This is a genomic window from Pedobacter sp. UYP24, from assembly GCF_054057295.1.
The window spans coordinates 1-51900 of the sequence record NZ_JBSRZD010000015.1 but is presented as its reverse complement, the minus strand read 5'-3'; the positions used below and the strand labels follow the sequence as shown (position 1 = coordinate 51900).

The 51900-nt window shown below is 39.9% G+C and carries 53 protein-coding genes; 42 read left to right on the top strand and 11 right to left on the bottom strand.

Annotation, left to right across the window (positions count from 1 at the left end; all coding sequences use genetic code 11):
* From ACVWYN_RS17605 to ACVWYN_RS17575, 7 genes are all read left to right on the top strand, one after another.
* Positions 1 to 228 (top strand): hypothetical protein (locus tag ACVWYN_RS17605; protein ID WP_457290201.1); only part of this gene is annotated, 228 nt, incomplete at its 5' end.
* A gap of 30 nt (positions 229 to 258) precedes the next feature.
* A complete protein-coding gene (locus ACVWYN_RS17600; protein WP_457290200.1) occupies positions 259 to 642 on the top strand; it encodes an HYC_CC_PP family protein in 384 nt (127 codons plus the stop codon).
* 211 nt (positions 643 to 853) lie between these two features.
* Positions 854 to 2128 carry an efflux RND transporter permease subunit gene (locus ACVWYN_RS17595; protein ID WP_457290199.1) on the top strand — a complete coding sequence of 425 codons (1275 nt, stop codon included), beginning with the start codon at positions 854 to 856 and terminating at the stop codon, positions 2126 to 2128.
* Positions 2125 to 4017: an efflux RND transporter permease subunit gene (locus tag ACVWYN_RS17590; protein WP_457290198.1), complete on the top strand. Its 1893-nt coding sequence runs from the start codon at positions 2125 to 2127 to the stop codon at positions 4015 to 4017. Before ACVWYN_RS17595 ends, ACVWYN_RS17590 begins: the two co-directional genes overlap by 4 nt.
* Before the next feature lie 5 nt (positions 4018 to 4022).
* On the top strand, positions 4023 to 5252 hold the full coding sequence (locus tag ACVWYN_RS17585) for a TolC family protein (RefSeq protein WP_457290197.1): 1230 nt from the start codon (positions 4023 to 4025) through the stop codon (positions 5250 to 5252).
* On the top strand, positions 5233 to 6375 hold the full coding sequence (locus ACVWYN_RS17580) for an HlyD family efflux transporter periplasmic adaptor subunit (RefSeq protein ID WP_457290196.1): 1143 nt from the start codon (positions 5233 to 5235) through the stop codon (positions 6373 to 6375). Before ACVWYN_RS17585 ends, ACVWYN_RS17580 begins: the two co-directional genes overlap by 20 nt.
* On the top strand, positions 6368 to 7624 hold the full coding sequence (locus ACVWYN_RS17575) for an efflux RND transporter periplasmic adaptor subunit (protein ID WP_457290195.1): 1257 nt from the start codon (positions 6368 to 6370) through the stop codon (positions 7622 to 7624). The genes ACVWYN_RS17580 and ACVWYN_RS17575 overlap by 8 nt, the downstream gene beginning before the upstream one ends.
* Positions 7625 to 7664: 40 nt before the next feature.
* On the opposite strand, the gene ACVWYN_RS17570 is transcribed toward ACVWYN_RS17575, so the two are convergent.
* The gene (locus ACVWYN_RS17570) at positions 7665 to 11072 is read right to left on the bottom strand and encodes a glycosyltransferase (RefSeq protein WP_457290194.1); all 3408 of its coding nucleotides are present in this window, start codon (positions 11070 to 11072) and stop codon (positions 7665 to 7667) included.
* A gap of 109 nt (positions 11073 to 11181) precedes the next feature.
* Here ACVWYN_RS17570 and ACVWYN_RS17565 point away from each other — a divergent pair, with 109 nt between their 5' ends.
* Positions 11182 to 11313: a hypothetical protein gene (locus tag ACVWYN_RS17565; protein ID WP_457290193.1), complete on the top strand. Its 132-nt coding sequence runs from the start codon at positions 11182 to 11184 to the stop codon at positions 11311 to 11313.
* Between the two features lie 86 nt (positions 11314 to 11399).
* On the top strand, positions 11400 to 12041 hold the full coding sequence (locus ACVWYN_RS17560) for a DUF6266 family protein (protein WP_457290192.1): 642 nt from the start codon (positions 11400 to 11402) through the stop codon (positions 12039 to 12041).
* 55 nt (positions 12042 to 12096) lie between these two features.
* Here ACVWYN_RS17560 and ACVWYN_RS17555 read toward each other — a convergent pair whose 3' ends face one another.
* Genes ACVWYN_RS17555 through ACVWYN_RS17545 form a run of 3 tightly spaced genes read right to left on the bottom strand, consistent with a single transcriptional unit; the run spans position 12097 to position 14475 of the window.
* The gene (locus tag ACVWYN_RS17555) at positions 12097 to 12978 is read right to left on the bottom strand and encodes a class I SAM-dependent methyltransferase (protein WP_457290191.1); all 882 of its coding nucleotides are present in this window, start codon (positions 12976 to 12978) and stop codon (positions 12097 to 12099) included.
* Positions 12979 to 12991: 13 nt separating this feature from the next.
* Positions 12992 to 13744 carry an ABC transporter ATP-binding protein gene (locus ACVWYN_RS17550; RefSeq protein ID WP_457290190.1) on the bottom strand — a complete coding sequence of 251 codons (753 nt, stop codon included), beginning with the start codon at positions 13742 to 13744 and terminating at the stop codon, positions 12992 to 12994.
* Positions 13741 to 14475, bottom strand: a complete 735-nt coding sequence (locus ACVWYN_RS17545; protein WP_457290189.1) for an MlaE family ABC transporter permease — start codon at positions 14473 to 14475, stop codon at positions 13741 to 13743. The genes ACVWYN_RS17550 and ACVWYN_RS17545 overlap by 4 nt, the downstream gene beginning before the upstream one ends.
* Before the next feature lie 155 nt (positions 14476 to 14630).
* Between ACVWYN_RS17545 and ACVWYN_RS17540 the strand changes: the two genes are divergently transcribed.
* The 6 genes from ACVWYN_RS17540 to ACVWYN_RS17515 are packed head-to-tail and all read left to right on the top strand — an operon-like array spanning position 14631 to position 21572.
* The gene (locus tag ACVWYN_RS17540) at positions 14631 to 15320 is read left to right on the top strand and encodes an SDR family oxidoreductase (RefSeq protein WP_457290188.1); all 690 of its coding nucleotides are present in this window, start codon (positions 14631 to 14633) and stop codon (positions 15318 to 15320) included.
* Positions 15321 to 15338: 18 nt separating this feature from the next.
* Complete coding sequence (locus tag ACVWYN_RS17535; RefSeq protein WP_457290187.1) at positions 15339 to 16004, top strand: PspC domain-containing protein; 666 nt, start codon at positions 15339 to 15341, stop codon at positions 16002 to 16004.
* A gap of 1 nt (position 16005) precedes the next feature.
* Positions 16006 to 16935: a LiaF transmembrane domain-containing protein gene (locus ACVWYN_RS17530; protein WP_457290186.1), complete on the top strand. Its 930-nt coding sequence runs from the start codon at positions 16006 to 16008 to the stop codon at positions 16933 to 16935.
* Between the two features lie 3 nt (positions 16936 to 16938).
* Entirely contained in the window at positions 16939 to 17556 is a 618-nt protein-coding gene (locus tag ACVWYN_RS17525) for an RDD family protein (protein WP_457290185.1), read from the top strand.
* 28 nt (positions 17557 to 17584) lie between these two features.
* Entirely contained in the window at positions 17585 to 19537 is a 1953-nt protein-coding gene (ispG, locus tag ACVWYN_RS17520) for a (E)-4-hydroxy-3-methylbut-2-enyl-diphosphate synthase (RefSeq protein ID WP_457290184.1), read from the top strand.
* Positions 19538 to 19574: 37 nt separating this feature from the next.
* Entirely contained in the window at positions 19575 to 21572 is a 1998-nt protein-coding gene (locus ACVWYN_RS17515) for a glycoside hydrolase family 97 protein (RefSeq protein WP_457290183.1), read from the top strand.
* On the opposite strand, the gene ACVWYN_RS17510 is transcribed toward ACVWYN_RS17515, so the two are convergent.
* Both ACVWYN_RS17510 and msrB read right to left on the bottom strand, forming a co-directional pair.
* Complete coding sequence (locus ACVWYN_RS17510) at positions 21550 to 22053, bottom strand: lipocalin family protein (protein WP_457290182.1); 504 nt, start codon at positions 22051 to 22053, stop codon at positions 21550 to 21552. The genes ACVWYN_RS17515 and ACVWYN_RS17510 overlap by 23 nt on opposite strands.
* 65 nt (positions 22054 to 22118) lie before the next feature.
* Positions 22119 to 22565: a peptide-methionine (R)-S-oxide reductase MsrB gene (gene msrB, locus ACVWYN_RS17505; protein WP_457290181.1), complete on the bottom strand. Its 447-nt coding sequence runs from the start codon at positions 22563 to 22565 to the stop codon at positions 22119 to 22121.
* 493 nt (positions 22566 to 23058) lie between these two features.
* On the opposite strand from msrB, the gene ACVWYN_RS17500 reads away from it, so the two are divergent.
* Genes ACVWYN_RS17500 through ACVWYN_RS17485 form a run of 4 tightly spaced genes read left to right on the top strand, consistent with a single transcriptional unit; the run spans position 23059 to position 25968 of the window.
* Complete coding sequence (locus ACVWYN_RS17500) at positions 23059 to 23886, top strand: ABC transporter ATP-binding protein (RefSeq protein ID WP_457290180.1); 828 nt, start codon at positions 23059 to 23061, stop codon at positions 23884 to 23886.
* Between the two features lie 10 nt (positions 23887 to 23896).
* Positions 23897 to 24718: a hypothetical protein gene (locus ACVWYN_RS17495; RefSeq protein WP_457290179.1), complete on the top strand. Its 822-nt coding sequence runs from the start codon at positions 23897 to 23899 to the stop codon at positions 24716 to 24718.
* Between the two features lie 17 nt (positions 24719 to 24735).
* Positions 24736 to 25110, top strand: a complete 375-nt coding sequence (locus tag ACVWYN_RS17490) for a GntR family transcriptional regulator (RefSeq protein ID WP_457290178.1) — start codon at positions 24736 to 24738, stop codon at positions 25108 to 25110.
* Between the two features lie 3 nt (positions 25111 to 25113).
* Positions 25114 to 25968, top strand: a complete 855-nt coding sequence (locus ACVWYN_RS17485) for a GIN domain-containing protein (RefSeq protein WP_457290177.1) — start codon at positions 25114 to 25116, stop codon at positions 25966 to 25968.
* A gap of 49 nt (positions 25969 to 26017) precedes the next feature.
* Here ACVWYN_RS17485 and ACVWYN_RS17480 read toward each other — a convergent pair whose 3' ends face one another.
* Positions 26018 to 26620 (bottom strand): FMN-dependent NADH-azoreductase, encoded by a 603-nt coding sequence (locus tag ACVWYN_RS17480; protein ID WP_457290176.1) that lies wholly within the window; start codon positions 26618 to 26620, stop codon positions 26018 to 26020.
* A 138-nt stretch (positions 26621 to 26758) separates the two neighbouring features.
* On the opposite strand from ACVWYN_RS17480, the gene ACVWYN_RS17475 reads away from it, so the two are divergent.
* A complete protein-coding gene (locus ACVWYN_RS17475; protein ID WP_457290175.1) occupies positions 26759 to 27115 on the top strand; it encodes a winged helix-turn-helix transcriptional regulator in 357 nt (118 codons plus the stop codon).
* Positions 27116 to 27158: 43 nt separating this feature from the next.
* On the top strand, positions 27159 to 29675 hold the full coding sequence (locus ACVWYN_RS17470; RefSeq protein WP_457290174.1) for a beta-L-arabinofuranosidase domain-containing protein: 2517 nt from the start codon (positions 27159 to 27161) through the stop codon (positions 29673 to 29675).
* A 1-nt stretch (position 29676) separates the two neighbouring features.
* On the opposite strand, the gene ACVWYN_RS17465 is transcribed toward ACVWYN_RS17470, so the two are convergent.
* Positions 29677 to 30504, bottom strand: a complete 828-nt coding sequence (locus tag ACVWYN_RS17465; protein ID WP_457290173.1) for an alpha/beta hydrolase family protein — start codon at positions 30502 to 30504, stop codon at positions 29677 to 29679.
* 192 nt (positions 30505 to 30696) lie between these two features.
* On the opposite strand from ACVWYN_RS17465, the gene hemA reads away from it, so the two are divergent.
* The 12 genes from hemA (at position 30697) to ACVWYN_RS17405 (ending at position 41801) form a co-directional block, all read left to right on the top strand.
* Entirely contained in the window at positions 30697 to 31923 is a 1227-nt protein-coding gene (gene hemA / locus ACVWYN_RS17460; protein WP_457290202.1) for a glutamyl-tRNA reductase, read from the top strand.
* Between the two features lie 24 nt (positions 31924 to 31947).
* Positions 31948 to 33525, top strand: coding sequence for a hydroxymethylbilane synthase (gene hemC, locus ACVWYN_RS17455; protein WP_457290172.1), 1578 nt, complete (start codon positions 31948 to 31950; stop codon positions 33523 to 33525).
* Positions 33526 to 33566: 41 nt separating this feature from the next.
* On the top strand, positions 33567 to 34532 hold the full coding sequence (gene hemB, locus ACVWYN_RS17450; RefSeq protein WP_457290171.1) for a porphobilinogen synthase: 966 nt from the start codon (positions 33567 to 33569) through the stop codon (positions 34530 to 34532).
* 1 nt (position 34533) lies between these two features.
* Positions 34534 to 35907 carry a glutamate-1-semialdehyde 2,1-aminomutase gene (hemL, locus tag ACVWYN_RS17445; protein WP_457290170.1) on the top strand — a complete coding sequence of 458 codons (1374 nt, stop codon included), beginning with the start codon at positions 34534 to 34536 and terminating at the stop codon, positions 35905 to 35907.
* A 35-nt stretch (positions 35908 to 35942) separates the two neighbouring features.
* A complete protein-coding gene (locus tag ACVWYN_RS17440) occupies positions 35943 to 36809 on the top strand; it encodes a sensor histidine kinase (protein WP_457290169.1) in 867 nt (288 codons plus the stop codon).
* Positions 36810 to 36811: 2 nt separating this feature from the next.
* Positions 36812 to 37516 carry a response regulator transcription factor gene (locus ACVWYN_RS17435; RefSeq protein WP_108203296.1) on the top strand — a complete coding sequence of 235 codons (705 nt, stop codon included), beginning with the start codon at positions 36812 to 36814 and terminating at the stop codon, positions 37514 to 37516.
* Positions 37516 to 38031: a hypothetical protein gene (locus tag ACVWYN_RS17430; RefSeq protein WP_457290168.1), complete on the top strand. Its 516-nt coding sequence runs from the start codon at positions 37516 to 37518 to the stop codon at positions 38029 to 38031. The genes ACVWYN_RS17435 and ACVWYN_RS17430 overlap by 1 nt, the downstream gene beginning before the upstream one ends.
* A 15-nt stretch (positions 38032 to 38046) precedes the next feature.
* A complete protein-coding gene (gene hemE, locus ACVWYN_RS17425; RefSeq protein WP_457290167.1) occupies positions 38047 to 39069 on the top strand; it encodes a uroporphyrinogen decarboxylase in 1023 nt (340 codons plus the stop codon).
* A gap of 1 nt (position 39070) precedes the next feature.
* Positions 39071 to 39619, top strand: coding sequence for a protoporphyrinogen oxidase HemJ (hemJ, locus tag ACVWYN_RS17420; protein WP_457290166.1), 549 nt, complete (start codon positions 39071 to 39073; stop codon positions 39617 to 39619).
* A gap of 62 nt (positions 39620 to 39681) precedes the next feature.
* Positions 39682 to 40248, top strand: coding sequence for an RNA polymerase sigma factor (locus tag ACVWYN_RS17415; protein WP_457290165.1), 567 nt, complete (start codon positions 39682 to 39684; stop codon positions 40246 to 40248).
* Positions 40229 to 40948, top strand: coding sequence for a hypothetical protein (locus tag ACVWYN_RS17410; RefSeq protein WP_457290164.1), 720 nt, complete (start codon positions 40229 to 40231; stop codon positions 40946 to 40948). The genes ACVWYN_RS17415 and ACVWYN_RS17410 overlap by 20 nt, the downstream gene beginning before the upstream one ends.
* A 16-nt stretch (positions 40949 to 40964) precedes the next feature.
* Positions 40965 to 41801, top strand: a complete 837-nt coding sequence (locus ACVWYN_RS17405; RefSeq protein ID WP_457290163.1) for an outer membrane beta-barrel protein — start codon at positions 40965 to 40967, stop codon at positions 41799 to 41801.
* A gap of 257 nt (positions 41802 to 42058) precedes the next feature.
* On the opposite strand, the gene ACVWYN_RS17400 is transcribed toward ACVWYN_RS17405, so the two are convergent.
* Positions 42059 to 42334: a hypothetical protein gene (locus ACVWYN_RS17400; protein WP_457290162.1), complete on the bottom strand. Its 276-nt coding sequence runs from the start codon at positions 42332 to 42334 to the stop codon at positions 42059 to 42061.
* 15 nt (positions 42335 to 42349) lie between these two features.
* Complete coding sequence (locus tag ACVWYN_RS17395) at positions 42350 to 42880, bottom strand: hypothetical protein (protein WP_457290161.1); 531 nt, start codon at positions 42878 to 42880, stop codon at positions 42350 to 42352.
* Between the two features lie 436 nt (positions 42881 to 43316).
* Between ACVWYN_RS17395 and ACVWYN_RS17390 the strand changes: the two genes are divergently transcribed.
* Entirely contained in the window at positions 43317 to 45542 is a 2226-nt protein-coding gene (locus ACVWYN_RS17390) for a heavy metal translocating P-type ATPase (protein WP_457290160.1), read from the top strand.
* A gap of 29 nt (positions 45543 to 45571) precedes the next feature.
* A complete protein-coding gene (locus ACVWYN_RS17385) occupies positions 45572 to 45784 on the top strand; it encodes a heavy-metal-associated domain-containing protein (RefSeq protein ID WP_457290159.1) in 213 nt (70 codons plus the stop codon).
* 55 nt (positions 45785 to 45839) lie between these two features.
* Here the strand turns inward: ACVWYN_RS17385 and ACVWYN_RS17380 are convergent, their stop codons facing one another.
* Positions 45840 to 46157, bottom strand: a complete 318-nt coding sequence (locus tag ACVWYN_RS17380) for a DUF6799 domain-containing protein (RefSeq protein WP_457290158.1) — start codon at positions 46155 to 46157, stop codon at positions 45840 to 45842.
* A gap of 206 nt (positions 46158 to 46363) precedes the next feature.
* Here ACVWYN_RS17380 and ACVWYN_RS17375 point away from each other — a divergent pair, with 206 nt between their 5' ends.
* The 7 genes from ACVWYN_RS17375 to ACVWYN_RS17345 all read left to right on the top strand — a co-directional run bounded on the left by ACVWYN_RS17375 (position 46364) and on the right by ACVWYN_RS17345 (position 51767).
* On the top strand, positions 46364 to 46588 hold the full coding sequence (locus ACVWYN_RS17375; RefSeq protein WP_457290157.1) for an SHOCT domain-containing protein: 225 nt from the start codon (positions 46364 to 46366) through the stop codon (positions 46586 to 46588).
* A gap of 12 nt (positions 46589 to 46600) precedes the next feature.
* Positions 46601 to 47065, top strand: coding sequence for a 5-fold beta-flower protein (locus ACVWYN_RS17370; protein WP_457290156.1), 465 nt, complete (start codon positions 46601 to 46603; stop codon positions 47063 to 47065).
* Positions 47066 to 47098: 33 nt separating this feature from the next.
* Positions 47099 to 49465, top strand: coding sequence for a copper-translocating P-type ATPase (locus ACVWYN_RS17365; protein ID WP_457290155.1), 2367 nt, complete (start codon positions 47099 to 47101; stop codon positions 49463 to 49465).
* 112 nt (positions 49466 to 49577) lie between these two features.
* Positions 49578 to 49976, top strand: coding sequence for a hypothetical protein (locus ACVWYN_RS17360; protein ID WP_457290154.1), 399 nt, complete (start codon positions 49578 to 49580; stop codon positions 49974 to 49976).
* A 75-nt stretch (positions 49977 to 50051) separates the two neighbouring features.
* Positions 50052 to 50615 carry a helix-turn-helix domain-containing protein gene (locus ACVWYN_RS17355; protein WP_457290153.1) on the top strand — a complete coding sequence of 188 codons (564 nt, stop codon included), beginning with the start codon at positions 50052 to 50054 and terminating at the stop codon, positions 50613 to 50615.
* A 12-nt stretch (positions 50616 to 50627) separates the two neighbouring features.
* Complete coding sequence (locus ACVWYN_RS17350) at positions 50628 to 51134, top strand: DUF3347 domain-containing protein (RefSeq protein WP_457290152.1); 507 nt, start codon at positions 50628 to 50630, stop codon at positions 51132 to 51134.
* Between the two features lie 27 nt (positions 51135 to 51161).
* The gene (locus ACVWYN_RS17345; RefSeq protein WP_457290151.1) at positions 51162 to 51767 is read left to right on the top strand and encodes a DUF3347 domain-containing protein; all 606 of its coding nucleotides are present in this window, start codon (positions 51162 to 51164) and stop codon (positions 51765 to 51767) included.
* Positions 51768 to 51900 lie beyond the last annotated feature (133 nt).

Below are 51900 nucleotides of genomic sequence, written 5' to 3'. Positions count from 1 at the left end.
CCCATGCTATTTGTAGCGGATGCTCGTATCGATGGTAATGGCAAATTGCGTTTCCAGTTAGGACGGGACGATATTCCTATTTCAAGCCGTATGCGCTTTAATATTATGCTGAATACCGATAAGGAATATGCAGCAGGACTTCGATACATTGTCACCAAATACTTTTCATTATCAACGCATTATGATAGTGATATGGGCTTAGGTGGCGGTTTAACATTGACTTATTGAAAGAGACATCAAAATACTTATCTTAGCCTTGTGAAAAAGATCACCATCATTTTATTAACCGCTGTTTACCTGCTCTCCGCTATCGGTGTGTCGGCCAGTCGTTTTTATTGCTGTGGTATTTTGAAAACAACCAATCTAACGATTGGAGCAGACCACGAAAGTGAAAAAACAATCACCAAAGGGAATGATTGCTGCAAAACCATGAAACAATCTTTTAAAGTAAAAGACAACCATTTCGGTGCTGATCCTTTTACTATTGTGGTTAAGTTCTTTCCGGCTATTATTGAAGCAAAAACTTCATTTATACTAAATAAAGTAACGAATGCAGCGGCTTATACGAGCTTTTACAGCCATGCGCCGCCTTTTGTGAGTCTTACGCCTATCTATACTTTAAACTGCGCCTACCGGATCTGATCCGAACCTCTATGCTGCGATCAGCAGCCCACCATTGAAATCATTTTAATTACCTTCCTAACGCTACCGGATTTTTCCGTTTAGCAATATTTGTTCATTCTGAATTTTAAAAATATGAAAAAGGTAATGTTGATGGCTATGGCTGCTGAAAAAATGAAAATGTAAACCATCATGGGGTATGGGTTGCTATATCCCCCTTAATTCAATTAAGATGATTAACCAATTGATCACCCTGTCCTTAAAAAACAGGTATATCGTTTTACTGATAGCCATAATCCTTTTTGCTTGGGGTACTTATGCTATACGCGAAAATCCTATTGATGCCATTCCCGACCTATCTGAAAATCAGGTAATCGTGTTTACCGAATGGCAGGGCCGCAGTCCGCAGATCATGGAAGACCAGGTAACTTACCCATTAGTAAGTAATTTACAGGGCATCCCTAAAGTAAAAGCAATCCGGGCGACCTCCATGTTTGGGATGAGCTTCGTTTATATTGTTTTTGATGACAAAGCTGATGTGTACTGGGCAAGAAGCCGCGTGCTGGAAAGACTGAATTATGCACAACGGCTGTTGCCCGAAGGGATTACGCCCACGCTTGGGCCTGACGGTACAGGTGTTGGTCACATCCTGTGGTATACACTAGAGGCCAAAGGAATTGACCTTGGCGAACAGCGGGCTTTGCAGGATTGGTACGTTAAATTCGGCTTACAAACTGTGCCCGGCGTAAGTGAAGTAGCCTCTTTCGGTGGATTTGAAAAACAATACCAGATCAACGTTGATCCACATAAACTCAATTATTACAATATCCCGCTGAGCCAGGTGCTTAAGGCTGTCAAAAGCAATAATAATGATGTTGGTGGTCGTAAGTTTGAAATGAACGGCACGGGTTACATCGTTCGTGGGCTGGGCTATATAAAAACTTTGCAGGACGTTGAGAACATCTCTATCGGAACGATCAATACCGTATCGGTAAAAATAAGGGATATCGCTACCGTACAAATGGGCGGCGATCTTCGTTTGGGTATCTTTGATCAGAACGGAGCGGGTGAAGCGGTAGGAGGTATCGTTGTGATGCGCTACGGGGAGAACGCAGACAAGGTGATCCATGCAGTTAAGGATAAGATGGCAGATATTCAAAAGGGCTTGCCGCCAGGCGTAAAGTTCAAAATCGCTTATGACCGAAGCGAACTGATCGAGAGCGCTATCGGTTCTGTCAAACATACACTCATTGAAGAAATGATCACCGTATCCATTATCGTGATCTTGTTTTTGTTTAGTTGGCGCAGCGCGTTAAGTATCATTATACAGATACCGATTACCATTGCTGCCAGTTTTATATTATTAAATGCTTTTGGCATATCATCTAATATCATGTCTTTAACAGGTATCGTCTTAGCCATTGGCGTAATCGTAGATAATGGAATCGTAATGGTCGAGAATTCACACCGTAACCTAGCTATTGCACAAGAAAAGGAGAAATCATGACCAAAGAAGAAAGAATCAAAATTATAGAATCCTCATCGAAGCAGGTAGGCCGTGGGGTCTTCTTTTCCACACTCATTATTGTCGCTTCGTTTCTGCCGGTATTTTTACTAGAAGGACAGGAAGGCAAATTGTTCGGCCCATTAGCCTGGACAAAAACATTCATTTTAGCCATTGATGCGATACTGGCTGTAACACTTGCCCCGGTTCTGATCTCCTTTTTTGTGAAAGGAAAATTAAGAACAGATGAGCATAATCCCCTAAATCGCTTTATGGAAAGGGTTTACCGACCGATCTTAAACTGGTGCATGACCTGGCGTAAAACTACGCTTGCCGTCAATATAATAGCATTACTGATCAGTATACCCTTATTGTTAAGCCTTGGCAGTGAGTTTATGCCACCTTTGGATGAAGGGACGATATTATTTATGCCGGTTACTTTACCTGATGTATCCAATACAGAAGCTAAACAATTATTACAGGTGCAGAACAGGATCATCAAGAGCATTCCCGAAGTGAAAAACGTGTTAGGTAAAGCCGGGCGAGCCAATACCGCTACGGATAATTCACCGATCAGTATGGTGGAAACCATAATCCTTTTAAAACCCAAAGCAGAATGGCGCAAAGGAATAAACAAGGAGGATATTATCGATGAATTGAATACCAAACTGCAAATACCTGGTGTTGTGAATGGCTGGACACAGCCGATCATCAACCGGATCAATATGCTTTCTACCGGCATTCGCACCGATGTTGGACTAAAAATTTACGGGCAGAATCTCGACACGATATACGCCCTGTCCAATCAAATGAAAAAAGCTTTGCAAGGGATAGCCGGCGTTAAGGATATGTATGTTGACCCGATCACAGGGGGTAAATACCTGGATATACAGGTTAATAAGGAGGCTATTGGACGATACGGTTTAAGTGTGGATGATGTAAACCAGATTGTGGAAAGTTCATTAGGCGGGATGAATATTACGCCTACCGTGGAGGGACGGAGAAGATTTAGTGTCAATCTGAGATTGGCACAGGACTACCGGAATAATCTAGAAGAAATCAAACGCACATTGGTGCAAACACCCAATAATGGCCCTATACCCCTATCATCAGTAGCGGACATTAAGATTAGTGACGGCCCGGCGATGATCCAGTCTGAAAATGCCTTATTGCGCGGTACGGTTTTATTCAATGTCCGGGATAGGGATCTAGGCAGCACTGTACAAGAAGCGCAGGATAAATTGAATTCTATGGTTAAAACTTTACCGAAAGGCTACTTTGTAGAGTGGAGCGGACAATACGAAAACCTCATCCGGGCCGAACACACACTGAAAATGATATTGCCCATTGTGCTACTCATTATTTTTGCCTGTTTATATTTCGCATTTCATTCTATCCGCGAAGCATTTTTTAGCCTTATCAGTATTCCTTTTGCGCTGATCGGTGGTGCCTACATGGTTTATTTCTTTGGGGTGCATTTATCCGTTGCCGTGGCGGTAGGTTTTATCGCCCTGTTTGGTATCGCAGTAGAAACCGGTATCGTCATGGTGATCTACCTAAACGATGCTATGCAGCAACTTGTGGCATTAAAGGGAAATTCTAGAGAAACGATTACTAAAGAAGACCTGCGCATTTATGTAATGAACGGTGCTATTAAACGATTGAGACCGAAATTAATGACAGTTTGTGTCGCCTTGTTTGGTTTGATCCCAGTACTATGGGCAACCGGCACTGGAAGCGATGTGATGCAGCCTATTGTGTTACCGATGATTGGTGGTGTATTAACTTCTTCCACGCATATTCTCTTAGTTACTCCCCTTATCTTTTTAATGGTCAAGGAATATGAACTAAGAAGATATGGCAAGCTGGAAGTATTGGACGTAAAGGAATAATGTATATGAAGAAGAAATTTATTACCCTTTTAGGGATCAGTTTACTTGTTGCTAACCTTTTAAAAGCGCAGTTATCAGTGCTTCCCTTAGATACGGTGTTGGTCAGGATTGGCCGGGCAAATCCTGCGATATTGGCTTATAATGCCAAAGTAGCAGCACAAAATGAATATGCTAAAGGTGCAAAAAGCCTGGATGCGCCCAAACTCAGTGCGGGTCAATTTCAAACACCCTATTCAGTTAACCCCAAAGGTGGTTCATTTATGATCCAGGCCGAACAAATGTTTACCAATCCCGCAAAGCTGAAAGCTAAAGAAAAGTACATGAACGGCATGTCGGCAATTACTGAGCAGGAGCGGGCTTATTTGAAAAATCAATTGTTAGCGCAAGCTAGTGGGTACTATTACGATCAGGTTGTAGTAGCAAAAAAGCTGGCATTATTGGAAAACACCAAAAAACTATTAGAATATATGCTAAAATATGCCAATATTAAATTGACTTATGGCAAAGAAAAACTGAGCAATATCTATAAAACAAAAGCCGATCTATACGAACTGGAAAATATTAAAGAGCAGTTGGATAACGAGATCCGGCAAAAAATAGTGATGCTCAATACGCTGATGAACCAGGACAAGGAAACCGTCTTCTCTGTAGATACCACTTTAGCCGCCAAGGATTACGAAACGGGTTTAACGGATACCGCCAAATTAGCTAATAGAAGAAGCGATATCAAAATGATCGACCGTAATATCCAGTTACAGCAATTGAATGCCCAGGTAGAATATAGCAAACGCAAACCGGATTTCGGAATACAAGCTGGGCACATGATCAGTTATGGCGGCTTCCCTAAACAGTATATTCTGATGGCTTCCGTCACTATGCCTATTGTGCCCTGGACGTCAAAAGGGTATAAAGCGAATTTAAAAGGTATCAGATATGAGGTAGAAGCTTTGCAAAATGAAAAACAAAACAAGCTAAATGGTGCAGAAGGGCTACTAGTTTCTTTAAGAATGGACATTAGCAGTAAGAAAAGGCAGCTTAAAAATTATAGTCAAAACATTATTCCCGCCATGCAGAATAGCTATAAAACCGCATTGCTGGCCTACGAACAAAATACAGGTGATCTTCCTTCGGTCTTAAATGGTGTCAAAGACCTGCAATCTGCACGAATGGGCCAATTAGACCTTTTACAGGAACTCTTACAATTACAGGTAGCTTATGAAAGAGAAAATGAGTAGTATTAAAACGATAGTGACTTTAAGTTTGATGACACTGCTTACAGTAGCGGCATGTAATAATAAACAGCAGACCAGCGAAAGCGCAGGTATTAGTCTGAGTACCGTATTGCAGCCCGTTAATTCATCCGTGATTGCATCCATCAATGCCATCAGTCCTAAGCAAAAGACAATACCCATGCAAATACAAGCCGATGGATACCTGGATTTTGATACCCGAACTTTTAATAATATCGCGGCCAGGTTTTCCGGACGTATTGAAAAATTATACATTAAATATGCGTTCCAGGAAATTCATATCGGGGAGCGAATCTTTGATATATATAGTCCTGAAATGGTAACTGCTCAACAAGATCTGTTATTTCTGGTAAAAAACTCACTGCAGGAAACAGCTTTAATCGATGCCGCTAAACAAAAATTGTTGTTGCTGGGCATGACATCTGCACAGTTAATTAAGGTAGTAAAAACCGGAAAATCTTTTTATAATCTACCGGTTTACAGCCCTTATAATGGTCATGTACATGATATGCCGCATACGCAAATGGCCGGGATCGCTGCGGTAAAGCCAGCGGAAAATTACAGTAGCAACGTTCCACTTTCCATCCGCGAAGGTATGTATGTAGAAAAAGGGCAGAATATATTTAATGTGGTCGATCCGCACCGCTTATGGGCTATCATCAAAATTGATCAAGCTGCAAACGTCATGTTACGTTTAAACCAATCAGTAACTATCAAGCTGCCGGATATGCCGGAAATGACCATCGCCGGTAAAGTGGATTTTATCGAACCCTTTTTGCAGCCGGGGGATAGAAGCACCAGTATCCGGGTATATATTCATAATATGAACCATGACCTTAAAGTAAATAGTATAGTAAAGGCAACCATCCAAACTGGGAGTGTAAGTGGCTTGTGGATTCCACGTTCCGCATTAATTGACCTGGGTCGCACGCAACTGGTCTGGATCAAAGATGGTCCTGTTTATAAGGCTCATGCGGTAAACGTGGGGGCTATTAATGGCAATGAGATACAAGTAACCAAAGGGTTATCGCAGATGGATAGTATCGCTGAAAATGCACAATACCTCACAGATAGTGAAAGTTTCTTAAAAACCCAAGACAATGAATAATCAGATCACGCTATATAGCAAAGCATATAAATATTTTTTTCTCCTCATCATCCTGATTGCAGGATTGGCTTCCTGCAGACAAAGGGTAAAGCAGGTACAGCAAGCAGGCGAAATGCACAATAAAATTTACTATACCTGCTCAATGCATCCGCAAATACACGAAGATTATCCAGGCGATTGCCCGATCTGTCAGATGAAGCTCATTAAAGTAGAATTAACTGGTATGAATTCAGCGATGGTGAGTAATAGCCTATCCTTAACAGCAGCACAAATACAATTAGCTGAAATTCAAACCGATACAGTAAAGGAAGAAAATATTGGCGATGAAAAAATGGTTACCGGGACAGTATCAACTAATGAAAATCAGGCTGATGAGTTAAGCGCACGGATAGCTGGACGGATACAAAAGCTGTTTATCAGGGCCACAGGTGAAAAGATAACCCTAGGTCAACCAGTTTACGCCCTGTACAGCGAAGATCTGCTGGAGGCTGAAAAGGAATACCTTTTGGCGGAAGAACAGCAAAAAAAGTTGAATAACCCGGATGTTGATTACAAACAACTGACCCGATCTGCTGAAAATAAACTATTGCTTTGGGGGCTTTCTGCTTCACAGATTAGGAACTTAGCAGCAACCGGGAAAACTACTGCTACGACAACCATCCTGAGCAAGATCAACGGAACAGTGAGTGATATTATGGTGCATGAAGGTGACTATGTAACAGAAGGTATGCCGATACTGAAAACCCAGGCATTGAATAGCCTTTGGGTGGAGGCACAAATTTATGCCAGCGAAATAGGAGCGTATCACCAAAAAGATGAAGTGAACGTTACATTACCGGATTTGGGCGGCCAGGTTATTAAAGGAAAGATAGACTTTGTAAATCCTGAACTTTCTGATGCATCAAAAGTTGATTTGATCAGGGTAATTATTCCGAACACGCAAGGATTAATAAGACCGGGTATGCTGGCCTATATTGCTACCCAAAACGGGAAATCGAGAACTTTAGCCATACCAGCTTCATCCATATTAAAAAGCGGAAAAGGTGATATGGTTTGGGTCAAAAATACCGATGGCAGCTATTCCCATAAGATCATCAAGGTGGGGCCAGGAAATCAAAGTTTTGTTGCCGTTATTTCAGGATTAAAGGCTGGGGATGTAGTTGTGACCAGTGGCACTTACCTTTTAAACAGTGAATCCATATTTAAAAATGGGGATGGGAAAATGGACATTGGCAATATGAAAATGTAAGGTTATTGAGCTATGCGAAAATATTAAAATTATAAAACTTCTAATGGTTAACCGTTTCTTTTACGTTACCAGTCCGTTTTAATGTTCCCCAGCTTTCTAGTTGTCCGCGTAATGCACCTCTGCAAGCTCTAAATAGAACGATGTACATCAATTGTCGCCAATAGAAACGTTGAGGGAATAGATATAGGAGGTTTTTCAATTTCTCTTTCTCCATACGAAAAGCAATAGTGGCGAACAACATATCTAACACAATGAAAATAATGTAATAGAACAGCACCTGACCGAAACCATTGTGCAAACTAAGTATGCCAGAAAAACCAGCACTCGTCAGGTTGTTTATTGCGCTGAGGGAGAAGATTCCGCCGATGAGTGAAACCAACATAAAGAAATCGGCTAGTGGCGAGAAAAGTGGCAGTATAATTTGGTAAATAAGAATGTTGGGCATGCCAACCATTCCAAAATAACCATACTTCTTATTAAAGAATGTTTTTCTGTTTTTCCAAAAGCTTTGCATAACACCAAAACTCCAGCGAAAGCGTTGTTTCAACAACATCTCTACTGTTTCTGGAGCTTCCGTATAAGCAATTGCAGTGTCGCAATTTTTAACCTTATATCCAGCACGTAAAATTCGCATGGTAAGGTCGCAATCTTCAGCCAGGGTATCTATGGTAAAGCCCCCAACTTCTAGAATAACCGACTTCCTAAAGGCACCAATGGCACCTGGAACTACAGTAATGGTATTCAACAAATCGAAGGCACGACGGTCCATATTCTGAGCGGTGATGTACTCGATAGACTGCCAGGTTGTGATTAGGTTATGGGCATTGCCGACTTTAACGGTACCTGCAACAGCAGCAATTTCTTCGCTATAAAAAAGCTTCATGAGCTCCGTTACGGCATCTGCTTTCAATTGTGTGTCTGCATCTATACAAACTAAATATTCTGCAGATGCTTTTGCAATACCATAATTAAGGGCAGATGCTTTACCTCCGTTAATTTTGCTATAGAGTTTTACCTGTGGATGATCGCTAAACCTTGCGCTTACGATTTCGAAGGTTTTGTCTTTAGAGCCATCATCCACAAAAATGAGTTCGAAATTTGGATAATCTAATTTTAACAGGCTATTTATGGTTTGTATCGCTGTAACTTCCTCGTTGTAAGCCGGGATAATAATACTCACCAGATCTTTAGGGTTCTTGACCAATAAATCTGCATTTTTCCGAGCTAATTTTCGCTGCCTGATTGCAAGATAGGCGATAAAGAATGTGCGCAGTATTGCCAGGACAATGGCAACGGTAAATATCACATTCAAAGTGATATTTCCATAGTAGAAGAAGTTGATGAAGAAATAATCACCAGAGCCTAAGAAGCCAGTATTGGCTGCAGAATTTACCTCTGGCATTAAATCTGAAGGTTTTCGCCCCATCAAATCTGCAATACTGGAAAAGGTATAACCTTCCTTTTTGAAAAAATGGATAATGCGTGGTAGGGCAGCTACTGTGGCCTCGCGATTGCCTCCCGCATCATGCAATAACAAAATGTTACCGTTGTCTTTTTGCTTAATCACTTCGTCAAAGATCTGATCTGCGGTTTTTCCAGGTTCCCAATCTTCTGGATCAATGTACTCGCCTATATTAATGTAGTTCTCCTTCCTGCTCTGCGCAACAGGCAATATTTCTGAAGTGTTTTGAGGTTCTGCATCTGCATTAAACGGGGCTCTAAAAAGAATGGTGCTATGACCAGTAACAGCTTCTATTAGTCTTCTGGTGGCATTTAGTTCAAATTTAACACGGGCAGGGCCCAAAGTTGACATGTCTGGGTGAAAAAAAGTATGGTTTCCAATGAGGAAGCCATCGTCATATTCCCTTCGCAGCAAGCCCATGTTTTTTTCTGCCATAATGCCGACTACAAAAAATGCTCCTGGTACTTTCTCTTTTTGCAAAATGTCTAATATCTGTGGGGTGTAGGTAGGATCTGGGCCATCATCAAAGGTTAAAACAATTTTTTTCTCTGCGTAACCATAACGCTTAATCACATACGGACTAGGTATTTTAAGGTAGCGCTGGTTTGCGATGGTAAAATTATCTTTGTTTAAAGTGAACCTAACTATGCCTGGTTGTGGTGTAGATATTAAATCTAATATTTCTCCCTCGCCGATATAGTTTATGCCATTCATAGTAAGTGAAGAAATTGATCGAAGGTCAAAAGGTTTCTTATTCAAGGCTTCTAAACTTAGATCCCTGGAAATATATTGCCATATTCTTTTGTCTTCAGCACCCAAACGCCATAATGCTATTCCTGCAACTCCCCAGTCATCCGCCTTGCGAATGAGGTTAAAATAGGTTGCAGCATTGGTAAAATATACACGGTGTTGAATGCCGTTATCAGCCTTATATTGGTAATTTAAATTGGCTGAAGCAGGATCAAATGTTACTTTGCTTTTGTAACTTACAGCGGTGGTCATGGCCTGTTCATAAGTCATGGGTGTACCTACACTCTGATCTGGCCAGTCGTAACCATAGCATGCAATTGCCAAAATCACTTTATCTGCATCAACTTTACTACAAAGGTCATCCAGCTTTTCTTCAACCCACTCTTGGTTAGAAATGTCGCCCGCATTGCTATCTTCGCTATGCTGGTCGTAGGCCATTAATATCAGGTAATCATTGTATTGCTGTAAAATTTTAGGGTCGTAATCGTCGTTGTCTACAGCGATATCCTGCATAACCAGTAAGCCTTGCCTATGAAATTGTGTGTACAGGTTTTTCATAAGGTTGTTAAAGCTGGCTTTGCTATCTGCGTTTACTTCTTCAAAGTCGATGTTTACGCCTTTATACTTATATTTTTTTACCAGTGAGATCAAGTTCTTTATGAATTCTTGCTGCGCGCTAGTATCAATTGTTAGTTTTTTTACGGCCTTACCATCCCAACCATTTTTACCATAATTTGAAATATCGGCAATAGCAAATTTTCCTGCTTTGTTAATTACGCTCAATGCTGCGGTATCAACTTGTTCAGTTATCGAGTCGCCATTTAAAAAAAACGATTCTGTTGCAATCATATCCAGATGCCCAATATTTCGTTTTAAATCTGAAAGAGAGTTTGCTCTGCTTGATGCCCAACTCACATAGAAGCCCATGTTAATCCGTTTTTTGTCGCCATGTATTGCACTTACATGCTTTTGCCGGTCTCTTTTAATTTTTTCTAAATGTGATTTGGCGATGGAAAAGTCCTTGTATTTCTGGGATTTCTTTAGCCTGTCTAACTGATTGGCATTAAATTTACCACTCACATCCAAAAAGGGCAGCTTTGGGACTTGAACAGAGGATAGGGTGAGTACAACACAAATGATTGCAGCTGCAAAAACGACAAAAAAAGTCCTGCTTATCCAAGTAAAGGTATTCCAGCGTGTTTTCTTTTCAGTTTGAAAAATTTGTTTTCCGGGCATTTTATGATTCTGTGATCAAAAGTCGGTAAATAAGATGAAGAATGCGTGAAGTGTTTTTTAAGAAGATGACAGCTATTATGCTGGCATGACCGTTAAACTTGATAAAAGTATGAGAAACGGTGCATACACTACCGCTGCATTTTGGTTGGCAAATAATGGTAAAACGGTTGATCAGCTATGGGCAGATTCCTGGACAGTGTTTGGACACCTATGGACATCTCCTGAGTTCGTTTGTGATTGATAATCAGAGTGCTTATCTTTGTTTCAGTGAGTGATTAGGACATCATTCCGAGAATAAATAACGAACAATTTAAATCTTTAACAAACATGGGAACATTAAAAAACGGACCTTTCTCTGGGTTCACAGGCCGCACCGGATCTCTGGTAGGTAGCAGGAAAAATGGTAAATGGATGATGGCTGCAGTAAAAGCTACTGGAACCAGACCGCCAACGGTAAAACAACTAAATCAACAAATTCGCTTTGGTTTGATTACAGGTTGGCTAAGTGGTATAACCAGCTTGATCAGAACAACTTTTACAAACTACGACAGTGAGATGACTGCCATGAACTATGCCGTTCAATGGAATCTCAAAAATGCGGTAACGGGTGTTTCGCCAAATTACACGATCGATTTTCAGAAGACTATTTTAAGTAGAGGTCAACTGGAGCCTGCAGCCGGACTTGGAGTTGTTGCAGCAGAAGTGGCCGAGCTGAAATTTAGCTGGTCGCCCAATCTGGGCAGAAACAATGGAAAAGATAGTGATGATTGCATTTTTATGGTTTACAACCCCCTTAAAGGACGCTGGTTAACACAATATGGTGCAGTCACAAGAGCTGCTTTGCAGTACACCTTATCGGTTCCTGCTGAATACAGCGGGGATACGCTGCACATTTGGTTCGCATTTATAAGCGAAGATGGTAAGTTAGTTTCAACCAGCTACTATTTGGGTGCGTTGCCACTGCTGTAGCATTTACCTACAGCAGCGCCCTGAGTACTGAATCTTGATTTTAGTGCTCAGGGCGCTAAAATTTATTGAACTTACCAAAAACACCCAATGGTAGTTTTATGCCCGAAGTGGCTTGTAAATAAAGCTCACCTGTTTCCAGATTCTGAACCTGAGGGAAGGATGTTTTAATTAGGTTTTCAACGATTACCGATGAGAAACCAAGAGAGTAGGTATTCAGTATTAAGAAATGCTCTTCTTCATCTAGTAGTTGCACAACCTCCTGCATCATCTCCTGGATATGATCTTCCAGCTTCCATTTCTCGCCATTTGGTCCGTGTCCAAAAGCAGGAGGGTCTAGTATAATGCCATTGTATTTTTTGCCGCGTTTCAGTTCTCTCTTTACAAATTTTAAAGCATCTTCAACTACCCATCTTACATCCTTAAGTTTAGATAGCTCCTGATTTTCATTGGCCCAGTTTACTACCTGTTTTATTGAATCTACATGCGTGGTATCGGCTCCTGCCGCTTTTGCAATTAATGATGCCGCACCAGTATAGGCAAAGAGATTAAGGACTTTAGGACTAGGCGATTTGAATTTCTTTATGGATGACGAGATATAGTCCCAGTTTACTGCCTGTTCAGGAAATACACCCACATGTTTAAATGAAGTTAAACCCAATCTAAGGTTTATCGCAACATCCTCATTCTTGTAGGTTACATTCCATCGGTCTGGTAAATGAGCAGCACTTTTTACCCATTCTCCAGATGTGGCAGAACGGCCTTTAAACTTAATGTGTGTCTGTTTTTTCCAGTCGTTATCTGAAAGTGTTTTCTTCCAGACGGCCTGTGGCTCTGGTCTTGACAGAACCAGGTTTCCAAAACGTTCTAACTTTTCAAAATCCCCACAATCAATCAGTTCATAATCTTTCCAATGCGTAGGTGTTAAAAGGCTTATCATAAAATGTGGTGTATTAAAACTTTCCTTTTGCTGCCTTCATAAAGCGGCTAGCAAAAACAAAGTCGTTCAGTTCTTCAATATCGGTATGGGCAATTTCTTTGTTGGATCCTTCCCAGAATTTCTTGCCTTCGTGCAAGAAAAGGATATAGTCTCCAATTCCCATTACCGAGTTCATATCGTGTGTTACTACAATAGTGGTGGTATTGTATTCTTCAGTAATCTCTTTGATCAGCTCATCAATAACAATAGACGTTTTAGGGTCCAGGCCAGAGTTGGGCTCATCTACAAATAAGTATTTAGGGTTCATGGCTATGGCGCGTGCAATACCTACCCGCTTTTTCATACCACCAGAAAGTTCGGCAGGGAAAAGCTTGTTCTTGCCTTCCAGGTTAACCCTGTCCAGACAGAAATTAACCCTATCCAATTTCTCGGATCTGCTTTGCTCAGTAAACATGTTTAATGGGAACATGATGTTCTCCTCAACCGTCATAGAGTCAAAAAGTGCAGAGCCCTGAAAAAGCATTCCGATTTCCTTTCTAATCTCAATCTTTTCTTCAAAGTTCATTTTGGTGAAATCGCGGCCATCGTACTCTACTACGCCTTTTTCCGGTACATGCAATCCGATCATGCATTTCAGCAAAGTGGTTTTACCTGAACCCGAGCCACCGATGATTAAGTTGGTAACCCCAGCCTCGAATTTGCCAGATATACCTTTAAGTACGTCGTTATCTCCAAATGATTTGTTGATGTCTTTAATCTCGATCATAATAATAACTGGGTTACAATGTAATCACAAGCAAGAATAGATATGCAGCTTACCACTACTGCCCTTGTACTTGCCTGAGCAACTTCGAGCGCCCCACCTTTTACGTAAAAACCTTCATAAGCTGGAACAGATGTAATGATAAAACCAAATACAAACGCTTTAACCAATGCTACTACTATAGTGTAAGAATTAAAATCTGTTGTGATGCCTTCAATATATTCTGAAGGGGTAACTGCTCCGGAAAGCGTGCCGCCAAGGTAACCACCTGTAATGCTTAAAAACATAGACATCACTACTAACATAGGTACCATGGTAATTCCGGCCAGTATTTTAGGAAGAATTAAATAACCCGGGGAGTTGATGCCCATAATCTCGAGGGCATCTATTTGCTCGCTTACCCTCATGGTTCCGATCTCTGAAGAAATGGCTGATCCAATCTTACCTGCCAACACAATTGCAGTGATGGTTGGACTAAGCTCCAGGATACTGGAGTCGCGGTTTACTGAGCCAATGATGGTCTTGGGGATAAAATCACTTACCAACTGGAAAGCGATTTGCAATGTCATTACGGCCCCAATAAAAGTAGAAATTATGGCAATCAGGCCTATAGATCCGACACCGATGAAATCCATTTGTTTAAAGATTGCTTTTAGGTAGATCTTAAACTTCTCAGGTTTCCTGAATACTGCCTTTAGTAAAAGTAAATATTTGCCAAAATTGGTGAAATTCATTCTTTAAAGATTAGCTGTACGTTTGTAAGCAATAGTATTACAAAGAAACAATAAAAATTGGAAATGGCCGTACAGACTTTTCTAACAAATCTTTAGCCTCAAAGTTTTGGCTTGCAACCCTTTTTTATAATATTGCTCTATAATTTAAAATTGACATGAATGCAATTATAACAGGTGCAACCAAGGGCATTGGGCGTGCTATAGCAATAAAATTAGCAGAAGCGGGATACAACTTAGCGGTTTGCTCCAGAAATACGAATGAACTAGATGAACTTACAAAATCGCTAAATTACACTGGTGTGAGTGTGCTGGCGATAAAGACCGATCTTTCCATCAAAGCCGAGTGCTATAGTTTTTGTGAAACCGTTTTAGAGAAGTTGCCAGAGGCCAATGTACTGGTTAACAACGCAGGTATATTTTTGCCAGCTAGCATACTGGATGAGCCTGACGATCAGTTTGAAAGTCAGCTAAACTTAAATTTAAAATCAGCTTATTATTGCAGTAAGTTTTTTGGTAAAATAATGCGTGAACAACGATCTGGGCATATTTTCAATGTTTGTTCTATTGCCAGCAAAACAATTTCAGAAAATGCAGGAAGTTACAGTGTAACTAAAGCAGCATTGTATAGTCTTAACAATGTATTTAGGGAAGAGTTATCAAAATACAACGTTAAGGTAACCGCGGTGTTGCCGGGTTCTACACTAACCTCCTCATGGGAAGGAACAACAATCCCCAATGAGCGTTTTGTACAAGCCGAAGATATAGCAAAAAGTATTACCAGTATACTGTGTTTATCCACAGGTGCAAATGTTGATGAGATAACGATTAAACCTGTACATTTTTAATAGCGGAGGATAAATATTATGGAAAAGAGATTATTTAGGAATGAGTACGAAAAGGTAGTGGCGGGTGTATCATCCGGTATTGCGGAATACATGGAGGTAGATGTAACAATTATCAGGTTGTTGTTTGTATTGTCTACCATCTTTTTAGTAGGAACAGGGATATTGGTTTATCTGGTGATGTGGATAGTAGTGCCGGTAAATAATGATCCTGCTAAGCGATTTGCAAAATTTAATGAATATAACAAGGGCTTTCAAAACCCATTTGAGAGCAAGCCTAATTCACAGGCATGGACCTCATCTACCATAAACGAGGACAGCTTTAAAAACACCAAGTTTGAAAGCAATTTTAAACCATACAAGAAGAATAATGATACCGCCAAGACGGTGGGTGGTTTGATCTTGCTGGTTATTGGTATTTACTTTTTGATGAATGAGTTTAATATTATTCCTTTCTGGTTTGATATTGGAAAAATGTGGCCGTTGATCTTTGTAGCCATAGGCGTCAGCTTTATCATGAAATCAAAAAATAAGAATGCATGGGAAGATTGGAAAAGGCAGAATGAAGCACCTATTGCTCCAGATCCTGTTGTACCCACAAAGCCTGTTACAGATATGCCTGTTGCGGAAGAGACTGCTGCTGACGCTACTAATAGTAAGATAGACTTCACCAAAAGAGATATTTAATATGAAACTTGATAGAATAATGTGGGGGATAATACTGCTTTTTATAGGTGGGGTACTCCTTTTAGAGAATTTTAATATAATTGATTTTCATTGGGGAAGCATTTGGCGTTTCTGGCCTATATTCCTCATCATAGCTGGTGTCAATATATTGTTTTCCAGAAATAAGTCTCAATTGGGCGGCTATATTTCAATAGGTGTATTGGTGGTGATGTTAACGGTGCTTTTTGTTAAAGGTCAGCATGCCCCGGTTAAAGAAACTAATAACCATTTTAATCTTGATATAGATAACGATGATTCCAGTACACAGACGCAATTGTTTGATCTCCCATTTGAAGATGCTGCATTAGCTAAGAAAACGATACTTAACATTAGCGGCGGTGGAACTTCTTATGCGCTTAAAGATAGCACTGACAGTTTGTTTGTTGCTAAAGTTCAAAAAAGAGGTGGTACATTTTCTTTGATGAACGAAGTGCTGGATAGCGTACGTACGGTTTCTTTCAAGATGAAAAATAAAAAGAGTTGGAACATGGGCGATGGAGGCAATGACGTTAAGCTAAAGCTGAATGTTAACCCGGTTTATGAAATACACATGAACATGGGTGCCGGAGAGGTAGATTTTGATCTTGCTCCTTACAAGGTAAGGGAATTTAATTTTGATGGCGGAGCGGCAGCCCTGGATATTAAATTTGGAGAGCTATTGCCGATTAGTGATGTTCATGTGAAAACGGGTGTTGCTTCTGTTAAGATTCGGATTCCGAAAACAGTAGGCTGCAGGCTAACTTCTAAAACAGGCTTATCATCAAAAGATTTTGAAGGCTTTGAAAGGATGAAGAACGGTACTTATGAAACGGCAAATTACAGTACGTCTACTAATAAAATGTTTATCAGTTTAGATGGTGGATTGAGTAGCTTTGAAGTTTCAAGGTATTAATGAATGAAACAAAATAATGTTGAATATACAGTTGTAATAGCTGGCAAACCGCAAGGGCCTTACCAGCTTGAAGAACTAAAATCATTAAAGATCCTGACAGGCACATTTATTAGAAAGCCTGATATGGATGATTATAAAGAAGCTCACGAGTTCCCTGAACTGCGTGAGCTTCTTGGTTTTACCTACCAGAAAACAGCGCCGCAATATTTTGCTTCCTTTGATCAGCGGTTGCTGGCTTCTGTTATAGATTATTTCTTTTTAACCATTGGCTATTTGATGCTGATTTTACTTGCCTACGTCTTTATAGAGGAAAAATCAGAAAGAATAATTATTTCTTTAGGAGGGATCCCGCTGATTCCTATCGCAAAATTCATTTACAGCAGTTTAGCAGAGGCATCTGAAAAGCAGGCTACCTGGGGCAAAAGATTACTAAATATAAAAGTTACGGATATAGCGGGAAACCGCATTTCCTTAGATGTAGCATTCGGTAGAAATGTAGCGAAAGCGATATCGACAGCTCCATTCTTCCTTGGGTATCTCTATAGTTTTCTCAATAAAAAGCAACAATGCTTCCATGATCTGATTGCAAATACGTTGGTTATAAAAGATAGATTGATTTAATAATTATCTTTGCAGCAGATTACAGGCCATGGAAGGATATAGCAACAGCTTAATACAGTATTCAAGATTTTTAACCAGGGAAGTTCAGATAGGGGACGTACCTATGGGTGGATTAAATCCTATCAGGATTCAATCTATGACTACAACGGATACCATGGATACCATTGGTACGGTTGAACAGACCATTCGTATGGTAGAGTCTGGTTGTGAATATGTGCGTATTACAGCACCTAGTGTAAAGGAAGCAGAAAACCTGACCAACATTAAGAAGGAATTGCGCTACAGGGGTTACAACGTGCCCTTAGTTGCTGATATACATTTTACACCTAATGCTGCGGAATCAGCAGCCAGGATTGTGGAGAAAGTAAGGGTAAACCCGGGTAACTACGCCGACAAAAAGCATTTTGAAAATATTGAATATACCCAACTAGCTTATCAGGCTGAATTGGAACGCATTTACAAGAAATTTACACCGCTTGTAAAGATTTGTAAAGAATATGGGACCGCAATGCGGATAGGTACCAACCATGGTTCTTTATCAGACCGTATTATGAGCCATTATGGTGATACGCCTCGCGGCATGGTAGAGTCTGCAATGGAGTTTATCCGCATGTGCGAAGACCTGAATTATTACAATCTGGTTATTTCTATGAAGGCCAGCAACACACAGGTAATGGTACAGGCTTATCGCCTGTTGGTAGAAACCATGGTTAAGGAGGGGATGAATTATCCTTTACACCTTGGTGTAACTGAGGCAGGAGACGGTGAGGATGGCAGGATTAAATCTGCAGTTGGTATTGGTACGCTACTGGAAGACGGACTTGGTGATACCATAAGGGTGTCTTTAACGGAAGATCCTGAATTTGAGGCGCCTGTTGCCAAAGCGATGGCCTTAAGGTATGATCGTCGTGCTATGCAAATGGAACAGGAAGCTAAGCCAATAGCTGCTGAAACCTTTTTAGTAAAAGATTTACCGTATAGTCCATACCAATACCTGCGGCGGCAAACGGATCCGGTACAACATATTGGTGGCCACCATCATCCTGTAGTTATGATCGACGTATCTAAGGAAAATCTGAAAGACCCTTTCTTTCTAACTGCGGTTGGCTATAAATATAGCGCCGGATTGGACAAGTATAACATGACCGACCAGGCTTGCGACCTGGCCTACCTTGGAGATGCGCTGCCCTCATTCTCTTTTCCAGGTAATTTAAAGCAAATCTACAATGCCGCAACATGGCTTGGATTAAAGGATAAGAACAATTGTCATCCACTATTTACTTATCAGGAATTTATAGGTGCCGAATTAAAAGACAGGCATTTGAACCTGGTCCGTATTGATACTGCCGAACTTGCGGATGTAGATTATGTCACTCTAGATCGTACTGTAGTTATTGTATTGGAAACTAATGCGATACATGGGATGGCTGCGCAACGGGCATTTTTTGTGGAGCTAATGAACAGGGGTTTGAAAACTCCCATTATCATTAGAAGAGATTATGAAAGATTGGGTGCGGATGACTTGATGCTATATTCTGCAACAGATCTAGGTGCATTATTTACCGACGGGATGGGAGATGGGGTATGGATCAATGCAAATGAATCTATTGGATTGTCGTTGATCAATTCAACCAGTTTTGGAATACTGCAGGCCACACGCACTCGTATTTCAAAAACAGAATATATATCCTGTCCGAGTTGCGGTCGCACACTATTTGATTTGCAAGAAACTACCCAGCTGATCCGTTCCCGCACAGATCATTTAAAAGGCATTAAAATTGGTATAATGGGCTGTATTGTAAATGGCCCGGGGGAGATGGCAGATGCCGACTATGGTTACGTGGGTACCGGTCCGGATAAGATTACGCTATATCGTGGCAGGGAGGTTGTTAAAAAAAATGTTAACGCTGCCCGTGCATTAGATGATTTAATTGATTTGATTAAGGAAGATGGTAATTGGAATGAGGTAAGTAATACTTAACTTACACACTGAGCTAACCAAATATTAAAATACTTGAATGAATACTTTTAAAGTTATCTTATTAATCTCTTTTTTACTTATAAAAACGAGTGGCTTTGCGCAGAAGAGGCTGAGCCTGAAATCGCCTGATGGACAAATTGCATTCTTATTTACCCTGGATAAAACGATGCCCAGCTATATGGTGACTTATAAAGGGAAAGCAATGGTAAACCGTTCTGAGCTTTCATTTGATTTTAAAGAAACAGGTAAATTTTCAAGTAATCTTGTTTTAACGAAATCCGTCTCTAAAAATGTGGAAGATAACTACCAGCTGCCTATTGGTAAAGCTAAGAACGTATACAGTAAAGCAAGGCAGCTCACGATTTCTCTAACAGAAGGTGAAGCACCGAAAAGACAAATTAATATTGTTGTGAAGGTATTTAATGATGGTGTTGCTTTTCGCTATGAGTTTCCCAAACAACAAAATTGGGCGGAATATACATTGACAGAAGAGCGCAGTACATTTAATCTGGCTGGAGGCCCTAAAGTGAGGACTTTACTATTTGGTAATAATTACAACAATAGTCACGAAGGTCTTTACCAGAAAATGAAGCTCAGTGCCTTGCAGGAAAATGTGCTCATGGATGTTCCCGCTTTGTTTGAATTTCCTGATAAGACCTATATGGCAATCACTGAGGCCAGTTTGCGAGATTATGCGGGTATGTACCTGATTAAGGACAAAGGAGTACTAAGGAGTCAGCTAACACCAATGCTAGGTCAGCAAGAAATAAAAGTGAAGGCCATTTTACCACATCAAACCCCATGGCGGGTCATGATGATTAGTGATAAGCCCGGTACCTTTTTAGAATCTAATATCCTGACCAACTTGAATGACCCCAGCAAGATCAAAGACATATCCTGGTTAAAGCCAGGTAAAACGTCTTTTCATTGGTGGAATGGGGATGTTGTTCCAGATTCGACATTTGCACCTGGAGTTAACTTTGAAACGAATAAGTACTATATAGATTTTTGTGCCAGGAATCATATTGAATACCATTCTGTGATTGGATATGGAGGCTTCGCCTGGTACAGTAACAACTGGACAAGTTATGCAGAAAAAGGAACCTATGCTGACGTTACGAAACCTGTTCCTATGCTTGATATGCAAAAGGTTTGTGACTACGCGAAGGAAAAAGGAGTAGCGATACATGTATGGGTAAACTGGATGGCTTTATATCCTCAACTGGAAGCTGCATTTACACAATTTGAAAAGTGGGGTGTAAAGGGAATGATGGTAGATTTTCTGGATAGGAGCGATCAGGAAATGGTAAAAATTCAGGAAGAGATTTTGGAAAGAGCAGCAGCCCATCATTTGTTTATTCAGTTTCATGGTGCTTACAAACCTACTGGGATGAACCGCACCTATCCAAACGAATTTACAAGAGAGGGTACATTTAATTATGAGCAGAATAAATGGTTACAAAATCCGCTTACTCCAGAGCACGACCTTGATATTGCTTTTACACGAATGATAGCTGGTGCCAGCGATTACCACTTGGGTGGATTCAGGGCGGTAAAACCTAACCAATTCAAGCCGAAGTATATCAGGCCATTAATGATCGGTACTCGTACACATATGCTGGCTATGTATGTTGTTTTGGAAAGTTACTTAAATATGGTTGCAGATTACCCCGATGCTTATGAGGGACAGGCAGGCTTTGATTTTCTGCAAAAAGTGCCTACAACCTGGGATGAAACAAAGGTAATTAATGCCGAGTTAGATGGATTTCTAACTATAGCACGCCTGCATGGCAGCGACTGGTACATCGGTACTATTAACAACAGTAAGCGCAGAACACTGCAGGTTCCGCTTAGCTTTTTGTCTTCCGGAGATTATAGTGCGGATGTATATAGTGATGTAGCGGATTCAGAAGAATTTCCAAATCAACTTAGTAAAACAAGCCTAATCTATAAAAAAGAAGATATTGTTACCATCGATCTTGCAGCTGGTGGGGGTAATGTGATCCGACTAGTTAAGAATGTTGCTGGGAAGTAAGTTTACTGATATCATATCCTTTTGCCTTGCAGCGCTGCAGGATTTCTTCATAGGTTTTCTTAGGTAGCTTATTTGATCTGCTCATAATGAAAAGGAATTTATGATCAGGGTGACCTACAACAACATAGGAATAGTCGTCAGCGATATCAATAATCCAATAAGCAATTTTAATTGGCCATATAAATTGTGCTTTTAAAGATGATCCATGACCGTCTTCATCGGGGAATATCTTTGATTTATAGTTGTGTACTTCTTCGCTTCCTGTTTTTTTGTAGGTAGTTAATACATTGAAGTATCCTTCGTCATTTAGCTTATAATGTGTTGTTGTTTCTCTACTTCCCTTATCAAATGGAGTTGGGATGGAATATAACGAATACCATGTGCCTGCATATTTCTTGAGATCAACACTAGGTACAGGAATGTTTTTTGTAGTTGGTACATTGGTAAGCACCATAAACATCAAAATAGCTATCACTTTCATATCCTCATTTACGGTATTTATAAAAGCATAGATTTATCGTTGCTTCATAATAGTGAATATGTAAATTAATTTTCAACCTTTTTTAATGATACTGCATTCATGCAATATCGCAAACCGCTGGGAGCAGGTCCATCAGGAAATACATAACCAAGATGTGCCTGACAAGTGTTGCAAAGTGCCTCAATCCTTCTCATTCCGTACGCATTGTCTGAATGGTAAGCAACTGAATTATGCTTAACTGGCTGTGTAAATGATGGCCATCCTGTTCCAGATTCAAATTTTTGCTGTCCGTCAAACAATAAGGTGTCACAGCAAACACAGGCATATAATCCGGGTTCAAATAGACTGCACATTTCAGAACTGTGTGCACGCTCCGTCCCCTTTAAGCGAGTGATTCGGAATTCCTCATCAGACAGTTGTGACTGCCACTCCTGCTCGGATTTTAAAATAGTTTCATCAGGAGCAGGGTTGCCCTGATCTGCATATTTAATTACATCAGTCCATTTAAGCATTGTCTTCTTGTTTAGGTAACTTATGTAACGTCTACATAGTACCAGTTGTTTTTCCAACTGGTACGAATTTATAGAGTTGATGTGTTTTGCGATTAAAAAAGTATAGGACACTTCGATATGAAATGCATAAAAATCGGTGTTTAATGGGTGTGTTCTGGGTGTTTGATGGGTGTTGGCTCGGTGTATTCACCCAGAACATACCCCTAGAAGGCCGAAAACACCCAGAAATACTGCAAAGTTATATGCAACTCATATAAAACAAAATCATTTCTTAGTAGTTTACCTGGGCGATCAACCAAATAGCAATCTATCTATCAGCTTAAATATGCGATCACATCTTAATCGCACAACACAGTATAGTTATATCAAAAAGATTATGTAAAGTATGCCTGATAGCAACTATTTCTTGTAGTTAGATCTTTTTCTCAAAATAATTTGGTAGTGTGAGAATAACATTATACTTTAGTGTATTATTTAACTAATACAGTAGAGTATGATTAAAATTAACGACCTAAACTTTGGTTATACCAAAAAGGACTTGCTCTTTAAAAATCTGAGCATGCAATTAAAAGCAGGCCACATCTATGGGCTACTTGGAAAAAATGGTGCAGGTAAATCAAGTTTATTGAAAAACCTTGCCGGGCTAGTCTATGCGCATAGCGGCAGTATTGAGGTAATGGGATTTAATCCCGCGAAGCGGCAGCCATCATTACTAATGCAGATTTGCTTCATTCCCGAAGAATTCCACTTGCCCTCCGTAAAAATTGATGCGTACGTAAAAGCAAATGCCCCGTTTTATCCGGACTTTGATCATCAGTATTTCAACGATCTTCTTGCTGAGTTTGATATTCCGGTTGCACAGAAGCTAGTCAACATGAGCTATGGACAAAAAAAGAAACTCATTATTGCGTTCGGACTGGCAACACAGGCTAAGCTGATCATTATGGATGAACCTACTAATGGCTTGGACATTCCGTCTAAAGCGCAGTTCCGTAAAATTATGGCTGCGGCACTAACTGAAGATCGCTGTATCATTATTTCTACCCATCAGGTTAGAGATTTGGACAACCTGATTGATACGGTAATTATGTTGGATGAAAATGCCGTAGCATTAAAAGCCTCAATTGAGGAGATCACCAGTAAGCTTTGCTTTAAGCGCATGACAGAACTTGACGAGACGGTAATATATGCTGAACCCTCGTTGTCAGGTTATAACGCGGTTACTCCAAACTATCATCATGAAGACAGTAAGCTGGACATGGAATTGCTGTTCAATGCGATGCTTACAGAAAAAATCAAACTAAAAACTGTATTTAATTAACACGAGAGATATGAACAATACATTTAATATACAACGTTTTGGTCTACTGCTTAAAAGACAGTGGCTGGAATTTGGGAGGATTTATCTGATTACCCTGGGCGTTGCTTTTGGGGTTATTGCAACTTTTTATACCATAGCGATATGGCCATCTTTTAAAGAAGTACCGTCTTATGATATCAGGCTGAATTTTAGAGAACCCCTATTTTTAATTTTCGGGTTTTTATTCATCAGTGTAATTGCAAGTAATTACTTTGCGCATTTTGGTCAGAAAGCTAAAACAGTAATTGATCTGCTAATCCCTGCTTCTACATTTGAGAAGTTTGTTGCCGCTATATTCTTTACGGCAATACTGGCAGTTGCTAGCTATGTAGCCATATTTTATTTAACAGATTTGGGTTTTGTAACCAAGTTGAGAACTATTTATAGCAGCATAGCTACTTCAACATCCTTTGATGACTCCCGAGGTAAATTTACTGTAGTAAAAGATAATGTTGATTATTTCTTCAACGCCAATAGGGAAAATTTGTATCCGCAATTGTTGGTACTACCGTTCTTCGTGACTTCAGTTTTCTTACTAGGATCTATCTATTTCAATAAATTTCACTACATTAAAACAGCTATTTCTGTGATGATATTTTCAGGAATCTGGGGCTATATTGTAATAAATACTATTGAGTTTCTTGCTCGAGGTAGACATAATAAGCAAGATTCTGTATTTAGTCATGGGCCTGATAAAGATTTAGCACTTTGGTTGTTTGCGCTTTTTATATCGGTACTTACAATGATATTTTGCGTAATTACCTATGTGCGACTTAAAGAAAAAGAGGTATAATTTTAACAGGTATAGATATGGAATTTAGAGATAATAAGGCGATATACCTTCAAATTGCAGATTATGTTTGCGAGCGCATTCTTCTGTCCAAATGGAAATCGGAAGAGAAAATCCCTTCGGTAAGAGAGATGGCAGTGGAGCTGGAAGTGAATCCAAACACGGTAATGCGCACCTACGAAATGCTGCAAACTAAAAATATAATTAGCAACAAAAGAGGTATTGGTTTTTTTGTAAATGAAGATGCAATTGCTAATGTTAAAGCCTACAGGAAGGTTCAGTTTATGGACGATGAGCTACCTGTGGTTTTTAGAAACATTTATTTATTGAACATCGGGTTTGACGAATTGCAAAATCGTTATGATGCCTTTGTTAAAGAAACTTTTAATACTTAGAACATGAAAAAGAGTAATAAATTATTAATAGCATTTGGACTAACATTGATATTACTGCCTATTTTAGCGATGGCGGTGTTCTCGAGAGTTTATATGGTTGAAGGAGATAATCTACACACTGATGTAAATGTGAAGGAGTCTTTCGATGATCCATCAAGGGAAATGGTGGCTGTATCATTTCCTAAGCAATTTAGTGCAATACACATCGAAGGGGCAGACCGGCTGGCGCTGGTTGTAAAACTGATAAAGGATGATAAATATGGCATCAAAATTCCTGAAAAAGCGAGAGATTTGGTTACAGCTGTTGTTGATGCGCAAGGTGTTTTGCAAATCATTATCAAAAAACCAAGTAATGTAGAAGATGATTATAGAAGGATTATAATTTACGCACCTAGCTTTAAGCGATTAAATATAGATAATGCCCGAAGTATAAACCTAAGTGCTAAACTGGATTCGCTTGAATTTAATGTAACCAAAAGCGAATCGGCCTGGATAGATGGGGATGCATTGATTAAAAACCTAAATGCGAACATTGTTGATGTGAAGGGCTTTGGAATGGAAAACAGTAACGTAGTGTCAGCTACCCTTAAACTGAAAAACACAAATCTTACAACTCGCTCTAGCAATATGGATAACCTGAACATCAGTACCGAAGGTAATTCAGAAATTGAGATCAACGGAGACGATGGAGATCAGCCGGATAAAGTAATCAAGAACCTTACTTTGAATACAACAGGAAAATCAAAGGTTAAGATTTCGGACATTCAAATCAACAACTGTTCGGGAAGTTTCTCTGATTCTACAGCGGTTGAAATGCCTGCTGTGAACATTAAGCAAATGTTTAAATTGAAAAAGTAGTTATCAAGAAACTGGCTGTCCTGTAACAATTAAGACCAGCCAGTTTCTTTTACTTGATAGTGATGCTGCTAATGCCTTTTTCCAGAGCGGCGTCTTTTAATTCAGGAATATTAGTGCCTTCTACTCGAAAGAAAGTGATGTCGGTCATACCTAGAAATCCCAATACTGTTCGCAAGTACGGCTCGATAAAGTCCATCGGTTTCATAGGCCCTTCAGTATAAATTCCTCCAGAAGAGATCGCTATGTAAAGCGTTTTTTCTTTAATTAAACCCTGTGGTCCATTCTGATCATACTTAAAAGTAACCCCTGCCCTTACAACATGATCTAACCAGGCTTTTAAGGTAGAATGTATGCTGAAATTATACATGGGTGCTCCAATAACAATAATATCTGCATCTTTTATTTCCGAGATCGCTTCATCAGAATGTTTAATGGCCAATAAATTTTCTGGTGTTCTACTTTCTGCAGGAGTAAAGAAAGAAGTGATGTGCGACTCCTCAAGATGAGGAAACTGATTTTCTACCAGGTTTTTCTCCTTTACTATGCTGCCAGGATAGCTGGATTGGATTTTTTCAACAATTGCATTTCCTAATTTAATGCTCAGGGATGCATTACCCCGGGGGCTTGAAATAATATGAAGTATCTTTTTCATCTCTTTAATAATTTATTTTTAATTGTCGGGTCATTATTAATGACCCGACAATACTAGTTATATTTGGTTATTAAACGTTAGTAGTATACAAAAGGTTAGTGCTAACCTTTTAATTAGTTAATTGTTAATCAATGTTTTATGAGTAATGAAGTAATTGGCATCAGGCCAGAGTGTAATGCCTTTCTTGTGCCAATCGGCGATGCCCTGTATGTAATTGGGGGGAAATGGAAGCTGCGTGTAATTGCAGCATTAAGGGAGGGGAGTATGAGGTTTAACGAAATTCAACGAATGGTTCAAGGCATTTCCGCACGTGTTTTATCAAGCGAATTAAAAGAATTGGAATTAAACGGTTTTGTAAAGCGAATTGTGCATACCCAGAGTCCAGTAGTTGTTGAATATCAGCTAACTCCATATGCAGATACTTTAGGAGATGTCTTACAATCTCTGGCAGTTTGGGGTACAAAACACCGCGATAAGCTAAGAAATGAGCGATAAGATTATATATTTTTTGAATACCTTTATCGTTTAGCCATTTATTATGAGATCTATCAATACCTTCATTCTTGTATTTTCTTGCCTTTTCTATGCAGGCCATCTTCAGGCGCAGCGCCCAAAACCTTACAATTTCAATCTGGCTCCTTTAAAGCAGGATGTATACGTGCAACTTCCATTAGGAAGCATCAAAGCAAAAGGTTGGTTGTTAAAGCAACTTGAACTACAAAAAGACGGTTTTACCGGCAATGCAGAAGAGCTTTACCCAGAAGCTGAAAACTTAGGCAAGAACTCCGACTGGCTGGGAGGTACAGGAAGCAGCTGGGAAAAGGTACCTTATTATGTTAAGGGGCTGGTTGCACTTGCTTACACACTTGATGATCCTGAATTGAAAGGTAAGGCGAAGAAATGGATAGATTATACACTCGACCATCAGCAGGAAAGCGGATTGTTTGGTCCGCTTAAGATGAAAGACTGGTGGCCTAGAATGCCATTTATGTATGCATTGCAGAGTTATTACGAAGCCACTAATGACAAACGAGTTATTCCATTCCTTGCAAAATATTTTAAATACCAGTTAGCAAACCTGGATAAAGACCCTTTAGATAGCTGGGGCAAATCAAGGGCGGGCGATAATATGGAGCTGGTTTTATGGGTATATAATAAGACAGGCGAAAAATACCTGCTTGAACTAGCGGCTAAATTGAAAGAACAAGCCTATCCCTGGATAGATATCTATAACAAAAATCAGTTCTTTTATTATGGAGATGATTACCAGCCAAAGCACATGGTTAATGTGGCACAGGCATTAAAGTTCCCTGCAGTCTATTCTCAAATCAACTCATCCTCAGTCAATACCAATGCCATGCAAAACGGAATAAACCACCTTGTGCATGATCATGGTCAGCCAACAGGCTTATCGGCGGGTACTGAATTCCTATCCGGCAATAGTTCCATCCAAGGAGTAGAGACTTGCACTGTTGTGGAGTGGATGCAGAGTTTGGAAACCGCATCAAGAATTATCCATAACGCAAGCCTTGGAGATCAGCTGGAAAAGGTGGCGTTTAATGCATTGCCTGCCCAGTTTAGCAGAGACTTAAAAAGTCATTCTTATTATACCCTTCCCAATCAGGTACAAAGTTTACCCGGAGGCCACGGATTTAACCAGGATTATTCTTCAGGAATAGTGCTTAGTCCTTATTCTGGATTTCCCTGCTGTAGGTATAACATGCACATGGGCTGGCCTTATTTTGTTAAAAACAGCTGTTTGGCTACCCCAATAGGAGGATTGGCTTTAAATACCTATGGCCCTATGGAAATTTCGGCAATAGTTGGATCAGGCACAAAGGTAAAGCTTACAGAGGATACCAATTATCCATTTGAAGAGCAGATCAGGATTACTGTTTCCATTGCTCAGCAAGCCAATTTCCCACTGCAGTTCAGGATCCCTGGCTGGTGCGCACAGCCTGAGGTGCTGGTAAATGGTAAATTGATGGCCGGTGTAAAATCAGCAGAACTGTATACCATTACAAGAAACTGGGCTAATAATGATAAAGTTGTACTGAATTTTCCAATGAATATCTCTACCTCAAAGCAGGTAAACAACGCAGTAAGCATAGAAAGAGGCCCTCTGGTTTATGCCTTAAAAATAAAGCCTTCTGTAAAAAATGTTAAAGAATTTGCGGTTAAAGGATTTTATGAGACAGAGATCACTCCGGCATCCCCATGGAACTATGGGCTGTTAATTGGTAACGGGAAACTTAATGATCAATTTACAGTGGTAAAGAAGCAAATGCCGCAAAACCCATTTATACAAGAAGAAACACCGATACAGTTAAAAGTTAAGGCAAAACAGATTGCTAATTGGGGAATGGATTATAGTAAGATGGCTGCATTTGATGTTCCTTTTAGTCCGCTTGCTTCTGGAGCAAAAACGGAAGAAATTTTACTGGTTCCCTATGGATCAGAAAATATCCGCTTAAGTGTATTTCCAACAATTGGTACACCTTCAAAAATTAATAAGGTATACACTGAGCGATTTAATGATAATACCGCAGAAGGGTGGGTAATCTATGGAGGAGGATGGTTCTATAAAGACAATTCAATCCATTGCGCATCAAACGGAAACAACAACTCGGGCAACCAGGGTTCAAAAGTGATTGCCTCTGCAACTAAATTTACAGATTTTGTATACAGTGCTGACGTAACCGTTACTGCTGCCGGCGATGCCGGTATGTTATTTAGGGTAGACAAACCGGCAATAGGATCAGAAGCATACGAAGGCTATTACGTTGGTCTAAATCCGGGAAGTGGGTTGGTGCAATTGGGTAAATCCAGCAATATGAAATGGATAGTGATCAATGAAGTAAAATACCCTGTTAAATTGAATGAAAAATATACCGTCAAAGTACGCGCGGTTGGAAACAACATTTCTGTGTTTATAAATGGTAGTGAAAAGCCATTGCTTACGGCTATTGATTCAGAATATAAAACAGGTAATATCGGTTTAAGAACATACAATGCTTTAGCCACTATGGATAACATTGTAGTAAAAGCACTGTAGCTTAATTACCCTTTTTAAAGAAATTTAAGGTTTTATCAGCCACCTGCTGGAGCTGTTCAGGCAGTTCTGCAGGCACGTATGGGTGTGAGGCACCATAAACATGATTAGCCCCTTTAATGATCTGGATCTCTGCATTAACTTGCTGTTGAGCCAGTTGCTGGGCAACTGTAAACTCTACATTTACATCACTATCGCCATGCAGTATCAGCCAAGGGATTTCAATTTTCCTGGCTGCTTTAAGAATATTGAATTTATTTGTATGCTCGTGAACGTCAGTTAACAATGTGCTGTTCAAAGGCATTTTTTCTTTAGTTCTAGCATTCTCTACAAAGATCTGTCCTGTTTTAATCCATTCCTCTTCCTGTGCTTTTTTCCAAAGACTGCTGAAATCAGCAATGGAAGACCAGGTTACGAGTTTCTTAACCCGCTCATCAGTTGCAGCTTTAATGATCACCAATCCGCCGCCGCGACTATGGCCAATCAAAAATATTGGAGAAGAAAGAAATGTATTTTCAGTATAGTCAATTACCGCATTGAGGTCGTACAGCTCTTTACTTACCGTATTAGCGGCAAAGCTGTCCAAATCAGTAACATCATTACGCTTCTCGGCAGTCACACCGCCATGAGAGAAGTTGAATTTTAAATATCTGAAACCATTAAGGGCAAAAAATTCAGCCATTACGTTATGCGCCCCCCAATCTTTAAAACCCTTAAACCCATGTACAAATACAACAGTTGGAATATTTGAACCTGTGTCGGCAGATGTATAGTCGCCATAAATCACCTTCCCTTCGGCCCCTGCTAATGAAAACTCCTTTTTTTGTATCATATTTTTTAATGGTGTTGATATTCCAATATAACAAAAATTGACCGTTCTTGTTTAAATTTGCTTGGGCATAACCATACTTAATTGTGTCATTATTTAAAGTCTTTCTAAATAGTTCTTAATTACAGGGTAATGACAGTGGTACAACGTCGTGTTGTTACTTTTGTTACACTAAAAATAAATCGGTCAACAAAATTGGAATACTTAAAGATCATTGCTTTCACACATAAACAGATAGACCTAAAATCTTTAGGAAAGCTGGTTATTTGTGAGCAGACGCTTGATGACAGGTTGAGGAATATTCAAACTGAACTTGGCGTTAAGGAGATCTTCTATGTGGGTACCTGCAACCGGGTAGAGTTTGTTTTTACCTGCGGAGCCCATATCGATAAAGACTTTATCAGGCATTTTCTTACTGTATTGGATATGGGTTTACCAGAACAATACATGGATCAATTTATAGATAACGTTTCTGTATACGAACAGGTTGAGGCCTTTAATCATTTATTGCGTACTTCTTGCTCATTGGAAAGTCTGGTAGTTGGCGAGAAGGAAATCCTCGCACAGTTGCGCAGAGCCTATGAGGCATGCAGGGTTGCCGGTTTCACTGGAGATTACATGCGGATGATCATGAACCGTGTAGTTAAAACCGCAAAAGAGGTTTACACGAATACCAATATTTCTAAGAACCCCGTATCCATTGTATCCCTTGCTTACCGCAAACTTCGTGACCTAAAGATGTGTGCCAATTCAAGGCTGTTGATCATCGGCGCCGGAGAGACCAATAAGAACATTGCGCAATACCTTAAAAAACATAAATACTCTAACTTCTCTGTTTTTAACAGGACACTGGAAAACGCAGTGCACCTTGCCAAAGAATTGAACGGCACGGCTTACCCGCTAACAGAACTGGAAAATTTTATTGAAGGCTTTGATGTGATCATTACCTGTACAGGCGCTACTGAGCCTATCATTACAGAGGAAATATATACCAAATTGTTAAATGGTGATACCGGTAAAAAAGTAATAGTGGATTTGGCTATTCCAAATGATACCGCTCCTGAGATACTAACCAAGTTTCCGGTACACTACATTGAAGTAGAATCTTTAAAAGAAATTGCCCGAAAGAACATCCAGGAACGTTACGACGAGCTGGTAAATGCAGAGCATATTATTGAGGAGAACATCAAAGATTTTGAACTGGTACTTCGCCAGCGTAAAATTGAGATTGCCATGAGTGGCGTACCTCAAAAGATCAAGGAAATTAAGCATACTGCTATCAATGCTATTTTTGCCGATGAGATCAATGGAATGGACGAGAGTTCAAGATTAATACTGGAACGTGTAATGAATTACATGGAAAAAAAATGTATTAGCGTACCAATGGTTATGGCAAAGGAGATATTGGTAAAGAATAGCTAAATTTGCCTAAAAATTAGCATTAGCGTGAAAAGACTTACTATTGGTACAAGAGGCAGCGACCTGGCTTTATGGCAAGCCAATTTCATTAAGGATAAACTTGCAGAAATCGGTATAGAAGCCGATTTAAAGATTATCAAAACCCAGGGTGATAAAATATTAAATCTACGCCTGGATAAACTGGAAGGCAAAGGCTTCTTTACCAAAGAATTGGAAGAGGAACTTTTAGGCGTCACAATTGATATCGCTGTGCACTCGCACAAAGACTTACCTACTGTACACCCGACTGGTTTAACCATTGCTGCGGTTACAGAAAGAGAAGATCCATCAGAACTGCTGCTGATCCTTAAGGATTGTGTAGACGTAACTAAAAAACTTTCTTTAAAAAATGGTGCCATGGTTGGGACCTCCTCAAACAGGCGTAAAGCACAATTGCTTGCCTTGCGTCCTGATCTGAATATTGAAGATTTGAGGGGTAATGTGCCTACCAGGATTGGTAAACTCAGAGATGAGAATTACGATGCTATTATGATTGCAAAAGCTGGTGTAAACCGGTTAAATATAGACCTTTCCGAATTTCATATAGAGGTTGTTGATACTACTGAAGTGGTTCCTGCGCCTGCGCAGGGCGCTTTGGCCATTCAGATAAGAGAAAATGATGCAGAACTTTTTGAACTGCTTCAACAGATCAATGATCCCAAAACCGCGCAACAAATTGCGGTTGAACGTAAAGTACTTAATCTTTTTGAGGGTGGTTGCCACATGCCGCTAGGCTGCTATTGTAAGGAAGAGAACGGCCAATTTGAAATATGGACCTCAAAGGCAGAAACGGACGAGGATTTTCCAGACCGCTTGTTTATGAGGGTAACTACGCTGGAAGGCGTAGCGGAGAAGATAGTAGCCAAGTTTGCTACCGATAGGAAAAAACCAGCTAAGGTATTTATTTCAAGAGAAATTGGCGAGCACAATTATTTTAGAAAATCACTGCAAAAACACAATATTGAAATTGAAGGCAGGTCGTTGATCAGGACATTCCCTATCGTAAATGTGCTTGATCCTTTCTATCTTAAAAATATAGACTGGGTATTCTTTAGCAGCAGAAATGCAGTGGAGTATTTCTTTAAACTGAAACCTTCTTTGTCTAAGAAAATAAAATATGGTGTAGTGGGCAGAGGAAGTGAAGATGCGTTAAGAAAATACGGTGAACTTGCAGATTATGTGGGAGAAAGCGGCGATATTAAAGAAGTAGCTGATGGTTTTGCAGCCTTAGTTGGCGGTCAGACGGTATTGTTTCCACGTGCTCAGGATTCCTTGTTGAGTATTCAGAAGTCTTTAAAGGAGGATACTAAAGTGGTAGACCTACCCATATATGAGACTGTTGTGGAGGATGATATTGATAGAACCTCTGCAGACATTCTAATATTTACTTCACCAAGCAATGTAGACGCGTATTTTGCCGATAATCTTTTAGATCCCGGTCAGCAGGTCATCGCCATTGGCAACTCTACCGGAAAGAAATTTGACGAGATGGGCGTAAAGTATGCTTTACCGTACTCACCAGATGAGATTGGATTATCCGAAGCTGTTTTCGGTATAGAATTATAATGCGTTAGACGTTCAGGTTATCAATTATACCTATTAAAAATATGCAGAGACCGCGTAGATTAAGAAAGAATCCTTTAGTGAGAGAGATGGTGGCAGAAACAAGGCTTTCTAAGGATATGTTTATATACCCTTACTTTGTGGTGCCCGGAAAAAATGTTACACACCCCATTGCATCAATGCCAGGGATCAGCCAATTTTCTGAAGACACGCTATTAAGTGACGTGGAAATGGGACTGAAGTTGGGCGTTAACAAAATTATGCTGTTTGGTGTGGGTGATGAAAAAACTGAAGATGCTGCATCTGCATATCATGATCATTCCCTGGTGCCATCAGCAGTACGTTTATTGAAGAAGAACTTTGGTGATGATCTGTATGTAGTTACCGATGTATGCGTATGTTCTTACACTACACATGGCCATTGCGGTATTCTGGAAAACGATTATGTGCAAAACGACGCAACTGTTGAAGTGATTGCTAAAATGGGACTTACCCATGCCCAGGCAGGCGCAGATATGCTGGCCCCCTCAGATATGATGGATGGCAGGGTAGGCGCCATGAGAAGCGTATTGGAGGGTGCAGGTTTTACCAATACAGCCATCATGTCTCATGCCACTAAATTCGCTTCTGCGTATTATGGGCCTTTTAGAGAGGCTGCCGACTGTGCCCCGAGTAAAGGCGATAGGAAAGCGTATCAGATGGATTTCAGGAACCCCAATGAGGCGGTTAGAGAGGCCATGTTGGATGAAGCCGAAGGCGCAGATGTGCTGATGGTAAAACCGGGACTGGCCTATCTCGATATCATACAAAGATTAAAACAACAAACAGATTTACCTATTGCCTGTTACAATGTATCAGGGGAGTATTCAATGGTAAAAGCTGCGGCTGAAAAAGGCTGGATAGATGAACAAAAGGTGGTAATGGAAACCATGCATGCATTTGCAAGGGCCGGAGCAAGTATTATAACTACTTATCACATTAGGGATATGGTAGAAAAGAATTGGATATAATATGTTAGAGCAGTTAAAAAAGATGTTTTCGGGAAATGAAGGAGAGGTGCCTGTTAATCCGGGAAGCAAGCCTGATATCTCCCGGGAGAAGTCGGCAGAATTGTATGCAAAGGCTAAGAATTATTTTCCGGGAGGAGTTAACTCTCCGGTAAGGGCATTTAAGTCCGTATACGGTACCCCACTTTTTATTCAAAAAGGAGATGGCTGCTACGTATGGGATGCCGATGGCAATCAGTTTATTGATTTCTGCGGAAGCTGGGGGCCACTAATTTTAGGGCACAACAACGCAAAGGTTAGGGAAAAGGTAATAGAAGTGATGCAGAACGGGATGAGCTTTGGCGCACCCACTGCTTTAGAAAATGAGCTTGCAGAACTGATCATCAGCAACAATAAGTTTGTAGAAAAAATACGCTTTACCAGTTCAGGAACAGAAGCAGTCATGTCGGCAATTAGACTTGCAAGAGGCTATACCGGTCGCGATAAGATCATTAAGTTTGAAGGCTGTTACCATGGGCACTCCGATTCGCTCCTGGTAAAGGCGGGTTCAGGCCTGGTAACATTTGGAGAGACCTCCTCTGCAGGCGTCCCAAAATCCTTTGCCGAAGAGACCATTGTTATTCCTTTAAATGATACCGTTGCAATAACGGAGGCATTTGAGCAATTTAAAGACAAGGTGGCTGCCGTTATTATTGAAGGTATCCCGGCCAATAACGGTTTATTGATGCAGGACCTGGAATATGTTCAATTCCTACAGAAAATATGCAAAGAAAATGGAGCTTTGCTCATTTTTGATGAAGTGATTACTGGTTTCAGGTTAGGCTTTGAAGGAGCAGCAGGACATTATGGCATTAAGCCTGACATAGTTACCTACGGTAAAATAATAGGTGGTGGTTTACCTGTTGGTATGTATGGTGCATCGTCAGAAATCATGGCCCATATCTCTCCAGATGGAGGTGTTTATCAAGCGGGTACACTATCAGGTAACCCGGTAGCGATGGCTGCGGGTATTGCACAATTAACAGAGTTGTTAAAGTCGGGCTTTTACAAAGATCTTAACGCAAAAACATCAGAATTTGCAGAAAGCATTCAACGCTTCGCAACAGCCAGAAACTATAAATTAAAGGTATTTCATGTAGGTTCTATCTTTTGGCTGGCATTTACCAATAAAGAAAAGATCCAAACAGCAGCAGACATAGACCCGGCAAGCATGGAGAAATTCAAGGTGATGCACCGGGAACTGTTAAATAGGGGTATTTACCTTGGGCCATCAGGTTATGAAGTAGGTTTTGTTTCTGCGGCACATACTAAAATAGAGCTGGAGAAGGCTAAGCGAGCAATATTTGAAAGTCTGGATGTAGTGTTCAGAGCTAAGTAAATAATAGTTATATTTAAAGTGTAAAAGCCAGGATCTTGAAAAAATCAATAGTTATATTCTACTTTTTGCTCTTGTACTCTGTAGTACAATTGTTTTCATGGGGTACGCTGGTTGTAAAGCTGCAGCCTTCAAGAATGGCAATGGTAATGGGAGAGGGGTCTGTATTTCTGTTCTTATTGGGCATAGGCGCCTATTTTTTACACAAGTCCATTAAAAAGGAAGACAAATTAAGAGAGCAGCAACAGAACTTTTTACTGTCTGTAACACATGAATTAAAGTCGCCGCTTGCGGCCATTAAACTTTCCCTCCAAACCATTATAAAACGTGATTTGGACAAAGCCAGGCAATCCTCTTTGCTTAATAACTCGTTGAAAGATATAGACAGGCTGGATGATTTGGTTGAAAACATGTTGCTGGCTACCAAAATAGAAAACCGTTCTTATTCTTTCCCTAAAGAGGAATTTGACTTTTCAGAAATGGTGGTGAAGATAACAGACCGGCTTCAAATTCATTCCTGCGGTTGTGAGCAGGTAATCAATCCAAAAATACAAGCGGGTGTAAAGATAATGGGTGATCCATTTACCCTAGCGTCAGTAGTAACCAATCTGGTTGAAAATGCAGTAAAATATTCTGGGCCATGTGCAGAAGTTTGTGTGGAATTGAAAAACAAAGATGGCCATCCTTTTCTAACCGTATCAGACAAAGGTCCGGGGATTCCTGATGATGAAAAGATGCTTATTTTCGATAAGTTCTATCGTGTAGGTGACGAAAATGTCAGGAAATCTAAGGGAACAGGTTTAGGCCTGTTTATTGTTAAAGAAGTATTACAAAAACACGACGCTGATATCAGCGTTAGAGATAACGTACCGCAGGGTGCTATTTTTGAAATTACATTTAGTTAATTATGCCACAGAAATTAAGAATACTACTGGTAGAAGATGAAGACCACTTATTGGATGCCATAAAATTAAACCTTGAATTAGAAGGTTACAAAGTACATGCGGTTAAAGACGGTAAAACTGCTTTAAAAGTTTTTAAAGAAGAACGCTTTAACCTGATCATATTAGACGTGATGCTTCCGGAGATGGACGGTTTCCAGGTTTGTGAAACCATCCGTTTAGAGAACACAGAAGTACCAATCTTATTTTTAACCGCTAAAAATACCAGCGAAGACCGTGTAATGGGTCTTAAGAAGGGTGCGGACGATTACCTGGTGAAACCATTTAACCTGGAAGAGCTGATCCTTAGGGTAGGTATTTTGGTAAAACGCAGCATGAAAGCAGACGATTTGAAAGAGTTGAACTCTTATAAGATTGGCGATAAAACCATTTACTTCAACTCATTTGAATTAAAACAGGATGATGGTGTAATCGTTCCTTTAACAAAAAAGGAAACCATGCTGTTAAAATTACTTATTGAACGTAAAAACGAAGCCGTATCACGTGAGCAGATATTGGAAACAGTTTGGAACTACGATGTTTATCCATCTACAAGAACGATAGACAACTTTATCCTTACCTTCCGTAAGTACTTTGAACCAGATCAAAAGAACCCGGTTTACTTCCATTCTATAAGAGGCGTAGGTTATAAATTCACAGATATTCATTAATGTATAATGCCAAAGGCAGGTATGCCCTGATGGCGGTATTTGTTATCGCTGCCATTGTATGCCTTTTTTATAATCAGACGCAATTAGCTGCCTTCGGAGGCCTGCTGGCTGCGTTTGTTTTGTGGAGCCATTTTAAGCACAGTTCCATTGTGCTGGCTTCAAAATATTACCAGCGGGGAGATTACGAGAAAACTGAGCGCCTTTTAGCAGAGGTACCTAACCCAGATAGACTGGCAAAAAAGCGCCGTGGCTATTACGAGTTTATGCGGGCAAACATTGCGCTGAAAAAGAATGAGTTCGATGTGGCCGAACACCATTTCCAAATAGCAAGTCGCTTTCCATTAGGAGGCACCAATGATAAAGCCTTTGTGATGATACACCTGGCCAACCTCGCCCTGCGCAAAAAAGACAAGGCAAGAAGTATGGCCTATATTACCCGTGCAAAGGAACTGGCCGTTACGCCCAAAGCAAAAGATATAATTAGTAAAATAGAGAAAGAAGCGAACAGCTTATAAAACCAATTGATTTAGATGAACACGTTATTTTTAGATGCAGCATTTTCAAAACTTACAGATCGTCCGCCGGTATGGATGATGAGACAAGCCGGGCGTTTTATGCCAGAATACTGGGAAATAAAGAATAAATATTCTTTCCTTGAAATGTGCAAAACACCAGAAATAGCTGCAGATGTAACCATGTTACCTGTAGATCTTTTAGGTATTGATGCCGCTATTTTATTTTGCGATATCCTGGTAACAGGAGAGGCTATGGGCGGACAACTCAGTTTTACCCAAGGCGTTGGTCCTAAGTTTGCCAATCCGGTACGGAGTTTAGCAGACGTTGAAGCATTAGAAGTAGACGTGCTGGACAAGTTGCAATATGTTGCTGATGCGATTAAAGTAATTCAGCAAAGACTAAACGGCAGCATCCCATTAATCGGCTTTGCCGGTGCACCATTTACCGTAATGAGTTACCTGGTAGAAGGCGGCTCTTCTAAAGATTTTAAAACAACCAAGCTCCTGATCCATAACCATCCGGAAATTGCACACAAGCTTTTGGCGAAGATTGCAAAAGTAACGGCTGATTATTTAAACCTTCAAATTGCTGCGGGCGTTAATGCGGTGCAGATCTTTGATAGCTGGGCCTTAGCCTTATCATGGAACGACTATAACGAATTCTCTCATCGCTATATCCAGGAAATTATTGCCAACCTGAACAGGAAAGACATTCCCGTAATTTCTTTCTGTAAAGGCAGTTCGGTATTTGCGCCAATGATGGCAGAGGCGAAGCCAGATGTAATTTCCGTAGACTGGAATGCAGACTTATTAAACATCAAAAACGCATTACCTATGGGTATTGCCGTACAAGGTAACCTTGATCCGCATATCCTGTATGCCGATAAGCCGGTCATCAAAAAAGAGATTTACCGTTTATTTGAGCGCATGCGCGGAACAGAGGGATTTATCTTTAACCTTGGTCACGGTATTATGCCAGATATCCCTTTTGATCACGTAAAATACGCGATAGAAGTGGTAAAAGAATTCAAATACTAATATGGGTCAATACTATTATTACGTCCTTGCTGTTCATATTATCTTTGTGGTAAGCTGGATGGCAGGTTTGTTTTATAGTGTTAGGCTTTTCATATACCATACCGAGGCTAATGACCGGCCAGAACTGGAACGTAATATTCTTCAAAAAGAATACGAAAAGATAGAAGCCAAGCTTTGGAATATCATTACCACACCTGCCATGGTACTTACCGTACTGGCAGGTGCAACAATGGTTTACATGAGGCAGGACCTGCTTAGCACCCCTTGGTTCCATGTTAAGTTAGGCTTTGTTATTTTGCTGCTCATCTACCATTTCATTTGTCAGCACATTATGAAGCAGTTAAAGCTGGGTAAATTCAAGCACAGCTCCTTTCAATTACGCCTGTGGAACGAAGTAGCCACCATTCTGCTCGTAGCCATTGTATTTACCGTAGTACTTAAAAGTGCGGTAGACTGGATTTATGGCCTCATCGGGCTCATCCTGTTCTCTATTGTCATTATGTTTGCCGTTAAATGGTACAAACATTACCGTAAAAAGTACGGTCAGTAATTTTTTTATTCCCCATGCAACCTTTCCTGTAGTTACTTCATCTACCCTATACCAAACACACAATGAAGTTGATTAAGCAAAACATAGATGATTTACTGGAGGGCTGCAAAGCTGGCAACCGGAAGATGCAGGAGGCGCTCTATGCGCATACCTCATCCAAGATGATGGCCGTTTGTATGCGCTACGCTAAAGACAGGATGGAGGCCGAAGACGTACTGCAAATGGGGTATATTAAGGTATTCCAAAAAGTTAAAGACTACCGTGGGGACGGTGCCTTTGAAGGATGGATAAGAAGAATAATGGTAAATACGGCGATAGAAAGTTACCGCAAAAACCTGAGGAGCATGAATGTGGTGCCGGTAGAGGATGCTTACGAGCAACCAAGCACTGGATTTGATTTTAGCAGATTGGGCATGCAGGATTTGATGAAACTGATCCAAAACCTTGCAGATGGTTACAGAATGGTATTTAACATGTATGCCATAGAAGGCTATTCCCATAAGGAGATTGCCGAAACATTGGGCATTTCAGAGGGCGCAAGTAAATCGCAATTGTCGCGGGCAAGGGCAATATTAAAAGAACAAGTAATAAAGATGGAGGGCATTAAATATGGCACATATGCAGGATAAGGAATTTGATCAGTTATTTAAAGATCAGTTTGCCGAGGCGGAGATTACACCATCAGCAAACCTATGGGGAAAGATTGAGCAGGAGTTAGGGCCCAAAAAGAGGACGATATTACCGGCATACTGGATGGCTGCTGCAGTCGCGATAATTGCAGTAACGGTTGGCTTGCTTATCCCGAAGACGGAGAAGATCCAGTTGAGGGGATCGACAGATTTTGTAGCCAGCACTATGGCAGCTACAGACAACGCACCAAAAGCAGAAATAAGAGAAAAAACAGCGGTAAAAGAAGTTTCCTCATCAGAAGAGAAAAGTACACCATTGGTTATCGCCCCGCGCCTGACAGCAGAGGATGTTAAAAAAGATTTTGCAATGTTGCAACCAATTGCTGCCGAATCTCATCCTGTTCATATAAACGCTGCAGTAGCGAACACCACCTTGGCTAAAGTAGTTGAGCCGGTTGCTCCGGTAAACGAAACCATGATGGCAAATGCAGCTGTTGAGGAAAGTACAAATACCGTAACAGAAGTAGAGCAGCCAGAACGCAGGGGAATAAGAAATGTTGGCGACCTGGTAAATATAGTAGTTAACAAAGTAGATAAAAGAGAAAAGAAATTGATCCAGTTTAACACAGATGAAGACGATAACTCTTCTTTGATCGCAATAAACATTGGATTCCTTAAGATTAATAAAAGAGAAAAATAGTATAAACCACACAACAATGAAACATCTAATACTTTCAGCACTATTGGTAAGCGGACTTGCCTGTGCTACAATTGAGCACGCTGTTGCGCAACAAGACAGTGTTACTACCGTAACTACCACCACAGTTACCACTAAAAAGAAAACCACAAAGTTCAGCGTGAAACTAGGCATCGGAGATGACAATGAGCGGGTAAAAAGAGACAGCACCAAGCTGGCAGAATCCAATAAGGGCAGGTTTATAGGCGGCATTACCTTTACCAGATTTGACCTGGGCTTTTCAAAACTAATTGATAACGGCAACTTTACTTTGTCGCCCACCAATAGTTTTCTGGATTACAAAGCCAGCAAAACAAGTACCGTATCATTTGATGTATTACAAATGGGGTATCGCTTTAACAGTAACTTTAAGGTCTATTTAGCTGGTGGTTTCGACTGGACATTGATCCGTCTTAAAAATGACATCACCATGAAAGCAAACAGTCCCGTTCTGGCTTATGATACAGAAACCATTCATTTTTCTAAGAACAGATTTTCCAGCAGCTATGTGCACATTCCATTAAACTTTGAGTTGCGCACCAAAGAGGGTGATAACGGCAAACGCTTCTACTTTGTAATTGGACCAGAAGTAGCCTTCCTTTTAAATGGCAAGGTGAAGCAGATCAGTGAGGAAAAAGGTAAACAAAAATTTAAGGACGACTATAACTTTGAGCCCTTTCGTTACGGCGGTACCGTTAGAATTGGTTATGGTGGTTTGGGTATCTTTACCAAGTACTATGCGAATGACATGTTTGCAAGCGCCCCTCAAAAGGGCTTAAAGAACCTATCCTTTGGAATTACATTAGGGCTTAACTAGTTGATGAGGTAATGAATGGATTAATTCTTTAGGCTGACGATTCGCATAAAATAAACACACAACACACACAAATAAAACCAGAAGTAAGGCCGTTTCAGAAATGAAGGGGCCTTTTCTTTTGGGATAATTTTGGGCTGGTAAAGACCAACTTCTACACTAAAACCATACAAAGACCATACTTCTACCATATTTGTACACAAAACAAGTACTTTTAGTGTAGAAGTATGGTCTTTGTATCGAAGAAGTTCCGAAGGAGTTTACAAACAGGTGGCTACTAGTTGTTGCCACTCTTGTACCAAAGAAACAGATGGTCTGGTTTTTCCTGCCCTTCGATACCAATAATCGGCATTCCAGGTGTCACCCTCTTTTCGGTGCAGATAAGCGTGGACGTTTGCAGAAGCTGCATCATTAAGCTGATCAATAATGTCATGAGCAGATTGCCAGTCTCCCAATCCATCGTACCATAGGGCTTGTAAATGAGGTGGCAGATCAGGTAAATCCTTATCTTCAATTGATTTTAGGAATGCTTCCATGTTCATAACTGCGCTTTATTTAGCGTTACCTCTTATCATCACCACTTTAGATGCAGCTATATTTTCTTTTGATCGTGTTAGTATATTAATAACCGTCAGTTTCTGATCACCAAAATTTAAGTGAACATCATCAGCATCAATTACATTGATTGCTAAAATGTAATTCTCTTCAATTTGCACATTCACGTCATGCACAATTTTGCCATCTATTGAATATAATGCGGTTTTTGAAGCATTTTTCACGTATTTTTCTTTGATCTGCTCAGGCGATAAAAAAGTAATGTTTTGTTCCTTTGTGGTGATGTATACCTCTCCAGATGGAGTTTCATTTTTGACAATAATTGAGCTAATTTCCAATTGATTTACAATTGGAAAATGCTTACCTATTAAAACACCATTTAAATAAAATGCAGGAGAACTATTTACCTTGATATCTTTCTGATTTGAATAACTAACTTTAATACTGTCCGTTTTAGATTGTGCCAATGTGGTTAAAGAAAAAAATGTTACACTGGCAAGGCAGGTAAGAAGGGTTTTTGTTTTCATGTTAAGCGCTGTATGATTGTTAACATAAATATAGTCTAATTATTCTTATAAAATCAAACGGATATAATGAGCCAAAAATCCAACAATCGTTATTTTGCAAAATCTGGTCAACAAGATTACAGACTTGGAACTTTAGTGATATCATCCGTAATGTTCATAGTTATTTTAGCCTTATGCGCTTATTCCAGTAATAAATTTATTGGAATGTCTTTGGCTTTAATATGCATATATAAAATGACGTATTCATTTTATATGTTGTGTAAGCGTAGCTAGTTTGATGATGCAAAATATGCAAAGGATGATGATTTGAAAGCAGTGCAAAATGAATACGGTCTCTCATGAATATTACCCCTACCAAATTTCATAAATTTTAAACAAAATCCTGTAAACGGCAGCATGAACACTGGTGTAGATTTGTATGGTAAATAAAATAACAATGCAAACAGCTATACAAACACTTATTTTTCCGGTTACCGGCATGACTTGCGCTGGCTGCGCAGCCAGCGTAGAATCCATGATTGGCGCACAAAAAGGCGTTGATAAAGCAGAAGTGAATTATGCCAGCCAGTCCGTTAAAGTTGCCTTTCACCCTGATCTGATACAACCTGCGATGTTCCAAAAAGCAGTACAGTCTGTAGGGTATGACCTGATCTTAGATACGGAGAACGGAAAAGCATTACAAGAGGAGGTTCAGCATAGCAATTACCAGTTATTGAAAACTAAAATTACCTGGGCCAGTATTTTGACGATACCAGTGGTGCTGATCGGTATGTTCTGGATGGATTTACCCTATGCCAATTACATAATGATGGCCTTAACAGCTCCGGTCTTATTTTTATTTGGCCGTAATTTCTTTATCGGCGCCTGGAAACAGGCCGGTCATGGAAAGGCTAATATGGATACGCTTGTCGCGCTGTCTACAGGTATCGCCTTTTTATTCAGTGTTTTTAATACGGTGGATCCTGGCTTTTGGCACGGCAGGGGTTTGCATCCGCATGTTTATTTCGAGGCCGCTGCGGTGGTGATCGTTTTTATTATGCTTGGGAAATTGCTGGAAGAACGGGCTAAATCAAATACTTCTTCTGCAATCAAAAAACTGATCGGCTTGCAACCTAAAACAGTGCAGTTAATTAATACTGAAGGCGAAAAGGAGACTGCTATATCAGATGTTCAGATCGGCGATAAAATTTTGGTGCGTTCTGGTGAAAAGATCCCGGTTGACGGTATCCTTTACGAAGGTAATTCGTACGTTGACGAAAGTATGATCTCAGGTGAACCGGTCGCCATAGAAAAAAAAGCAGGCAGTTCCGTTTTTGCAGGCACCATCAATCAAAAGGGCAGTTTTCGTTTTACGGCTGAGAAAGTTGGCGGTGGTACATTGCTGGCACAGATCATCCAAATGGTTCAGGATGCTCAGGGTTCAAAAGCGCCTGTGCAAAAACTGGTAGATAAAATAGCTGGCATATTTGTGCCAATGGTTATGGGTATCGCAATCCTGACGTTTGCGATCTGGCAAATATTCGGTGGCCAATACGCTTTTACACAGGGTCTACTTGCAATGGTGACTGTTTTGGTAATTGCCTGCCCATGTGCTTTAGGTTTGGCAACACCGACCGCTATTATGGTGGGCATGGGTAAAGGTGCTGAAAACGGTATCCTGATCAAAGACGCGGAAGCCCTGGAATTAGGGTATAAAGTGAACGCCGTTATCTTAGATAAAACAGGTACGATTACAGAAGGTAAACCTGTGGTGACTGACTTCTTCTGGTCAGAGCGTATCACAGACAAAGACACTTTGAAAGCAATATTCGCTGAAATAGAAAAGCGATCTGAACACCCCTTGGCCAACGCGATCACTGCCTATCTTCAAAAGGATAAACTTAGTGATTTAATTATCTCTGGCTTTGAAAGTTTAACGGGGCAGGGAGTGGAGGCTTATTATCAAGGGAATCTTTACCAGGCAGGGAGTCATAAATTAGTTGATGAAAGGAAGTTAGTTATACCTGCTGACTTGCAAACCCATATTACGGAATTACTGGCAAAAGCCAAAACGGTGATTTATTTTGGTAACCAACTATCAGTGCTGGCTATTGTGGCCATTACTGATCGTATTAAAGAAAACTCAGCTAAGGCTATAGAGGTATTGAAAATCCAGGGTATTGAAGTTTACATGCTCACCGGGGACAATACTGTAACAGCCGCTGCTATCGCCAAACAAGCAGGAATAGACCATTATCTTGCGGACGTATTGCCATCTGGGAAAGCGGATTTTGTAAAAGCATTACAAGCAAAAGGTAAAACGGTTGCCATGATAGGTGATGGCATTAACGATAGCCAGGCGTTGGCCCAGGCAGATGTTTCAATCGCAATGGGTAAAGGTTCTGACATTGCAATGGATGTGGCAAAGATCACTTTAGTTTCTTCTGATTTATTGCAGGTGCCCAAAGCATTAAAGCTTTCTAAACTAACAGTTCAAACCATTAGGCAAAACCTTTTCTGGGCATTTATTTATAACCTGATCGGTATTCCTTTGGCAGCCGGAATCCTTTATCCTTTCAATGGTTTTTTATTAAACCCGATGATCGCAGGAGCAGCGATGGCACTAAGTTCTGTATCGGTTGTCAGTAACAGCCTGCGGTTGAAACTCGCAAAACTCAATTAACACATTTAAATAATTTAAAAATAGAAATCATGGAAACATTAAAATTCAAAACAAATATCAATTGTGGAGGCTGTATAGCCAATGTTACTCCAGTGTTAGATACCTTAAAAGGTGTTAAACAATGGAAAGTAGATACTGCTACCCCAGATAAGGTTCTCTCTATTGAAGCTGAAGACGGCCTTACTTCTGTGGATGTGATAGATGCGATTAAAAGCAAGGGCTTTAACGCATTGGAAATTTAAGCTAAAACAACAAAGCCTGCATTGCAGGCTTTGTTGTTTTAGCTTAAATGAATGGTTACATTTTCATGTGCACTGTCTTCTTCTTATGTTTCATTTTCATGGTCTTGATCACTTTACCATCCATGTCAACACAATAGCCGTTTTTCATCATCATGGTTTTGCCGTCTTTCATTTTAACCATGCCGCTAGACATCACCATAGTTCCGTTCTTCATGGTCATGTCTTTATCCATGGACATCATTTTCCCGTCTTTCATCATCATCATTTTCCCGTCTTTCATCATGCAGCCGTCTTTCATTTTCATATTGTTTGTTTGTGCCATAGCACTAAAACTTAAAACAACAGCAGTTAGGGCAATCAATACTTTTTTCATCTTTAGTTAGGTTTTATTATAATACAAACTGAACCGATTAAAGTTTCGATTATAATTTATAAATTTTTAATTATCAATGTTTTATGCCATTTCAAAACAGCTACTTCAATAATGATTAATATCATCTTATACCCTGACTGTAGTCATTCCCGATCCGTTATACTAAGGATACCTTTATTAAAACATATTACTTAAAAAATAAAATCATGATGTATAACAACGGCTTTTGGGGAATGAACATGATTTGGTGGTTCCTTTGGTTCGTAATGATATTTTGGATCTTCGCCACACCATATGATATTCCAGGACAACGGAGAAGGAAAAACTCCCCACTTGATCTTTTGCAAAAACGTTTTGCTTCGGGCGAGATCACAAAAGAGGAATATCAGGATCACAAGAAAATTCTGGAAAATGATTCACTAACTCATTAAAATTTTTAAATCATGAAAAAAATTAGCCTGTTATCTATTTTAATATTAACGGTTTGCACACTATTCTCCGTTAATGCATTTGCCCAAAAGGCAAAGGATTCAACAAAGTATACGTTTATTTCGATTGATGGTAAAGGAGGCATCCACGACCACGCCGGCACCAAATTGGGTTATATTACCAAAGACGATATAGTTAAGAACAATAACGGTAAAACGCTTTATTTTATTGACAAGAACGGTAACGTAATTGACGCAAAAGGCAACAAACTAGGGATGGCAAAAAAGAACGGTGATTATATCAATAATGATGGCATAACCGTACTCCAGCTCAAAAATGCTGATGAGGAAAAATGCGCCATCTTTGACCCAGCAGGACATAGCTGGGGAAATATTCATAAAAATTACAAACTGCACTCCTGTGCCGCGCATTGCTTTTTCTTGCAACAAGTAAAAGATAAAGCCGCAAAAGCAAATTAGACAGACTTCTTCTTTATTCAAAAGAACAAAGACATGGCAAAAATTACTATTACTATCGATACTGAGGATAAGGAACCCAAGATTATCACTAAAACTGATGATGACGATGTCTCAAAAGCGGAAACTTCAACAAAGGAATCCTCTAAAGAGGATAAGAACGAAAGTGACCCTAAGAATGAAGATGCTGCTGAAGATGAATCTTCAAAAAAGGACGATGCAACAACAAGCACGCCTGAAGGGGAGCCCAGCAAAATAAACGAACAGGAAACTAATCCTTCTGAAAAAGAAACACCTAAAGAAGAACACAAGGAAGATGCGTCTCCGGAAGAATCTCTTAAGGAAGAAACGTCTAAGAAAGATGAATCTAAAATGGATATGTCTGAAGAGGAACACTCTAAAATGAGTCATAATGATGGTGGAGATATACCTATGGGAATGGAAGGTCATGATCATCACAAAATGATGATAGTAGATTTTAAAAAACGGTTTTGGGTTTGTTTAGTTATAACGGTCCCATTGCTCGTTTTTTCGCCTATGATACAAATGTTTTTCCACTATGAATTAATACTTCCTGGAAATAAATATATCCTGTTAGCACTTTCTTCCTTCGTGTATTTCTGGGGCGGCTGGCCTTTTTTGAAAGGCTTTTGGGGTGAGATAAAGAAAGGTGCCCCCGGCATGATGACCTTGATATCTATGGCGATTAGTGTAGCTTATTTTTATAGTGCTGCAACGGTTTTAGGCTTGAAAGGTGTAGACTTTTTTTGGGAATTGGCTACCCTTATCGTGATTATGTTATTGGGTCACTGGATTGAAATGAAATCTGTATTAGGTGCATCAAAGGCACTGCAATTATTAGTGAGTATGATGCCTGCAGAAGCACACCGCGTAAAGGGAGATGGACAAGTTGAGGATGTGAAGCTAGAAGTATTAGCTTTGAATGATGTAATCCTGATAAAACCTGGTGAAAAAGTACCGGCCGATGGTATCATTGTAGAAGGAAGTAGTTATTTAAACGAATCGATGCTTACCGGTGAATCTAAACCAGTAAAAAAAGAGGTGGAAAACAAGGTAATTGGAGGATCGGTTAATGGCAACGGTTCTCTAAAAATTAAAGTGGAGCATACTGGAAAAGATAGTTACCTCAATAAGGTAATAACACTGGTTTCTGAAGCCCAAAAGTCAAAATCGGCCATGCAAAATCTTTCTGACCGTGCCGCTAAATGGCTTACGTACGGGGCATTAGTAGTTGGTTTTGGAACCTTAGTTACGTGGCTTATTTTAGGTTTCCCTTTCGTATTCGCATTAGAGCGTATGGTAACCGTAATGGTTATTGCATGTCCACATGCGCTCGGTCTTGCCATACCTTTAGTTGTTGCCATATCTACTGCAGTATCAGCACAAAATGGCTTATTGATTAGAAATCGTACAGCGTTTGAAGAATCCAGAAAAATCACTACCATCTTGTTTGATAAAACAGGCACATTAACCAAAGGTGATTTTGGGGTTACCCGAATTGTATCGCTTAATAAAATGTCAGAAGATGAATTACTAAGCTTGTCTGGCGCATTGGAACAAAGTTCAGAACACCCTATTGCTATCGGTATTCTTAGCAAAGCGAAAGAGAAAAAGGTTACCATTCCCAAATTGGAGAAGTTTAACGCAATAACAGGAAAAGGTGTTGAAGCTACTGTAGAAGGTAAGAATATAAAAGTAGTAAGTCCGGGTTATCTTAAAGATAAAAACATTGAGGTTCCTTCGGATGCCTATAGCAGCGAAGCCGAAACTGTTGTGTTTATTATTGTTGATGAAAAACTTGCTGGTTATATTGCTTTGGCAGATGAGATAAGACCAGAAAGTGCGGAAGCCATTAAAGTGTTTAAAAATAATAAGATCAAGGTACTGATGGCAACCGGTGATAATGAAAAAGTTGCCAAAGCTGTTAGTGACAAGTTAAATTTAGATGGCTATTTTGCTGAAGTACTTCCTGATCAAAAAGTAAAAATCGTTAAAGATTTGCAAAGCAAGGGTGAATTTGTCGTCATGACAGGTGATGGAGTAAATGATGCACCAGCCCTCGCTCAATCTGATGTAGGTATAGCCGTAGGTTCCGGCACTGATATAGCCGCCGAAACGGCAGATATTATTTTGGTTAACAGCAATCCAAAAGACATTGCAAATCTCATTCTTTTTGGGAAAGCTACTTATAATAAAATGATACAAAATTTGGTATGGGCAACAGCCTATAATCTGTTTACTATACCATTGGCTGCAGGGGTTTTGTACAAAGCTGGGTTTGTACTCGGCCCTGCGGCGGGAGCGGTTTTTATGAGTTTAAGTACTGTAATTGTTGCAGTAAATGCGCAATTGTTAAGAAAGAGGATTGGTAACACCAAATAAAGTACCTTTTGAACTAGCCGGGAGGATTTAGCTCCGATTTTCTAATTATATAAAAATCAAACAAAATTCTATAAAAATAGTAATTAAAGAATATCCTACATTTGTAGTATCCATGAAGAAATCGGCAGTTTTAAGTATAGCGGCATTTTACCTGTTACTCACAACAGGGATGTTCGTCTGTATCGTACACTGTGCCGGTGAGTATTTTTTTCAGCCGAAAATGGTCATGCATAATGATCGTGAAGCGCATGGGGATGATAAGCACAAGCAATGCGATGATAAAGGCTGTGGATGCTGCGATAAACATGATAATTATGTTGTTAAGGAGAACATTCTGCCGGCTCCTGACTTTCAAGCACCACAAATTGCAGTACTTAACCAACATCATTTTTTCTTAAGCCCCTTAAAGCACTATCCCAAAGTTACCCATCTGGCCCGGCATGAAAGTCACGCTCCTCCCAATCTCTCTGGTAAATCCATCGTTATAAAATTCCGTTCTATTCTTATTTGATTTAAGCAGCCCCTGCAATTTCTGCAGTATGGCATTCTTTTGTTTAGATTTTAACAATCGCTTGAATTAATTTACATGATACTTCATATTAAAAATATGGTTTGCGACCGTTGCATTATGGTCGTCCGCCAGCAATTAGAGAATTTACATTTCCGGATAACAAATATTGTTTTGGGTAGGGCAACCATTGAGCCTGATCCTGACGAACAGACTTTGCTTGAAATTGCTTCTTCTTTAAAACTGATGGGCTTTGAACTGATCGACAGCGAAAAGCAACAGATCGTTGAAAGTATCAAGAACATGGTTATTCAGCAAGTTCATTATACGGACTTGTCAAAAAGCCACGTCAACTTTTCAGACCTGCTATCTTCCCAGCTTTTTAAAGACTATGCTTACTTAAGCCGTTTGTTTTCTGAATATGAAGACATCACTATCGAGAAATTTATTATCCAGCGAAAAGTTGAAAAGGTAAAGGAACTGCTTGAATACGGACAAGCCAATCTCAACGAGATCGCTTATCAAATGGGGTATAGCAGCAGTGCGCATTTATCAGCACAGTTTAAAAATGTGACTGCCCTAACACCCAGCCAGTACAAAACCAATGAAAAAAACGAACGCAAACCATTAGACAAAATTTAATCCATAAATATTATGAAAACCTTAAAAACTGTTTTATTATCCATGACCTTTTTATTTGCATTTGGTGCAACCAAAGCGCAGGACGCAGCAGCAACCACTTCTGTTAATAACGTCATAAATGCCTATTTGGGTGTTAAAAATGCCCTGATTGCTAGTAATAATGAAACTACAAGAAGCAAAGCTAAAGAACTGCTGAATATGATCAGCGCAGTACCGGCTGATAAATTAACGGCAGCGCAAAAAAAGACTTGGGCAGCTTATACTGATAAGTTGAAATTTGACAGCAGGCACATCAGTGAATCTGCAGCGATCGATTCTCAAAGGGAGCATTTCGCAATTCTTTCTAAAAATATGTTTGAACTGGTTAAAGGTTTAAAGCTGAATGCCACTACCCTGTACGAGCAATATTGCCCGATGAAAAAGGCGACCTGGTTAAGTGAAACGATGGCTATTAAGAATCCTTACTACGGCAGCCAAATGTTAACCTGTGGTAAGACTACCGAAACCCTAAATAAGTAATTTAAAATAAATCAAATTTATTAAATCATGAAAAATATAATTATAGTATTCACATTGGCTATCGCATCATTCTCGATCATCGCCTGTAATAACACCAGTAAATCAAACAATGCAAATACCGACACTGCAGAAAAGAAAAATCCTTCTTCAGTTACATCAGGTATGGTGACAGCAAAACATGACATGGATTCAAAAACATTAACCGCTGTTAACGGTCTTGTCAGTAATTACCTGCAAATAAAGAATGCCCTTACCAAAGATAATAGTAAAGACGCAGCAGCAGCGGGAAAGGCCATGTCGGATGGTTTTACAAATTTTGACAAGTCAACTTTAACCGCCGCGCAAAAGAAATCATTTGAGGATATTGCTGATGACGCTAAGGAAATGGCCGAACACGTTGGAATGAGCGCAGATAAACTACCACATCAGCGTGAGCACTTCGATATGCTTAGCGAGGATATGTATGATCTGGTCAAAGCCTTCGGTGTGAGCCAGCCACTTTTTGTAGATCATTGTCCAATGTACAATGATAAAAAAGGTGCGATTTGGTTAAGTGAAACCAAAGAGATCAAAAATCCTTATATGGGTTCCAGCATGTCTACCTGCGGTACCGTGAAAGAAGAATTAAAATAAAGCATGAATTACACAATTATTCATACCCCGTAGTTATAATGAAAAAAATAATGATACTTGTGCTATTGCTCTCGATGAGGCAATTTGTATTCGCGCAAGAAAATATGCAGAACATGAAAGGTATGCAGAAGCC

What these genes read in the sequence shown, in the direction of transcription:
- hemB (WP_457290171.1), top strand. Translation starts at nt 33,567, where the DNA reads ATGCAGAGACCGCGTAGATTAAGAAAGAATCCTTTAGTGAGAGAGATG.
- ACVWYN_RS17485 (WP_457290177.1), top strand. Translation starts at nt 25,114, where the DNA reads ATGAAAAAGAGTAATAAATTATTAATAGCATTTGGACTAACATTGATA.
- ACVWYN_RS17375 (WP_457290157.1), top strand. Translation starts at nt 46,364, where the DNA reads ATGATGTATAACAACGGCTTTTGGGGAATGAACATGATTTGGTGGTTC.
- ACVWYN_RS17370 (WP_457290156.1), top strand. Translation starts at nt 46,601, where the DNA reads ATGAAAAAAATTAGCCTGTTATCTATTTTAATATTAACGGTTTGCACA.
- ACVWYN_RS17480 (WP_457290176.1), bottom strand. Translation starts at nt 26,620, where the DNA reads ATGAAAAAGATACTTCATATTATTTCAAGCCCCCGGGGTAATGCATCC.
- ACVWYN_RS17355 (WP_457290153.1), top strand. Translation starts at nt 50,052, where the DNA reads ATGATACTTCATATTAAAAATATGGTTTGCGACCGTTGCATTATGGTC.
- hemJ (WP_457290166.1), top strand. Translation starts at nt 39,071, where the DNA reads ATGGGTCAATACTATTATTACGTCCTTGCTGTTCATATTATCTTTGTG.
- ACVWYN_RS17415 (WP_457290165.1), top strand. Translation starts at nt 39,682, where the DNA reads ATGAAGTTGATTAAGCAAAACATAGATGATTTACTGGAGGGCTGCAAA.
- ACVWYN_RS17350 (WP_457290152.1), top strand. Translation starts at nt 50,628, where the DNA reads ATGAAAACCTTAAAAACTGTTTTATTATCCATGACCTTTTTATTTGCA.
- hemL (WP_457290170.1), top strand. Translation starts at nt 34,534, where the DNA reads ATGTTAGAGCAGTTAAAAAAGATGTTTTCGGGAAATGAAGGAGAGGTG.
- ACVWYN_RS17470 (WP_457290174.1), top strand. Translation starts at nt 27,159, where the DNA reads ATGAGATCTATCAATACCTTCATTCTTGTATTTTCTTGCCTTTTCTAT.
- ACVWYN_RS17405 (WP_457290163.1), top strand. Translation starts at nt 40,965, where the DNA reads ATGAAACATCTAATACTTTCAGCACTATTGGTAAGCGGACTTGCCTGT.
- ACVWYN_RS17565 (WP_457290193.1), top strand. Translation starts at nt 11,182, where the DNA reads ATGAGAAACGGTGCATACACTACCGCTGCATTTTGGTTGGCAAATAAT.
- ACVWYN_RS17400 (WP_457290162.1), bottom strand. Translation starts at nt 42,334, where the DNA reads ATGGAAGCATTCCTAAAATCAATTGAAGATAAGGATTTACCTGATCTG.
- msrB (WP_457290181.1), bottom strand. Translation starts at nt 22,565, where the DNA reads ATGCTTAAATGGACTGATGTAATTAAATATGCAGATCAGGGCAACCCT.
- ACVWYN_RS17475 (WP_457290175.1), top strand. Translation starts at nt 26,759, where the DNA reads ATGAGTAATGAAGTAATTGGCATCAGGCCAGAGTGTAATGCCTTTCTT.
- ACVWYN_RS17560 (WP_457290192.1), top strand. Translation starts at nt 11,400, where the DNA reads ATGGGAACATTAAAAAACGGACCTTTCTCTGGGTTCACAGGCCGCACC.
- ACVWYN_RS17395 (WP_457290161.1), bottom strand. Translation starts at nt 42,880, where the DNA reads ATGAAAACAAAAACCCTTCTTACCTGCCTTGCCAGTGTAACATTTTTT.
- ACVWYN_RS17510 (WP_457290182.1), bottom strand. Translation starts at nt 22,053, where the DNA reads ATGAAAGTGATAGCTATTTTGATGTTTATGGTGCTTACCAATGTACCA.
- ACVWYN_RS17580 (WP_457290196.1), top strand. Translation starts at nt 5,233, where the DNA reads ATGAAAGAGAAAATGAGTAGTATTAAAACGATAGTGACTTTAAGTTTG.
- ACVWYN_RS17540 (WP_457290188.1), top strand. Translation starts at nt 14,631, where the DNA reads ATGAATGCAATTATAACAGGTGCAACCAAGGGCATTGGGCGTGCTATA.
- ACVWYN_RS17555 (WP_457290191.1), bottom strand. Translation starts at nt 12,978, where the DNA reads ATGATAAGCCTTTTAACACCTACGCATTGGAAAGATTATGAACTGATT.
- ACVWYN_RS17345 (WP_457290151.1), top strand. Translation starts at nt 51,162, where the DNA reads ATGAAAAATATAATTATAGTATTCACATTGGCTATCGCATCATTCTCG.
- ACVWYN_RS17490 (WP_457290178.1), top strand. Translation starts at nt 24,736, where the DNA reads ATGGAATTTAGAGATAATAAGGCGATATACCTTCAAATTGCAGATTAT.
- ACVWYN_RS17550 (WP_457290190.1), bottom strand. Translation starts at nt 13,744, where the DNA reads ATGATCGAGATTAAAGACATCAACAAATCATTTGGAGATAACGACGTA.
- ACVWYN_RS17570 (WP_457290194.1), bottom strand. Translation starts at nt 11,072, where the DNA reads ATGCCCGGAAAACAAATTTTTCAAACTGAAAAGAAAACACGCTGGAAT.
- ACVWYN_RS17585 (WP_457290197.1), top strand. Translation starts at nt 4,023, where the DNA reads ATGAAGAAGAAATTTATTACCCTTTTAGGGATCAGTTTACTTGTTGCT.
- ACVWYN_RS17385 (WP_457290159.1), top strand. Translation starts at nt 45,572, where the DNA reads ATGGAAACATTAAAATTCAAAACAAATATCAATTGTGGAGGCTGTATA.
- ACVWYN_RS17535 (WP_457290187.1), top strand. Translation starts at nt 15,339, where the DNA reads ATGGAAAAGAGATTATTTAGGAATGAGTACGAAAAGGTAGTGGCGGGT.
- ACVWYN_RS17595 (WP_457290199.1), top strand. Translation starts at nt 854, where the DNA reads ATGATTAACCAATTGATCACCCTGTCCTTAAAAAACAGGTATATCGTT.
- ACVWYN_RS17465 (WP_457290173.1), bottom strand. Translation starts at nt 30,504, where the DNA reads ATGATACAAAAAAAGGAGTTTTCATTAGCAGGGGCCGAAGGGAAGGTG.
- ACVWYN_RS17525 (WP_457290185.1), top strand. Translation starts at nt 16,939, where the DNA reads ATGAAACAAAATAATGTTGAATATACAGTTGTAATAGCTGGCAAACCG.
- ACVWYN_RS17435 (WP_108203296.1), top strand. Translation starts at nt 36,812, where the DNA reads ATGCCACAGAAATTAAGAATACTACTGGTAGAAGATGAAGACCACTTA.
- ACVWYN_RS17410 (WP_457290164.1), top strand. Translation starts at nt 40,229, where the DNA reads ATGGCACATATGCAGGATAAGGAATTTGATCAGTTATTTAAAGATCAG.
- ispG (WP_457290184.1), top strand. Translation starts at nt 17,585, where the DNA reads ATGGAAGGATATAGCAACAGCTTAATACAGTATTCAAGATTTTTAACC.
- ACVWYN_RS17495 (WP_457290179.1), top strand. Translation starts at nt 23,897, where the DNA reads ATGAACAATACATTTAATATACAACGTTTTGGTCTACTGCTTAAAAGA.
- ACVWYN_RS17380 (WP_457290158.1), bottom strand. Translation starts at nt 46,157, where the DNA reads ATGAAAAAAGTATTGATTGCCCTAACTGCTGTTGTTTTAAGTTTTAGT.
- ACVWYN_RS17590 (WP_457290198.1), top strand. Translation starts at nt 2,125, where the DNA reads ATGACCAAAGAAGAAAGAATCAAAATTATAGAATCCTCATCGAAGCAG.
- ACVWYN_RS17390 (WP_457290160.1), top strand. Translation starts at nt 43,317, where the DNA reads ATGCAAACAGCTATACAAACACTTATTTTTCCGGTTACCGGCATGACT.
- ACVWYN_RS17530 (WP_457290186.1), top strand. Translation starts at nt 16,006, where the DNA reads ATGAAACTTGATAGAATAATGTGGGGGATAATACTGCTTTTTATAGGT.
- ACVWYN_RS17365 (WP_457290155.1), top strand. Translation starts at nt 47,099, where the DNA reads ATGGCAAAAATTACTATTACTATCGATACTGAGGATAAGGAACCCAAG.
- ACVWYN_RS17545 (WP_457290189.1), bottom strand. Translation starts at nt 14,475, where the DNA reads ATGAATTTCACCAATTTTGGCAAATATTTACTTTTACTAAAGGCAGTA.
- hemE (WP_457290167.1), top strand. Translation starts at nt 38,047, where the DNA reads ATGAACACGTTATTTTTAGATGCAGCATTTTCAAAACTTACAGATCGT.
- ACVWYN_RS17500 (WP_457290180.1), top strand. Translation starts at nt 23,059, where the DNA reads ATGATTAAAATTAACGACCTAAACTTTGGTTATACCAAAAAGGACTTG.
- ACVWYN_RS17515 (WP_457290183.1), top strand. Translation starts at nt 19,575, where the DNA reads ATGAATACTTTTAAAGTTATCTTATTAATCTCTTTTTTACTTATAAAA.
- ACVWYN_RS17575 (WP_457290195.1), top strand. Translation starts at nt 6,368, where the DNA reads ATGAATAATCAGATCACGCTATATAGCAAAGCATATAAATATTTTTTT.
- ACVWYN_RS17430 (WP_457290168.1), top strand. Translation starts at nt 37,516, where the DNA reads ATGTATAATGCCAAAGGCAGGTATGCCCTGATGGCGGTATTTGTTATC.
- ACVWYN_RS17360 (WP_457290154.1), top strand. Translation starts at nt 49,578, where the DNA reads ATGAAGAAATCGGCAGTTTTAAGTATAGCGGCATTTTACCTGTTACTC.